The sequence below is a fragment of the Citrobacter sp. CtB7.12 genome, assembly GCF_001297795.1.
GTDB lineage: Bacteria > Pseudomonadota > Gammaproteobacteria > Enterobacterales > Enterobacteriaceae > Citrobacter_A > Citrobacter_A amalonaticus.
On the sequence record NZ_LIFT01000025.1, the window covers coordinates 1 to 56,963 of the forward strand.

Below are 56,963 nucleotides of genomic sequence, written 5' to 3' on the forward strand. Positions count from 1 at the left end.
CGCTTGTCCGGGTTGTAAGTGCTGAGGATATCCAGAAGCAGCTTAAAACCCTTTTCACAGATTTATTCTTTACCCGCGCGGTAACGTTCGAAACACGCGATATCATCCTGGACACTATCGACGACCCAAATATTCCGATCGCAGCGTTTTGTTCACCTATGGTTGGTAGTAAGGTGGCGCGTGATGAGGGCTATGAATCAAAATCCATCCGTCCGGGTTACATGAAGCCCAAGAGTAGTATTGACCCAAATAAACTGGCCGTTCGCCCGGCTGGTGTCACACCAGAACAATACAGCACGCTCGACACCCGCAATATCAAGATTAAGCAGGCCATTCTTAAACAGTCGATTGCTATCCGGGCGCGTATTGAATGGCTTGCGGTTCAGGCTGTCACTACCGGGAAAAATATCATTGAAGGGGAAGGTATTGAGCGCTACGAACTGGACTGGAATATCAAAACCCAGAACATGATCATTCAGTCTGGTGGTGCAGCCTGGTCAGGTAAAGACAAGGCAACATTTGACCCAAATGACGATATTGAAGCCTATTCAGAACTGAGTGAAGGGGTAACAAATATCATCATCATGGGTGGAAACGTCTGGAAGAAATATCGCTCATTCAAAGCGATTAAGGATGTGCTCGATACTCGTCGCGGATCAAATGCTCAACTGGAAACGGCACTTAAAGACCTGGGTGATTCAGTGAGCTTTAAGGGATATATGGGAGACGTTGCAATCGTGGTTTATAGCGGTCGCTATACCGATGAAGACGGCACCGAAAAATATTTTCTCGATCCTGATTTGATGGTGCTTGGAAATACGGCCCTGCAGGGGATTGTGGCTTATGGTGGGATTCAGGACCCTGAACTTATCCGTATGGGGATCACCAAAGCAGAACTCGCGCCTAAAAATTACATCGTGCCTGGCGATCCGGCTATTGAATACGTCCAGACCCATTCCGCGCCGCAACCTATTCCGGCTCGTATTAACCGCTTTGTCACCGTTCGAGTGGCTTAAGGAGCATTCATGACTACGCATTACACTGAGCTGGTGGCTGGTACCGAGGCGCTGGTGTCTACTCTGGGGATATTTGTTGGTGGTAAGGGGGTTATCCCGGCGCTTACGCCGCTGATGCAGGATAACACCACTGGCGCTCTTGTTGTCTGGGATGGCGTGAACGCAGGACAGGCGGTGTATGTGTCGTGCTTTGCCGTTGATACCGCCAGTCAGACACAGGCGCAGGTCTATAAAGCGGGCGTGATGAATGTTGACGTGCTCAACTGGCCTGAGGCTGTGACGACCCTCTCTGCTAAGGTTGCCGCCTTTGTTGGCTCTGGTATTTCTGTTCAACCGCTGGCACTGGTGTAAGGGGATTACAATGAAAGAAAACAGCCTGATGGCAACTGCCGATGCCCTCTATCCGGATTCTGTTGTGCGCGAGCTACAAGAACTGGCAGACAAGATGAACGTAAGTGAGCGCCTGGTTGATATGAATCAGGTGATTGAACTGACCACACTAAGCCGCAGAACGTTACTGAACCTCGAGGCTCGTGGTGAATTTCCGGCGCGTGTACAGGTCACTGAGGGTCGCAAGGCCTGGTATCTGAGTGAAGTGATTGAGTGGATTAACAACATTCCCCGTTGCTCTGAGACATGCCAGATCCCTGTACCAGTCAAACCAGAAGCTTCGCTATGCCTCAAGACTGAACGAGTTCGCCGCCAGGTCCGTGATGGGAAAAGCAAGCTGGTAGGCTGATCGGACAGGCTCGATTGACCCGGTAATTGGGCGCGGGTCCTTTCGGGAGATCCGGCTTACTACGGGGCGGCGACCTCGCAGAATAGCGCTATTTATGAGATTTTCTGAGATGCTGGTGGTGGTGTTGTTGTTCGTTGTATCAGTATGATTTAGATGGTTTTTATTACTTCAATACACCCACCTGAGCATTAAAAAAACGGTATAAAGGTGGAAAATGGCTCAGCATCTACTGAATAAGAAGAACATGGCAAAAAGCTGTAAGGTCGGTGTGACAGCTTTCGACAAATGGGGCATCGAACCGATACAGCGTATCGGGCGTGAGGCATTTTATGATGTTGCCAGCGTGGTGAGTAACAGGGTTGAAAATGAGCTGAGTAAAATTATGGATCAGGGCGGCGACATTGATGACGCTGAACTGTTAAAGGCCCGGATTCGCCTGACGAACGCCCAGGCAGATGCGCAGGAGTTGAAGAATGCCCGTGAAACAGGCGAGGTTATTGATACTGCATTTGCCACTTATGTCCTTGCGAAACTTGCCGCAGAAATCGGTTCAATCATGGATAGTCTTCCTCTGACAATAAACCGTAAATTTCCGGACATGGAGACTCGCTACTCCAATGCTATCAAAGTTGAGGTAAACAGGGCGGTAAGCCGTGCTTCAACTGTTGCTGACCTTATTCCTGAAATGGCTGAGCGGTACATTGAAGAAAATCAGAAGGGCTGAATACTATGAATCCATGTGCAGAAGTCATGACAACTATCAAACTGAGTGGATCTTTAGCTTCTTTATTCGGCAGAGAACATCAGCGCCTTATCGGTCCGACGCGTGAAGCATTCAGAGCATTATCAGCCACTATTCCGGGATTTGAGAAATTCATGAACACCAGCAAGGCGCGGGGACTCACTTTCGCTGTGTTCGTGGATAAAAATAATGTCACGCAGGATGATCTCGATTTTCCAAATGGTGGGCGGACGATTCGAATTGTTCCGGTAATTATGGGTAGCAAGCGTGCTGGTGCTCTGCAGACCATTCTTGGCGCCGTCCTGGTGGTTGTTGGCGTTCTGGGGTCAACTATCGGGCAAGCATGGGGTGGTGGTGTATGGGGGCCGGCATCCTGGAAGATTGGGGCGGCAATGATGGCGGGGGGGATTGTGCAGATGTTATCTCCTCAGCCCACAGGGTTAGCCAGCAAGCAAGACCCGGATAACCAGGCGTCATACGCATTTGGTGGAGTGACTAATACAACCGCCCAGGGTAATCCTGTGCCAGTGGCTTACGGTAAGCGTCGTATCGGTGGCGCAATCATCTCCGCTGGCATCTATGTGGAGGATCAGCAATGAACGACAAGGCGCAATTATGGCCGGAAGGTGAGCTTTTCACACGTGAAGTGGTGATTCCTACAGGAGCGGGGTTACCAGAGGACGGTGTGGAACCTGTTGGTTATGAAGATTTCCCCATAATGGTTACCTTTATTGTTCCTCCGTTTGAAGTGGTGGTGGAAACGTGGAGGAATACGGATCCGGCTAAATCGTTCGGCCTTTTTCGTCAGTTCATCGTGGAATGGGATCAAGAGGATGTGCTTTCCGATAAGGTCCTTATGGGGTTTCTGTACGCTTATCCCGGAACAGATGAAGCGCTTTTTAAAAGCTGGACAGAGTATATGAAAAGCAGACTGGCATGCAGTGAACATCAGTTTACAATGCTCAGTCATACAATTAACTGAGGCTCTGCCAATCGAGCCTCAATCTGTCCTGCAGAAGTAAGAGCATGAAAAATCTAATGCAAATATGCTCAGAAGTAACAAGTCCAGAGAAATAAATATATCGATAATAGACTTATCATGATTGTTTTTATGTCTGAAGTAGTGGTTCGATAGATATTTCTCTATTCTTGCCAAATGAACTTTTATAAACTTTTGCTCTTGGGTAGTTTCTTAATTGCATAAGTACATAATCTATCTCTTTTTCCTCAAAAAGAGGCCCAAGTATTATAGACTTCAATTCAAGGGGATGAAATTTAAAGTCGCTAAAATATTTTGGGTCATTAGGATGGGCGTAAGTCGATATTCTCCATTCTTTTTCATAAGACCAATCTTTAGTCTTAATATAGGTTACCTCTGTGTTAATGTATTCAATGGATTGTTTATCTGGTAAGAATAATAACTCAGCCATGCCTTCTGCGGTATATGTTAATGGAATTTGATCTGTATAGTTCACAGGTTTAGCAATTAACCATGCGCTATCAAGAAAATCTATACAATCAAATTCAATAACAATGCCTTTATAGTTGTCAGCATAATGATTCCACATAGGCGGGATCGTTGCACTCTCTGAAAAGCATAAAATCCTTCTTTCATTTAGCAATTCTTTCCAGATTTCTTTCATTTCTTGTATTGCTAATGGTGCACCTAGTCCAACTGGAGGATTTTTCAAAATACCTTGTAATTCTTCAATTAATTCGGCTGGTATACCTTGTGGAAATTGTTTTTTGAATACATCTAAGAGTGGTGTAATTCGATGGTTTAGGCCCTCAATGTTCTCACGTGGATTAATCAGTTCTTGTATTAATTTTGATGCAAGGGCTTTCCCTATGTTAATTTCATTAATATCTGGCATCAGTTCTCTTGGAACGTCAAATGGATCGTTGAAGATGATAGGAGAACTCCATCTAAGGCTGCATGTATCAATAACAATCTTTCCTGTATTCAATGACATATATTTAAAAAATGTTGAACGCTCATGTATTCTGTTTGGTGATCGCATAGGAGCCTCTTTTTTAATCAGTTTCAACATTACTCTGTATTGCTAGGTGTATTGCAACTTATAATTTTGAGTATTAATTCTACATAACAATTCCTATAAAATCATTCATATACTTTCATATTTGACTCATGTAACCGAAGCACGAGGTAAACCCGCAAATGACGCTTCGTCGCCTGCCTGACGAAGATCCGCAGAACCTCGCCGATCCGGCATACCGCCGTCGCCGCATCATCCTCCAGAACATGAAAGATGAAGAGCTGGCGATTGCCCAGGTCGAAGAGATGCAGGCGGTTTCGGCTGTGCTCTACGGTAAATACACCATGACAGGGGATAAGTTTGACCCGGTTGAGGTGGATATGGGGCGCAGTGCTGTCAACAACATCATCCAGGCTGGCGCGGCGGCATGGTCCGGCAAAGACAAAGAAACGTATGACCCGACGGAGGATATCGAAGCGTATGCGCTTAATGCCAGCGGCGTGGTCAATATTATTGTTTTTGACCCGAAAGGCTGGGCACTGTTCCGTTCTTTCAAGGCAGTAAGAGAGAAACTGGATACCCGTCGTGGCTCAAACTCCGAGCTGGAAACCGCGCTCAAGGACCTGGGCAAAGCGGTGTCTTTCAAGGGCATGTACGGCGATGTCGCGATTGTGGTTTACGCCGGGCAGTACATTGAAGGCGACGCCAAAAAGAACTACCTGCCGGATCTTTCTATGGTGCTGGGCAACACTCTGGCGCGCGGTCTGCGTACCTATGGCGCAATTCAGGACGTTGACGCACTGAATGCCGGTATCAACTCCTCCACGCGTTATCCGAAAAACTGGATCCAGACCGGCGATCCGGCGCGTGAGTTTACGATGGTCCAGTCTGCGCCACTGATGCTGCTGGCCGATCCTGATGAATTTGTGTCGGTAAAACTCGCGTAATTCCTCTCGTATGGCCCTTCGGGGCCATTTCTCTGGAGCACTATCCATGACAGCAAAAGAAAAACTGGTTGAGCGCCTGAAAGCGCTTGGCGCACAACTTGGGCGTGATGTGAACGTTACCGGCACTGTCGAAGAACTGACGATGCGGGTTGCAGAGCTTGAGGAAGAGCTTGACGACGGTAACGATGACGAACAGTCCGGTGATAACGGGATTAACGCGCAGGAAAACGCCACGGACAATCCTGATGATGATCAGGTGCAGGAGAAACCCGCGGTAACGGATACCGGGCTGGTGACGGTTATTACGCGCGCCACCCTGCACATCGATGCGCTGCATGAAACAGAAAATACGCCTGTCGCCATCGCTGTGACAGGGATGTCGATCCGTGTTCTGCCGCATGAAGCCGAAGCATTGATTGCTGGTGGGCTTGCCAGCGAAAAATAACCGGGGGCGACGTGGCTGATTTCGACAACATTTTCGATGCTGCTCTGTCCCGTGCTGATGATGTTATTCGTTGCGCTATGGGGGTTGAAGCCTCAGTGACTTCCGGTGAAATGGCGGGGCAAACGATACGAGGTGTTTTTGATGATCCCGAGAGTGTCGCGTATGCGGGCAGTGGTGTCCGGGTGGAAGGTACAAGCCCGTCATTGTTCGTGGAGACATCTTCTGTCAGCGAGTTGCGGCGCCCCGATACCCTGGTGATCAACGGTTCGTCTTACTGGGCTGATCGTATCGGGCCGGATGATTGCGGAAGCTGTCATGTTTTCCTTGGTAAAGGTTCGCCGCCGGGATCAAACCGACGGCGTTAAGGGGGAGGCATGTCCATTAAAGGGCTGGAACAGGCAATCACAAACCTGAACAGTATCAGTACTACCGCTGTGCCGCGTGCTTCTGCGCAGGCGGTTAACCGTGTTGCGACACGCGCAGTCAATAAAAGCGTCTCCGTCGTATCGAAAGACACCCGTGTGCCACGCAAACTGGTTAAACAGCGCGCCAGGGTAAGGCGTGCCACGGTGAAGAAGCCACGGGCGCTTATCCGTGTAAACCGGGGTAACCTGCCGGCGATCAAACTCGGTACCGCCAGTGTCAGACTTTCCCGCCGCAAACGTGACAGGCGAGGGGCAAACAGTGTGTTGCGCATTGGTCCGTTTCGTTTTCCGGGCGCATTTATTCAGCAACTGAAAAACGGTCGCTGGCATGTTATGCGGCGAACGGCAAAACCCCGCTACCCGATTGAGGTCGTCAGCATCCCGCTGGCGGTGCCACTGACAACGGCGTTTAAGGATGAACTGCCAAAACTGATGGAAACCGATATACCCAAAGAGCTACGGGCATCCCTTAAAAACCAACTCAGGCTGATTCTGAAACGATGAAACACAGTGATATCCGACAGGCGATTATCGATGCCCTTGAAGGGACTATCGGTCATGGCGCGATTTATTTTGACGGCCGGCCGGTGGCATTTGAAGAAAATGAATTTCCGGCAGTGGCTGTTTTTCTGACGGACGCAGAACCAACAGATGCTGTCCTGGATGCAAATGAATGGCAGGCCACCCTGCATATCGAAGTTTTTCTGCCTGCCCAGGTCCCTGATTCCGAACTGGATGAGTGGATGGAGTCCCGTGTTTACCCGGCTATGGCGGATATTCCGGCGCTGGAGGGGATCGTTACGCTCATGAATGTCCTGGGGTATGACTACCAGCGCGATGAGGATCTGGCGCTGTGGAGTTCCGCCGACCTTAAATATTCCATTACTTACGAAATGTGAGGATGCTATGCCAACACCAAACCCGCTTGAGCCTGTAAAAGGTGCAGGCACCACGCTGTGGATTTATAACGGCACGGGGAATCCGTTCGCCAACCCGCTTTCGGATATCGACTGGAGCCGCCTGGCGAAAATCAAGGATCTGACACCGGGAGAAATGACGGCTGAATCGTATGATGATACCTATCTCGACGATGAAGATGCAGACTGGAGTGCAACGGCTCAGGGGGAAAAATCAGCTGGGGATACGTCCTTTACGCTGGCCTGGAAGCCGGGTGAAGCCGGTCAGAAAGACCTGGTAACCTGGTTTAATGATGGCTCGGTCCGCGCTTACAAAATCAAATACCCGAACGGTGCTGTTGATGTGTTCCGCGGCTGGTGCAGCAGTCTCGGCAAGGCGATCCCTGCCAAAGAAGTCATCACCCGCACAGCAAAAGTCACCAACACCGGCAAACCTGGACTGGCAGAAGAAAGCGGCGAGCCGGTTGTTCCGGTAACCGGCGTCACGCTGGATAAAGAGACTGCAGCGGTGGGTATTGGTGACACGACCACAGTGGTCGTCGGGATTACTCCTGCAGGGGCATCAGATAAAACCTTCCGCCTTTCCTCATCCGATCCGTCAGTGGCGACAGCAACTGCCAGTGATGACACCGTCACGATTACGGGGGCGGCGGCAGGTACCGCAGATATTGTGGTCATGACCAATGATGGCCTTTTCGTGGCGATCTGCAGCGTAACCGTTTCCTGAATACCGGGGCTTCGGCCCCGTCCCGGAGTTAATCATGTTTCTGAAAAGCGAACCGCTAAAGCATAACGGTGCGAGCGTTACGTTGTATGAGCTGTCGGCGCTGCAGCGTATTGAGCATCTTGAATACCTGAAAAAAATTGAAGCCGTTGAAGAAGGGGATATCCAGACAGCCATGGAAACCACTGTGCGTGGCAGTGCATTTGTGGTGGCGATGTCACTATGGCACGCCCATGCACTGAAAGGCACGCTGCCTGGTGGTGCTGCCGAAGAGGTTAAAAAAATACAGGACGAGGTGCTGTCTACCTGGCCTCTCGAGGTGCTGGCACTGGCTGAATACAGGATAAAAATCCTGTCCGGTATGTTACCGCCGCCAGAAGACGTTACTGAACCTGAAAGCGACATTCAGGCAGAGCCGGTCACCGCGGAAAAGTCCTCGCCAGCGAGCTGACGTTCGTCATGAAGCTGGCGCGTGAGTTCAGTCGTCCTGACTGGCGCGCAATGCTGGCTGGCATGTCCTCCACGGAATACAGCGACTGGCGTATTTTCTACCGGGACAATTATTTTCATGACGTGCAGCTTGATGCTCACTTTTCAGGTTTGCTCTACACCCTTTCATCGATGTTTTTCCGTGACCCGGATTTGACTCCTGCCATCTTCAGCATACTGACACCGACTCCCGACGATTTGCCACCGGAAGAGCCTGATGACGATATGTTGATGGCGAAGGCGTCAGGAATGACAGGAGGCGTTCGCTATGGCCCAGACGGCAGTCGGGGATCTGGTTGTTAACCTTGACGTTAACTCGACAAAATTTAATGAACAGATAACCCACGTTAAGCGACAGTTCAGACAAACAGGGGATGCGGCTAATGATACGGAGTTACGTATCCGGCAGGCGTTCTCGCGTCAGGAAATTGCGGCAAAAAAAGCCGGTCTTTCCGTGGGGCAGTACTCGAATGCGATGCGTATGCTGCCCGCACAATTTACAGATATTGCGACGCAGCTGGCGGGCGGGCAGAGTCCGTGGCTCATTATGCTGCAGCAGGGCGGGCAGGTTAAAGACTCATTCGGCGGGATTATTCCCACGTTCCGGGCTTTGACGGGGGCCATATCTCCGCTGATGGTGGGTGTTGGCGCATTGTCAGTGGCAACGGGGGCGTTATTTTATTCGTGGTACCAGGGCTCATCCACGCTTTCAGATTTCAATAAAACGCTCGTTCTTTCAGGTAATTCGGCAGGCCTGACGGCAGACAGAATGCTGGTTCTGGCAAGAAACGGACAGAGTGCCGGGCTGACGTTCAGCCAGACGAGTGAGGCGCTGATGGAACTGGTTAATGCCGGCGTGCGCGCCGGGGCGAATTTCGATGCGATGAGCCAGTCAGTTTCCCGCTTTACTGAAGTGTCCGGCGTTCCGGTTGATAAGGTTGCTGCAGCGTTTGGCAAACTGACGAATGATCCTACCTCCGGTCTTATCGCGATGGCCCAGCAGTTCCATAACGTGACGGCTGAGCAGATTGCGTATGTTGCGCAGTTGCAACGTGCCGGTGATGAGGCTGCTGCCCTGCAGGCGGCTAATGATGCGGCAACCAGCGGGTTTAACGAACAGACAAAATCCCTGCGCGACAATATGGGGACCATTGAGTCAGCAGCGGATTCCCTGAAGCGCGCTTTTAAATCGATGTGGGATGCGGCGCTGGACGTCGGGCGACCGGATACAGCGCAGGAGATGGTCAGTAAGGCAGAAGCCGCGTTTAAGCGTGCGGATGAAATCTGGAACCTGCGTAGAAACGACGGGTACGTGAACAGTGAAGCGCGTGACCGGTTCTGGAATGACAGGGAAACAGCCAGGATGGCGCTGGAAATGGCACAGCAGCAAGCGGGTGTTGCAAGGGCGAATGAGGAGAATGCCTCCCGTGAAGCGGTTGCTGAGTCTGACAGGCAGAAATATGCCGCCCAGGCACAGGCTAACTATACAAAAACACAGTCTGCACTTGAGAAGTACACACAAAGGCAGAATGAGCTGAATAAGGCGCTGAAAGAAGGGCGCATTCTTCAGGCAGATTACAACATTAATATGTCGGCGGCGAAAAAGGAGTACGAGGATTCACTGAAAAAGCCGGGCAAGGCTCCGGCGGTGAAAACGCCCTCCGGCGTCAGGGCCGTCGATACCGCCAGAGCACAGACGATTGAACTGCAGGCGCAACTGAGAACACTTCAGGAGCACCGCAGTATTACTGACACCATTAGCCAGCAGCGGCAGGAGCTCTGGCGCCAGCAGTCACGGTTTACTGTCCTTGAAGAAGCCGCGAAAACACGAACCCTTTCCACTCAGGAAAAATCCTTACTGGCCAGCAAGGATGAAGTCCTTTCCCGCGCAGAGGTTAACGCGCGTCTAGGTGATCAGATCATGGCGCAGGAGCGCCTGAACCGGCTGCAGGATACTTCCCGGAAATACGTCACGCAGATCGGCGAGAAAACGCGGGCGCTGGTTGCTGGTGGTGCGATGAGTAGCCGGGCAGCGCAACGTCAGAATGAAGAAGCACAGCTTCGTCAGGGATGGCTCAATGCGGGGGGTACTGATACCGATCAGGGCTACCAGAATGAACTGAGCGCACTGAAAAACTACTACGCAGCGCAGGACAATCTGCGCGGTGACTGGCTGTCTGGTGCTAAATCAGCATGGGCTGACTATGTCGACTCCGCGACCGATGCATACGGGCAAGTTAAAACAGCGGCAGCAGCCACGTTTGATGGATTCTCGAAAAATCTCGGCGATATGCTGGTATCGGGAAAAGCGAAGTGGTCTGACTTCACCCGCTCTACCCTGTCCATGCTGGCACAAATTTCCATGAAGCAGGCGCTGGTTGGTCTGGCCAGTTCTGCATCAACAGCCATGGGGTTTGCGGGCGGTGGTTTTACTGGTTCAGGTGGGAAGTATGAGCCCGCCGGGGTGGTTCACCGTGGTGAATTTGTTTTCACAAAAGAGGCTACCAGCCGGATCGGCGTCAGCAACCTTTACCGGATGATGAAGGGCTATGCCTCTGGTGGTCTGGTCGGTGGTGGTACAACTGGTCCGGCGGCACCCTTCGGCGTCAGTGTCTATGCGCCGGTGACAGTTGAAAATCCCTCCTCCGGTACACAGCAGCAGAACAACGGGGAAGCGCTGGGACGAGCCTATCAACAGGTGATTAATAAATCGGTGCATGAAGGGATTGCCAAAGCGATCCAGCCTGGCGGTCTAATCTGGAATGCGACAAAAGGCAGGTAGGTTTTATGGCAATAGAAACTTTTACCTGGCGTATCCAGGCGGCAAGTCAGCCGACAACGGGCAGCAGGGATGCTGTACGGAAGGTGCAGTTTGGTGACGGGTATACACAAATCAGCGGATCGGGACTGAATGATGAAGTGCTCACCTATGAGTTTTCATATACAGGAAACCCGGAAACAGCGCTGGAAATCTACGCGTTTTTACGCCGGCATAAAACGAAGTCCTTTATTTTTACGCCCCCTTACGAGGATAAAAACCTGTGGCGGGTTGAGGCTGACAGCCTCAGGAAGGTGGTCAAAAACAAAAAGGTTATGACCATTACAGCAACATTCGAGCAGGCATTTGCACCATGACATTGCACACAGATTATCAGAAGCTTGAGCCAGGCAATCCGGTGCGGCTTTTTGAAGTCGACGGAACCGCGTTTGGTGTGTCTGACGTGATGCATTTTCACGCGCATAACGTCGCGTATACGCCGGAGGAAATTAACGCTGCCGGCGGTGATGAAAGTAAACTTCCGGCAAAGTCGATCTGGTGGCAGGGGAATGAATATAAAGCATGGCCATGTCAGATCGAAGGCATTGAGGCAACCACTGACGGCACCAGCCCACAACCCAAACTCAGCATAGCCAATCTCGACAGTTCGATTACTGCCCTGTGTCTTGCTTATGATGATCTTCTGCAGGCGAAGGTCTCTGTCCACGATACTCTGGCGAAGTATCTTGATGCCAGAAATTATACTGGCGGTAACCCGACAGCCGATCCGACGCAGGAGAAGCTGAAGGTTTTCTACATTGACGCTAAAAGCAGCGAAACCAACGAGGTTGTTGAATTTACGCTGACCAGCCCGATGGACCTGCAGGGGCTGATGATCCCGACGCGCCAGTTGCATTCTCTGTGTACCTGGTGCATTCGCAATAAGTATCGCTCTGGCGATGGTTGTGATTACGCCGGCACGCGCTATTTCGACAAAAACAACAAGCCCGTCAGTGATCCTTCCCTGGATGAATGCAACGGCACTCTGACAGCATGCAAACTGCGACATGGTGAAAGTAACGAATTGCCGTTTGGCGGGTTCCCCGGTACCTCTTTGATCAGGAGTTAATATGCGGCAAAAAACCATTAGTGCCATTATGGCGCATGCCGCTGCCGTGTATCCTCGGGAATCCTGTGGTGTGGTGGCGCAGAAAAGCCGTGTTGAGCGTTACTTTCCGTGCCGCAATCTGGCAGCAGAACCGACAGAGCATTTTCATCTTTCACCGGAGGATTATGCGACCGCGGAAGACTGGGGAACGGTGATCGCCATCGTTCACAGCCATCCGGATGCAACAACGCAACCGAGTGAACTGGATAAGGCTCAGTGTGACGCAACGTTGCTTCCCTGGCATATCATTAGCTGGCCGGAAGGTGATTTACGGACCATTCAGCCTCGCGGGGAGCTACCGCTGCTCGAGCGACCGTTTGTTCTTGGTCACTTCGATTGCTGGGGGCTGGTGATGAGCTACTTCCGGCAAACCCACGGGATAGAACTTCACGATTACCGCGTGGATTATCCGTGGTGGGAAGATCAGTATCCGGATAATTTTTATCAGGAGTGCTGGTTTGAATGCGGATTCAGGGAGTTTAAAGGTGCTCCTCAGCCTGGTGATATGGTGATCATGCAGGTACAGGCGAATAAGTGGAACCATGCCGGGATCCTGCTGGAAGGTAACATGCTGCTGCATCACCTTTACGGACACTTGAGCCAGCGTGTCCCGTATGGTGGATACTGGCAAGATAGGACAATTTTAGTAGTTCGTCATGTCGGTCTATTTGATGGATAATGGCAAGATGATTAATCATCACAAAGGCAATTTAATTAAAATGATAGCTAATGTCTTATATTATGTAAAAATAGCATTAATTGTTTTGTTAATAGTCGCTGGAATTTTGCTGTGTGCTAATGAAATATTAGGCTGTAAAGTTAATTTATGGACAGGGGGGAGCTATATATTAGCGGGTGTTGGGGGGGCGGCAGCTGTGGAACGCATATTTAGCAAAGAATTGAATTTAGATACTACCAATATTATTGTAGTGGCTGTTTTTATTTTAGGGGTTATAGGGATTGTTAATCAGTCAACAGCACTGGATATCAAGCATATTGATCTTCGTAGCGACCTTACTATTGCTTTTAACAATGCTTCCGATAAGTGCGGTGATAAATCAATTATTTTTAATAACGCGGCAAAAACTTGCGCTTTAGGACCTGTTTACACTAGTTCTGAGTTAATCTATCAATTATCACTTGCTCAACATCTAAACTCTTCTCTTACAGTGATTGATGGTATAGCTCACTCTTTTGATAAGGTAAAGGCAGATCCGTGTATATATAATTACTATAAATATTCAGGCCAATGTCCAGATAGTTTTGGTACGATTAAGGAGAAATATAAGGAGTTTTCTCTTGAACATATTGAAGTGTGTGAAAAATTCTTCCCTGGGTTGTATATGAAGTTTTTTATTTGAATCTGTTTTAACGTTGACGTTTTTATTGAGGGTAAGTATGTATGAGAGCTATTCTTCTATTTGTTGCTGTTTTGGGATTGATTGGGTGTGCTCGTCCATATGGTCCAGCCGAGCAAATTTTAAATCAAGAGTTAGTGACACCTAATAACAATAAAGAGCAAACGAAAATTACCATTACCAGGAATAAACAATTTATTGGCGGTGGCAGTGGGGGAATGTGTAAATTTTTAATTGCAATCGATGATAGAGATTTAGCTCTTCTCCGTCAAAATCAGTTCGTAACCGCCTATTTAGATAAAGGTCCTCATAAGTTACGAGTAAGTAATGATTGCGCAACCCTCAGTATGGGTATGCGTAAGACGCTTGATATCATTGCTGATGGGGCTGAACAGGAATACATTACTGAACAAGGCGTGTGGGGCCAATATAGGATGTGGCGAACCAAGTAATATATTGTATTTTAGGCCGAAAAATTTCGGCCTTTTTATTGGGGGTTTCGAATACATGACTATGATTACTATTGTGCTTGGCGGAATTTTAGGTAAAACTTTCGGTAAATCACATAATCGTGTTGTTACAACTACGGCAGAAGCTATTAGAGCTTTATGTTGTACTATAAATGGCTTTGAAAATTACCTGAATACCAGTAAGCAAAGAGGGATAACTTATGCTGTTTTTCGAGGCAAAAAGAATTTAAGTAAAGAGGATTTAGCATTTCCTGTAACAAAAGAAATAATTCGTATTGTACCTGTGGTAATAGGAAGCAAAAAATCAGGAGTTTTACAAACAATACTTGGAGCTGTATTAGTCGTTGTAGGTGTCGTATTAAGTTTTACTCCAGCAGCTGCAGCCGCACCATGGTTTTATGGTACAGGAGCATCAATGATGCTCGGTGGGGTTATACAAATGCTTTCTCCGCAACCAGCTGGTCTCGCCAGCAAGCAGGATGCAGCTAATCAGGCCAGTTATGCTTTCGGTGGCGTGACGAATACCGCCGCACAGGGTTACCCCGTTCCTCTTCTTTACGGTAAGCGTCGCATCGGTGGCGCAATCATCTCCGCCGGCATCTACGTCGAAGATCAGCAATAAAAAATCACTTTCCTCCAGGCCACCTTCGGGTGGTTTTTTTATGGGAACGATATGGTAACTGCAACTGCGATTAAAGGCCGCAAGGGCGGCAGTTCGAAGACCCGCACACCAACTGAACAACCCGATGACCTGCAGTCGGTTGCAAAAGCAAAATTCCTGATTGCGCTGGGTGAAGGCGAATTTGCGGGACAGTTGACCGGGAAAGACATCTACCTTGACGGAACGCCCATTGAAAACTCTGACGGTTCGAAAAACTTCGGTGGAGTGGCCTGGGAGTTTCGTCCGGGTACTCAGGCACAAAAATATATTCAGGGGATACCGGGTACCGAAAATGAAATTAATGTGGGTACGGCGATCTCCAGCAGTACGGCATGGACGCATACGTTCACAAATACCCAGCTTTCAGCCATCCGCCTGCGTCTGAAATGGCCTTCACTTTTCAGGCAGGAAGACGATGGCGACCTGGTCGGGTACTCGATTAATTATGCGATCGATCTGCAGACCGACGGCGGCGCATGGCAGACAGTGGTCAACACGCGCGTGACCGGGAAAACCACATCTGGTTATGAGCGCAGCCATCGCATTGCTCTGCCGCAGGCAGGAACAACATGGACAGTGCGACTTCGCAAAATCACCGCCGATGCCAACAGTGCAAAAATTGGCGATGCGATGACGTTGCAAAGCTACACCGAGGTGATCGATGCCAAGTTGCGCTATCCGAACACCGCTTTGCTCTACATTGAATTTGACTCCAGTCAGTTTAATGGCTCTATTCCGCAGATTTCCTGCGAGCCGCGCGGGCGCATAATTCGTGTTCCGGATAATTACAACCCCGAAACCCGGACCTATGGTGGTACATGGACCGGCGCGTTTAAATGGGCGTGGACAGACAACCCGGCCTGGATTTTTTACGATCTGGTTGTAACGGATAGGTTTGGTCTTGGTAATCGCCTGACGGCGGCAAACATCGATAAATGGACGTTGTACCAGGTTGCGCAGTATTGCGATCAGCCGGTGCCGGACGGTAAGGGTGGCAGTGGTACCGAGCCCCGTTATATCTGCAACGTCTACGTGCAGAACCGGAATGAGGCATACACCGTGCTGCGGGATTTCGCGGCCATATTCCGTGGCATGACTTACTGGGGTGGCAATCAGATAGTGGCGCTGGCGGACATGCCCCGCGATATCGATTACACCTATACACGCGCCAACGTAATTGACGGGCAGTTTGTCTATTCAAGCAGCACAACCAAGACCCGCTATACAACGGCGCTGGTCTCCTGGTCCGATCCGGATAATGCTTATGCGGATGCGATGGAGCCGGTGTTTGAACAGTCGCTGGTTGCCCGGTACGGCTTCAATCAGCTCGAGCTCACTGCAATCGGCTGCACCCGGCAATCGGAGGCAAACCGTAAGGGGCGGTGGGGGATCCTGACCAACAACAAAGATCGGGTAGTTACTTTCTCTGTTGGTCTGGACGGTAACATCCCGCAGCCGGGTTATGTCATTGCGGTCGCCGACGAAATGCTGTCGGGGAAAGTCACCGGCGGTCGTATCAGTTCGGTGAACGGCAGGGTTCTCACTCTGGATCGTGTGGCTGATATAGCTCCCGGTAATCGTCTTATTGTGAACCTGCCGTCCGGCGTGTCGCAGGCCAGAACAGTCCAGGCGGTGAACGGCAGGACCATTACAGTCACGACAGCTTACGGAGAAACACCGCAGGCCGAATGTGTATGGGTTGCTGAATCAGATGAGCTCTATGCGCAGCAGTACCGCGTTGTGAGTGTGGCCGATAATAACGATGGCACATTCACGATTTCCGGGGCTTCTCATGATCCGGATAAATATGCCCGCATTGATACTGGCGCCATCATTGATCAGCGGCCTGTCAGTGTCGTTCCTCCGGGTAATCAGCATGCGCCGGAAAACATCATTATCAGTTCGTTTTCCGTTGTTCAGCAGGGTATCAGCGTCGAGACGATGCGTGCCAGCTGGGACCAGGCACCCAATGCCATCGCTTATGAGGCACAGTGGCGCCGCAATGATGGCAACTGGGTAAACGTACCGCGCAGTTCCACCACGTCTTTCGATGTTACGGGGATTTATGCCGGGCGCTACCTGGTGCGTGTGCGTGCCATTAACGCCGCGGAGATCTCCTCCGGATGGGGTTACTCGGAAGAGAAAACACTGACGGGTAAGGTCGGTAACCCGCCGAAGCCGGTTGGTTTTATGGCAACGGGCATCAACTGGGGTATTCGTCTGAACTGGGGGTTCCCGGCAAACACTGCTGATACGCTGAAAACGGAGATTCAGTACACCGCGAACAGTGATTTTTCAGATCCGTTGTTGCTTTCTGATGTGCCTTATCCTTCATCGGAATACACACAACTCGGCTTGAGAGCGGGGCAGGAGTTCTGGTACCGCGCGCAACTGGTGGATAAGACCGGAAACGAATCGGGATATACCGACTGGATCCGCGGCATGTCCAACGATAACGCCGATGACTATCTCGGCGATATTGCGGATGGCTTCCTGACTTCCGAAGATGGCGATCGCCTGACCGGAGACATTGACACCAGTCTGGAAGCTGCACTGCAAAATGCTCTGGCGAATCATTCAACCGTTGAGCATCAGTGGGCGCAGTTTGGAGAGGTCCGTGCAGATATCCTGATTGTTAAAACAACCATCGCTGATGTTGATAAAGCGATGGCTGAACTGTCCACACAGGTTCAGGCGCAGATCGAGGATGTGACCGCCACGCTGGAGGACAAGCTCACTGCGGTAGTTGATGCGGACGGGGCGACAGCAATTCACACGCTGAAGGCTGGTGTGCGAATCAACGGCGTGATGTACAACGCCGGGATGTCGATTGCAGTGCTGGCGCAGGATGGTCAGCCCGTGATTACCCGTGTCGGTTTTAACGCCAACCAGTTTGTGCTGATGAGCGGCAGTGGAACGACTCAGTATTCACCATTTGCCGTTGTAAACGGTCAGGTGTTTATCAGTTCAGCGTTTATCCAGGACGGAACGATCACCAATGCCAAAATTGCGAACTATATACGGTCCACATCTTATATTTCAGGTCCTACAGGAACAGGATGGAATATAGATAAAAATGGGAACTGTGAATTTCACGGGAAGTTTTACGCAGCCAGTGGTGAGTTTGCTTTTAATGGTGTGAATAATACGGTCGTTATTAACGGCAATGGAATTACTGTCAATCTGTCTGGCGGTGGACGAGTCGTTGTCGGTAAATGGTAGGTGAATTATGCCAGAAGGTATTCTGATTGATTATAACGATGGTCGCCCGGTGATGGCGATTACAGCGGGGCTTCGTGCCCCGTCCTTTTGTACGAACTTTTCGGGGCGCGGTACGGCCGGTAATCAAATGACAATAAGCACCCCGCTAACACCAGGGTCACAGGTTATTGTCGTACCAACGAAGCCGGCAGAAGTCCAGGAAATCATCGATAACCAGGTATTTCTTCAAATCCCAGTATCAATGGCGTCAGTTGTAAGAAATGGAAATAGCGGAGTAATCATCAACGGCGGTCCCCAGTTCGGTTACAACCTCATCCCGCAGGACTGGCGCGGCACGGTTCTTGAGATATTGCCTGCTGGAACTTATAACACCGGCCTGCTGGTGGCTGACTCTACCGATTTCACCGCTATATCAAACAACGCTAAATTAATGACATGTGCGTGGGTTGGGCAGTGGGTTGTGAACGGGTCCCGCGCCCTTCCTGTAAGCGGGATACCCTTCGCCCGCTGGGATAATGGCGGTGTATCAGTAGGATTCGACGGCACCAATATTATTGTGCGGGATACTAATTACACCGGGGCCGATGACGTTACAGGGAGCGTTACATTAGACCTGGTTATATTCAATAATACCGCTCCGGTTGGTGGGGACGGTATCACCATGACCAACTCAGCGGGGCAGGTGACATTTTCCACACTTAAGCGTCCGTTTATTTACGAACGCCTTCTTACCGTGTCCGACAGTAACCAGACAGTCGGAACCAGCTTTACGCAATTATGTTTTGTCGGGTCAAATAGCCGCAAGATTGGTGACTACGATAATGTGCGCTTTAAGGGAATGATTCGGTCCGGGAGTAATATCCGCGCCGGGCTTAGTCGGGTTGTTGGTAATTATTACAACCAGGGCTTTAACAATAATTTTAACCAAAACATCGCAATGCCAATCCTTGTCCTTCCCCCAATGTATTGAGGAAATAATATGTCAGCAGGAACATTAACCCTGACCAATAACTCAGATTTGGTCTCCGGGGCAGGCACCTCATTTTCCACGGAACTGACCGCCGGTGATTTCGTTGTTGCTACCGTTGGGGGTGTAACTTATACGCTGCCGGTTAAGTCCGTTGAAGGTGATACTGAAATCACCCTCATCAGCAAATATCCCGGCCCAACACAGCAAGGCTCCGCGTGGAATGCAGTACCACGTGCCACACAGAACCAGGTTACGGCGGCGTTGGTGGTGCAGAGCACCGAGGCATTGCGTGGGCTGAACTACGACAAACAAAACTGGCAGGCTGTATTCAGTGTGGACGGTCATATCACCGTCATGTTACCGGATGGCTCCTCCTTCTCTGGCCCCTCGTGGTTAAGTATTGCAAACATTCTGAACACACTGGATGTTGAGTATCTCGATCAACTTGCTGCACAAATCAAACAGGATGCGCAGCAGGTTGAAGCCGATAAAAACACTGTCGTTGAAACTGCATCACAGGTATCAACTGATGCGCAGACTGCGTCAACAGCTGCAACTGGCGCGCAGGGCTCAGCCACTGATGCTGCCCAGAGCGAAACGAATGCCGAAGACTATAAGGAACTGGCTCGTAAATATGCACTTAATCCGGAGGATAACCCGGTAACAGGTAACGAATATTCAGCGCTTCACTATTCGGAGAAAGCGAAGAAATCCGCAGCAGAAGCGGCATCTCACAATCCTGCTGAGGCACTCGTTAAATCGCTGAACCTGTCAGACCTGGCGGACCGTGCCGCCGCCTGGCTTAACGTTCGCCCGATCGGGTCAACCCCGTTAGCGGGAGACCCGGTAAACCCATATGACGCAACGACGCAACGTTGGGTGGAGAACTATGTATCTGGCGGAGGTGGAACCGGACCAACCATGAACGGGGTACAAAACTTCGGCGTGGGTATGCCGATTTTGTGGACCAGTCGCGCCTTTACTCCGGCGTGGGCGGTGGTGTCGGACGGGCAGATCCTTAACCGTGCCGACTGGCCTGAACTATGGGTGCACGCGCAAATGCACACGCCGATCGACGATGCCGATTGGTTGGCTAACCCTGGGAAGCGAGGCAACTACTCAAACGGCGATGGATCGACTACTTTCAGGGTGCCAGACTTTAACGGTGTTCAAAGCGGGTCAATTCCGGGGCTATTTGGTCGGGGCGATCAGGGTGGATTATTGCCAGCGGGCAATGTATACGAAAGCGCCGCACCTGACATTGCCGGTACATTAAACTTCCGGCAAGTTCGAGCGCCAGCGGGAGAATTAAATAATAACCTGGTTGGGAGTGGTGGCGCGTTCTCCACATCAACCGGAACAACAGGACAGTACGGACCTATTAGCCTCAACGGCACGCTAGCCACTGCGTTGCAGTTGCTATCATTTAAAGCTTCCGACAGTAACCCTGTATATGGGCGTAGCGCTAACCAGGTATGGCCTAACTCTTTTGTCGGTGTCTGGATCATCCGCGCATCCGGCGGGTTTACGGCGGCTAACACGTTGTGGAGCGTTATTAACGAGGACGCAGAAGCACCAGGCCCCGGAGTATTAACGCGCGGCGGTAATGTGATTAGCTCTTATAAAATCGCCGGTGTAGAAGTGGCGCGTGGGTCACTGAGTGTATCGCATAACACGTATTCTTCCGGTTTCAGAGATGTGAGTGCCGTAATAGAAGCATGGAGCACAGACGCTTCGGCTTCATGGTCATTTAACCACGCTGGATTTATAAAGCCTAATACCCCTAGCGGTCAATTCATCACGCAAGCCGAAATCGGCCTTTCTGGGGGGTTATTTTCCAACGGAGACCGATTTATTGCCGTAGGGCTTCGCGACCAGAATACGGCAAACGCCGATGCCGTTGGAAAAACGTGGATAATGTCGCTTAATGGTACATCAGGCTTGCAATTTATTGCCCGTAACCGCGCGCAGTCGAACGTGGGGCAATTGGTTATTAACATGCCGTACTCAAGCGGCACATTAGCGCTTCAGGGTACATCGGGTCTGGCATATAAGCGCGACATAAAAGATGCCGACCTTGCGGAAGCAGTAAACCGTATTGATGCACTTCGCATGGTTAACTTCGTGTACAACGACGACGAGCAGAACCGCGAGCGATTCGGCATTATCGCGGAAGAAGCAGAACTGGTAGCGCCGCAATACATCAAACACAACTCTGAAGAAATCGCCGATATCATGGATGACGACGGTAACAAGATTGGGGCGGAAACTCGTGATCGGCCATCTGTAGACAACAACCCGATCGTGATGGACTTACTGGGGTATGTGAAGCACCTGAAGGCAGAGATCGAAATGCTGAAAACGGCATTGAAGGGTTAATTAACTGAAGGGGCCAGTTGGCCCCTTTCCCACGCGAACTTTATCTCCAGTTTTGTTTTCCCTGCCTTACGGCTTCCATAATGGCCGCTCCAGTATGTTCATATTCAGGAAGCGAGAGAACATGCCAATTTTTGCGCAGATATGCCAGGAGGCAGCAACGCTCGCCTACCGTACCTTTGACGGCAAAATTACGCATATTGTCCGGTGGAACAGGGAGGCGCTCACCGGGTTTAGGGAAATAGATTCTGATCCCCGATATGATCAATGAGTCCATAATTCACTCACTTACCAGCCACATATCCGCCTCTTCAAACATTTCCTGAACGGTGCGGCTTATCTGTTCCTTCTCATGCTTGCTGGCGTCAGTGTTGATCGCCGGCAGTGTCATCATCGGCTTAACCCGAACCTCAGCATCGGGGAAAATCCGGTGAACTCTCTTAGTCAATTCGCCCAGAATGATATCTTTTGCACCGGGCAGACCATCAAAATTCCTTTTGTCATAAACGAGTTCCACGAACATGCTTTAACTCCTCTTTACTGTGTTTAACGCCAGTATATACTGTATGTATAAACAGTATAAATGTGAGTGAGTTTATTATGAAGTTTTATTCACCAGCTGAGTTGCGCCAGATAGTTGCGCTTCCCTTATTTAGTGATCTTGTCCCATGCGGTTTTCCCTCGCCAGCGCAGGATTACGTTGAACAACGTATCGATCTAAATGAGTTGCTGGTGTCCCATCCCAGCTCGACATATTTCGTCAAAGCTGCAGGTGATTCGATGATAGAGGCCGGGATAAGCGACGGCGACCTGCTTGTGGTTGACAGCTCGCGCACTGCTGAACATGGAGACATTGTCATAGCTGCGGTTGAAGGGGAGTTTACTGTTAAGCGTCTGCAACTACGCCCAACCGTACAGCTCAATCCTATGAATAGTGCCTATAGTCCGATTATTGTTGGCGGCGAAGATACGTTAGACGTTTTCGGAGTTGTTACTTTCATAGTGAAATCGGCGAGCTGAGTATGTTTGCGCTCTGTGATGTGAATTCGTTTTACGCATCATGCGAGATGGTGTTCAGGCCTGATTTGAGAGGGCGGCCGGTTGTCGTTCTCTCGAATAACGATGGTTGTGTAATTGCGAGATCGGCAGAAGCCAAGGCTGCCGGAATTACCATGGGCGAGCCATTCTTCAAGCAGAAAGAACTTTTCAGGCGTGCCGGTGTTGTCTGCTTCAGCAGCAACTACGAGTTATACGCTGATATGTCCAATCGTGTTATGACCACGCTGGAGGAAATGAGCCCTCGCGTCGAAATTTATAGCATTGACGAGGCCTTTTGTGACCTGACAGGGGTCAGAAACTGCCGGGACCTGACTGATTTTGGTAAAGAGATCCGCGCGACGGTTCTAAAGCGTACGCACCTGACAGTAGGTGTTGGTATTGCCCAGACTAAAACACTTGCTAAGCTGGCCAATCACGCCGCCAAGAAATGGCAGAGGCAGACTGGCGGGGTCGTTGATTTGTCTAATATTGACCGCCAACGTCGGCTGTTGTCTATCGTGCCTGTAGAGGATGTGTGGGGTGTCGGTAGGCGTATCAGCAAGAGGCTCAATGCCATGGGCATCAAAACGGCTCTGGACCTCTCAGAGCAAAGTACCTGGATTATCCGCAAGCATTTTAATGTGGTACTGGAACGAACGGTCCGGGAGCTGCGTGGCGAACCATGTCTCGATCTGGAGGAGTTTGCGCCGGCAAAGCAGGAAATCGTCTGCAGCCGGTCATTCGGAGAACGCGTTACTGAATACGAACAGATGCGCCAGGCTATCTGCAGTTATGCTGCCCGTGGTGCTGAAAAACTACGTGGTGAGCACCAGTATTGCCGTTTTATCTCGGCGTTCGTGAAGACATCACCCTTTGCCCTAAATGAGCCATATTACGGCAACAGTGCGTCAATGAAGCTTCTGACACCTACACAGGATTCCCGCGACATCATCAACGCCGCGGTAAAGTGCCTGGACAAAATCTGGCAGGATGGGCACCGCTACCAAAAGGCTGGCATTATGCTCGGGGATTTCTTTAGCCAGGGTGTCGCACAGCTTAATCTGTTTGATGACAGTGCGCCGCGCGCCGGCAGCGAGAAGCTGATGGAAGCGTTGGATCAACTTAACGCCAAAGGCGGGAGGGGGACGCTGTATTTTGCAGGACAGGGCATCCAGCAGCAATGGGCGATGAAACGTGAGATGCTTTCGCCGCGGTACACAACAAGATTTGCCGATCTGCTGCGCGTTAAGTGACAGGCTCGATCATCTCTGGTCCCTGATTTTTCACATTGCCAACGGCGCGCGTCACGGCGTGCCAGATAAATTTATCTGCCGGCACTGCCCCGTCTGCTGCTATCTCTCCGGCTTCCTTTCCGCCAATATCCTGCCGCATCCATTCTCGCGCTGCTTCAGGTGACAGAACGAGAGGGCGGCGGTCGTGAATGTCTACCAGACCTTTATCGGCTGCAGCGGTGACAATCAGGAACCCTTCGGCATCATCACCGCGTTCGAACGGTATGCTGCCGATCGCCGCCATGAATATTGGCTGGCCGTCAGCCCGGTGGATGAAGTATGGCTGCTTCTTGTCGCCTTCCTTCTTCCACTCAAACCAACCATCAGCAAACACGATAGCCCGGCCATGTTGCCATAGGGGTTTAAACATTCTGCTGGTGGCTGCAGTCTCAACCCGTGCATTAATCAGCGGTGGTTTATCCCACCATCCGGGCGCATATCCCCAGAACACCGGATCCAGATGCAGTTGCTCGTCGCGCTCGCTCAGCAGCAGGACTTTGGTACCGGGCGCCACGTTGTACCGGCCTATAGGTTCAGGGTCATAAGCGATATCGCGGTCGGCTTCATCGGCCAGATATGCCAGGTATTCTTCGCGGGTCTGTGCTTGTGCAAAGCGTCCACACATATGAAACCTCCAGTCGGTCAGACTGAAAGTATAGAAGAGGATATGCGAGTGGCTGTTCTGGTGTTTCCTGGGCAACTTATGTCGGAGTAATTCCCCCATTTCACCCCAGTTTCACCCCGAACAAATTTCAGGCATAAAAAAACCAGCCATAAAAGGCTGGTTCTTAAGGAGTATTTTGGTCGGCACGAGAGGATTTGAACCTCCGACCCCCGACACCCCATGACGGAGTGCTACTGTTATGAAGGCTGCTATGTGCCAGAAGCGGAAGTGACCTGCACCCCATTGAGTTACAACTGGAGGCTGACCAGTCGATGTAATCCGTCTCAGGACTCGATAATCGAGCGGATGATGATCAATCGATTTATTTCATAAGCATCAGATTGACTTCAATCTGATACAAAGTAGGCTAATTTATATTTCTCATAAATCTGTATACTAATAGGCTGATAAATTAATACAAAAAATAGAGGTCACGCGATGAATAATGAAGGACGCACTTTGAATATAGCAGCAAAATTTACAGCTAGGGATGATCTCGGCAACCTAATCATCACAATGGTCGATGATAAAGAAATAGTGATTCATGATTTTTCTGTCATGCCAAACGACTATCATTCTCTACGTGAAATGATGGAAACGGGGACTGCTGACATCAGATTGTACAATGTTCGTGCAATTGGTGTTCAAGAGCCTTTCAGATTAGAGCTGAAAATTACGTATCTAAGCGAGCAGGACACGTTTCTGATAGTGGATGGGGGATGGATACCGTTATCACTTATCAGCAGAAAGGCGCTCCTGCTTGCTGACAGAAATGTAATATCAAAAATCCAATACCGTTATAGCCTAGGGACTTTAAAGAAGGATATTCCTCCTAATGATTTTGATGCCGTTTTTTTACAGCCTGCTGGAATAGAGATTGATATCTCTCTTTTTTCTATAGAATCAAATCAGAGCAAAATTCCCGACAGGGGAACTATGGATGAGCAAATCAGCATAGCTAAAGACATTCTCCGATATTCTCTTCCTGGGCTGAAAAGAGCGATATACCCTAATGCAGATAACTACTTTTTTGACCTTTTCGAAATGCTTAAGCCAGGATTAATTAACAGGACTAATTTTTTCATGGATGTTGCTGCAGGTTTAAATCGTGAGTTCACACCAAGCAAGAGGAATGAATATGTTCCCTTTATTTTCTCTAAAGCAAAGGATAATGGATTGGAGAACACCGATATTGCGGTGTTACTCGCGTTCTTACGTATCACAATGTTAGGGAAAAAAACTGCGGCAACACAGGTAATTAAAGAATCACAAACTTTCCGTGTGAAGGATGGTTATAATGTGGCCTGTGATCTTATGGCACTGGAAGTTCTAATGAATTACATTTCCTTTCACAAAAAAAATAAGTCTGCTTACATCCCCTGTTTTATCACTAAAGATAAGGGGTTAGCCCAGATCGCGGCGTTAATGATGAATATTAAATCTCACACCTCTGATGATGAGAAAGCCTCCATCACGGTAACCCTCCCTTTGGACATATTCTCAGATGAACGGGAAGTGCAGAAAATGGTCATGCAGTACCTTCAGTGAACTGATCCCTGTTGATTCACTCAGAACGCTGTTAGCAATGTCTGCATTTCGCTCAAAGTGGACTTTTAGCCTTCGATATACTCAGAAGGCTCATTGAAGATGATTGTCCGGTGATCCGACATCAATTCGCATTAGGGCAATTCCCTTGGAATATCCCGCCTTAAGAACCAGCCGTAACAGGCTGGTTCTTAAGGAGTGCTTTGGTTGACATGAGAGGATTTGAACCTCCGAATACCGACACCCCATGACAAAAAATAATGAGTATTTGAGTGCACGATTTTCGGTAAAAATTGTTGGTATATTAAATCGAAGAAACACTGTAATTCATTGATTTTTTGTGAGTCAAAGTTATACGGATATACCATGTTTAAAACTTAACTCATTGAAAAGCATGTTAATGGGATCGGTCTTGAAAACCGGCGACCCGAAAGGGTTCCAGAGTTCGAATCTCTGCGCTTCCGCCAGATTAAAAAAAGGGGTTACCGAAAGGTAACCCCTTTGTTTTTTTGGCTGTTGGTATAGTGTTGGTATATTCACTTGGTATATTTCCCCATACAGCCAATGAAATCAGTCATCTTTTCTTATCATTGTGCGATCCTGGTGCTCAGGCGAATAACGCTTGCCAACGATTTTTATCGTTTCAACCGCACATCGCTTCTATTTCTGTTTAAACGTCGAGGGTGCGGCCAGTCTGTCCGAATGGAACATGTCCACAGCATGGCGCGAATTTTTTGCCTGTAGAGTGTGTTTATCTCGTGCACGTTAAGCACAATAGCGCTATCAACGGTACCCTGCATCCAGCCTGCGCCGCTATAAACAATAGCCTTGCTCATTATTTCTGCTTCTTGCGCACAACAGACTTAATGATCTTTTATTCTGTTCGCGTTATGCCAGACGCAGATAGGGTTAATGGCACGATGTATGACCAATGGAGAGCAGACAATCCATGCGAATAATGTGTCTATTATTGGCCCTACAACGGAAGCGCGAACGACAGGTGTTCTGTCGCTCCCGTTTAGCCAACCACACAGGTGAGGTAATTATTATCATTTAAAAGGGTTAAGTGAATTTTACTCAGCTAAATAACCACCATCAATGGGATAAACGCCTCCGGTGCAAAACGCTGATTTGTCTGACAGCAAAAACAATATGAAGTCTGCTATTTCTTGCATTTTTGCCATCCTTTTCATTGGGTGACTATTTGCGAAACTGCGTACGATATTTTCAGGGAATTCACTCATTCGTGGGGTCTGGACATAGCCCGGCGCGACCGCATTGATTCGAATGCCTTGACATGCAAACTCAAGCGCTGCGGTTTGGGTTAAGCCGATTATACCATGCTTAGCCGCGGTATAAGGTGCCAACCCAGGAATGCCAACCAGTCCATTTACTGCAGATAAATTAACAATAGAGCCACCAGACTTTATCATCTGAGGTATCTCGTATTTTAAGCAGTAAAAAATGCCGCTCAATGAGGTGGCAATGACCTTATCCCAGTTTTCAACTGTCTGCTCTGTAATATTTTTATCATGCTCTCCTGTTAAGCCTGCATTATTTACAGCATAATCAAGCCTGCCAAAATGTTTGATAACGTCATCTATCATTTTCCGTACTTGTTCAGGCTGCGACACATCACATCCGATCCCTATTGCTTGTTGTCCCTGTGAAGATAACCGTTTCGCTTTTTGTTTAGCCTGCTCTGATGAGCGGGATATAATGACGACCTTCGCACCCTGTTTGTGTAATTGCTCTGCGACGGCTTCACCTATACCTGTAGTACTTCCTGTTATCACAGCTACTTTATTCTGAAAATCCATAATTCCCCCTATGAAGTAGGATTGAGTCTTACTGCTGGGGTAGTATACAAACTCGCTGTGACAGTTTTTGTCAGTACTCTTTCCCCACGCAGATTCCTTCTTTAATTCTCCATTTTTTCAATAAAGTCGTTCTGCTTTCCCTGTACGTGGAATCCAGTTGCACAATCTCTTCGATTTGGTCAGTTCTGAAATGACGAAAATCATTTCTCATCTCACACCATGCAACCAAAAGCCAGCATGATTCCATATATATCAACGCGATGGGCCATATGACCCGAGAAGAGTAAACATCTTTCTTGTCACGATACGTTATGTTGATTCTTTTTTGATTTTTAATAGCACTACGAATGTCTTCGAAAAATAACTCATTCTTTTCTGAAGGGCCGGTCAGATAGGATTGACTCTCAATAAGATTTTTTAATTCACCGGGGATAACGGCATGTATTTTGGCAAGCGCATTCCTTGCGGTGTTTTTGAAATCATAATCCGTATTATGAGAAACCCAATTTAACCCAAGTATAATAGCATTGATTTCTTCATGAGAAAGATTTAAGGGAGGTAAATGAAAGTCTGACCTGATGATATATCCAATTCCTGCGCCTCCTTCAATAGACACGCCCTGGTGTTGTAGCGTTTTAATATCTCTGTAAAGGGAGCGTACACTTATGCCTAATCGATCTGAGAGAGCGGAAGCTGTGATCGGATATCGTTGTGCCCTTAATATCTGTAATAATTCGAGAAGCCTTTCTGTTCTGGTCATGTTGAAAAATCCATCTTGATCCTGGACTTGAGCTTAAAGCACCTGCCGGATAAGCATCTTAATACAAAACAAATGTACCTGCTTAAGTTGAGTGACTCCCCGTTGATTGATATCCCCCATATGCTATGCGTCCTTCAGCGGTGATGATGGACATAAACATCTCCTCTTTGTTCAATAGGGACCTTCAGTTTTGCCAGCTTGTCCACGCTATGCCATGGGCAGACAGTGCGTACGTCACTACTGCGCCCAGGTTTTCCATTGAGGGGAATAGTGTGCATATCGGAACACCCGTTCCGGGGCAGATTTGTCCCTGGCTGGGGAGCCCGGGATGCGATCCTCCCGAGAGGATATTCCGCTTATCCTCTGAGGAAGCTGTGGATTATTAAAGCTCGTGTTGGGTAGTCGAGAGTAAATTCAATATTCTCTCCGTAAGTTTATCCTCATAACCTTCCTCTACCGGGTGATTGAACTTTACAAGTGGAGCAGAACTTCTGGTTTGCTCATATGATCTCTCAAGTAAACCAGGTTCACCACTTAGGGTGTTTACCACCGTAGATAAAACGTTAATAGCAACCTTTGATGCGTGCAGATCGAGGCTCAGATCATTAAGGTTTTTCTCGAGGATTTCAATGCGTTCATTTACGTCAGCCATGTAATCTCCTGGGTATCTGGGAATAGAGGATTCAAACTAAATACGTATAACATCAAGGTTATATGAACCCTGGGTGGATAAATATTCAGCCAGAGCAACGATATCGTCCGCCGCGAGTGTATCGATGTTGACATGTTGAGAGCGCTGACAGGTCAGTACTTTCATCAGTCGTTCTCCTGTGGTTGGTCTCCACAACATTGTAAAACCGTCCAGTAACAGCATTTATCAGCGCCAGTCGCTTTGCCTGCGATTTTGTAAAAGCAACGATCGCCGCTTTGGTAATCCATAATATTGAGTAGACATGGGTCTTGAAGGTTGCTTTTTGCTGCCAAAAAGTCGACCACTATCCCGGATAGCTTTCTTCACTACGATCGGGGCAGCGGGACGTGGTTGCATTTTTCCAACAAGCTCCGCAAAGCGTTGTTGTGGGTGTGGACAAGGCGAGCAGGAAAACGCTCTGTCTTTGTCATAATAGCCACCTTTTTTCATTATATTTATTAGCCATTCATTCACCTCAGTCTATCTTTCTGACAAGCATAAATAAGCGTAGAACAAATTTAATGAATTCGAAGCATCATCAATGCGGACATATCTGCCTCAGCGCAAAGTGCGGTAGCCAGATGTCTATTCAGCTGTGGTCGCGGATAAGCCCTTGGCAATAAACGTTTTCGCGAACTGTTTTGTTAACACGCCAGCGGTTTTCGCTTCGCTATATGCCGATTTTTTCATTCTCTTTTTCCTTAATCCTCATCAGGAATAATTGAAATATGCCCATTACGCTCCAGAATGGCGTATTTAATTTTACCCGGCTCCGTAATGCCCTGGCTCTGCCGGGCAGCCACTAAGATATCGTCGAGAGAGACATCTACCATTTTCATCTTTTCCATTAATGGTTCGCCGTGTTCCAGCAGAATAACCGGTGATCCATCGAGAGCAGATTCAGCCCCATGCATCTGTTTTTTAATGAATCCGAACAATATGTCGATTGTCACCAACGTGACAATGGTGAGCATTGCTCCGGTAACGGAGAAATCATTGCCTAATAATGCCTGCTGTGTGGCTTCGCTAATAATCAACAGCAAAATCAGGTCGAAACTGGTCATTTGTAATAACGCCCGGCGTCCAGCAATCTTAAACACGACCAGTAAAATAAGATAAATGGCTAAGGCCCTCAGCACCATTTCCATACAGACCTCCTACGGATAAATAAATTGCCTGAAATCGATTTCAGGGCCGGAGTTTAATTGAATAACACTTTTTGCGCTGCCAGGCTTTACAGGGGTAACGAGTAACCAGATAGAGGTATCTTGCTGATTTTCATGTGTGTTATACACCAGGTACAGATCCTCTCCCTTGCTGTACATGCTGTCAGGTTGAGGCCAGATATTCGCTGTCTCATAAAAAGAATTGAAATCTCCACCAATGCGATAAATATTCTTCCCGGATCGTTGGTCTGTAGCAGAGATTTTTAATTTAAATTCTGTTTGCAATCGACCAAACCGTTCAAAATTTAATGTCACCTCCCCGGTAGTATTCCTCTTCACCGAATCACTGAAATAACCACCAGAAAAAACACCGACTATGGCCAGGGAAATAATACACAGTAAAACAACAAACCCAATCTTATGAAATCTCGCTTCAAAATTCAGAAAACGCTGACTCTCTTCAATGCCGGGGACTTTCATGTTTTCTCTGGGCATCTTTAACCTCACCGTTTCGCTTGTATCCCGTCAGTTATCTGATTCGTAACACTATTACCTTTTAAGACTCTTCCAGTTTGCCAGATTAAGGAATAGCAATCAGACTTAATAAGTCAAGTCGACAATGAGATGAGGGTGAAATGAAATTATCCGTGGCACCAGTACTATGTTGTTTTTTAATCCCGACAGTGTTTGCTGACGATAATGGTGGGCTGAAAAAAGATACGGCACCGCCGCCGCCTCACGCCCTGGATGAGGGGTATCGTGGTGTTGAAGATGCGAGAACCATGACGGTTCAACAAGCTAAAACCATGCATGACGGCGCGACCATCTCTCTGCGTGGTAATCTGATTGACGATCTGGGCGATGATAAATTTGTTTTTCGCGATAAAACCGGCAGTATCCATACGCTGATTCCACTCTCTGTCTTTGATGGTCGCACGGTAAAACCCGATCAAATGATCAGTATTAACGGCAGTCTGGACACCAAAACGCAACCGCCTGTGGTTCGCGTTAACAGAATACAAAAGTAACAATACTGCTGCTCGGCCCATTGCTGACGTTTGTAAGCTGTTAACAGTTGTTTTCTGATACCACGTGAAGTGAGGGGCGCCAGTGAGTCGACAACACGATCCACTGGCGAGAGGAGAATTAAAGAACCATGCTGGCGAGCAGGATAAATATCAGTCCGCAGATGGATAACAGCGTTGACATCAGCGTCCAGGACAGCAGCGTCTCTTTGGTTGTCAGGCCGAAGAAGTCTTTAATCATCCAGAAGCTGGCATCGTTGACGTGGGAGCAGATACAGGAACCCGCTCCGGTCGCCAGCGTAATCAACGCCAGGTTAGTGTTGGGATGTACCGCCAGCAGTGGGATAACCAGTCCGGCAGTCGAGATCGCTGCTACGGTGGCAGAACCCAGGCAAATACGCAGGAACGCGGCAACGCCCCAGGCCATCAGAATCGGATTAATATCCATGCCTGAGACCAGAGTAGAAATGTACTGACCCACGCCAGAATCGATGAGCACCTGCTTGAATGCGCCACCACCGCCGATAATCAGCAACAGTCCTGCGATACCGGCAATGGCTTTGCCGCAGGAGTCCATCAGTTCAGGGATTGTCTTTCCGCGACCCAGACCCATGGTATAAATCGCGAACAGCAACGAGATCAGCATTGCAATCGTCGAGTTACCTAAGAACAGTAATACGTTATAGAACGTGCCTGACTCCGAGGCGTTTTTAGCATGGGTCATCTGGATAATTGTCACTACCGCCATCAGGATCACCGGCAGCATCGCGGTGAGAAAGCTGATGCCAAAGCCGGGCATTTCGTTTTCGCTGAACCGGCGGGTCGCACCGAGGGAGGCAATATTCCCCTCTTTTTTAAACGCGTCAGGAATAATCCGCTGACAGAATTTGTTCAATATCGGCCCGCAAAGAATAAAGGTCGGAATGCCGACAATAATGCCGTAGATCAGTACCAGTCCCACATCTGCGCCATATTCACGGGCAATAACGGTTGGGCCGGGATGCGGGGGTAAAAAACCGTGCGCGACCAGCAAACCGGAAAGCATGGGCACACACATAAACATCGGCGATATTTTCGCTTCACGGGCGATGGCGAATAAAATAGGCACCAGAAGAATTAAGCCAACTTCGAAAAAGAGTGCGATACCGACGATAAAGGCTGAACAGACTACCGCCCAGTCAAGCCGCTTTTTACCGAAATAATTCAGCATGGTCAGGGCGATTCGCTGTGCGCCACCCGCGTCAGCCAGTAAGCGACCGAGCATCACGCCGAAGCCAAAGATTAAACCAATATGGCCCAGCGTACCGCCAAGGCCGGATTCGACCGACGTGACGACTTTATTCAGATCCATTCCACTGGCAATGGCGACAACAATCGAGACAATAATTAAGGAAACAAACGTATTGAGTTTAATTTTAATGGTTAAAAGCAGGAGTAAAGCAATCCCTGCCACAACGATAATTAGTGGCATAACGTCCTCTCATTGTAGGGTTGCGACCGGTCATAGTCCGACTACACAATGTTTTAATAATGTGTAGCCGGGTTATTTAGCGGTCTGGATATTATTATTTTTGCTTTAAGGTGTTATTCATATAATCGTTCAGGGCCGCACCGATTTTATTCACATCGTAAACACAGCCCGTCCACGTCCCACCGCTCACTGCCTGAAGCATCGCCCAAAGCCGGGTATCGTCTGGCAGTTCCGGATCAGGAAGTAAATCCTGATGGCTGGGTCTGGCGTTCAATATTGCGGTAGCCTCCTCCCGTGAGGGTAATTTTTCATCGTTACGGGTTCCGAGGAAATTGACTTCGCCCTGAAGTTCGCGGCAATCAATTTTGATTTCAATAATATCCCCGGTGCGTAATTTACTGATTGGCCCCCCGGCGAGGGCTTCCGGTCCCACGTGACCAATGCACGCGCCAGTGGAAACGCCCGAGAAACGCGCATCCGTGATCAGGGAGACATGCTTACCATAAGACAGATGTTTCAGGGCGCTGGTAACCTGGTAGGTTTCTTCCATCCCGGTACCGGAAGGGCCAACGCCGATAATGACCAGAATATCGCCTGCTTTAATTTTGTCGTGCTTGATATCGTAAATTGCTGTTTTCTCGGACAGATAAACCTTCGCCACCCCTTTATGGTAATAGATGCCTTGATCATCAATTACCGAAGGGTCAATGGCGGTGGATTTGATCACCGATCCTTCCGGAGCAATATTGCCAACCGGGAAGGTGATCGTTGAAGTCAGGCCACGCTCCCGTGCGCGTTGCGGTGACATGATCACCTCGTCGGCGTCGATCTGTTCCTGGTCGCGCAGCAGCTGTTTGAATCGCTGCCGCCGCTCGGAGTGTTCCCACCAGTCGAGGTTCTCCTTCAGTGTGCTGCCGGTTACGGTCATCACGTCTTCATGCAGCAATCCAAGACTGCGAAGATGCAACATCACTTCCGGCACACCGCCTGCCATGAATGCATTCACTGTCGGGTGATAAACCGGACCATTCGGGAGCACGCTCACCAGTCGGGGCACACGCTTATTGATGCGGATCCAGTCGTCAACGGTCGGGACATGGCAGCCTGCCTGATGGGCAATCGCCGGGATGTGCAGCAGCAGGTTTGTTGAACCGCCGAACGCTGCATGAACCGTCATCGCATTCTCAATCGCTTTGTCGGTAAGGATTTCCCGGGTAGTGATACCTTTTTTACATAAGTTCAACGCTGCCCGCGCGGAGGCTCTGGCGATCTCTTGCCATACCGGCTCACCGGAAGGGGCTAGCGCAGAGTGCGGGATCGCCAGCCCAAGACCTTCGGCCACCACCTGCGATGTCCCGGCGGTACCCAGAAATTGACAGCCGCCGCCAGAGGAGGCACAGGCCTTACAGCCAGCACGACGAGCGTCCTGTAGCGATAACTCGCCATTGGCGAAGCGTGCGCCGATGGTCTGCACTTTGCCGTTATCTTCTCCATCCTTCGCGGGCAGCGTCGCGCCACCAGGCACCAGCACTGTCGCTTTGTCATGCTGCGCGGCGAGGGCCATCATGGTGGCCGGGAGTCCCTTATCACAGCTCGCCACGCCAATAACGGCTTTCGCATCGGGCAAGGAGCGGATCAGGCGGCGCATCACCATTGAGGCGTCATTACGGTATGGCAGTGAATCAAACATGCCCGTTGTACCCTGTGTTCGTCCGTCGCAGGGATCGGAAACATACACGGCATAGGGTAGGGCGCGGTTCGCTTTGATCACCTCTGCTGCCGCTTTCATCTGGATATCCAGCTCGTAGTGACCCTGGTGCAGCGCCAGTGCGATGGGCTTACCGTCTTCCCCGCGTAACCCTCCCAGCGTGCTGAGCAGCAAAATGCCGTCGCGATCCAGCTCATCCGGAGACCAGCCCATTCCGGCATTCATCGTCATCCCGAACAGATCCCCGCTCGGGCGGTTGATGAGCATCTCCGCCGTCAGCGGCAGTTCACCGTCAGGCCCGTCGGCGTGCGTTCTGACGGTGTAGATATCGTGACTCTCGTCAGCAAAAATAGAGCGAACAGACATGATCTTCTCCTCAGAGCGATATAATTCCCTGCGCGACCAGCAGTGCATGGACTTTTTCTTTGGCTTCTTCTGACACATCGAGAATCGGCGGCAAGCAATACGTCTCCACCGGCAATCCCACGCACTGCATGCTGTATTTGATCAGTGAGACAAACGGCGTTTCCAGGGCGTAAATCGCCGGCAGTTGCAGCAGCTTTTGATTCAGGGTAGCGGCAGTTGCCAGATCGCCCTCGCGCCAGGCGTGATAGATACCGACAGAGAGCTCCGGAGCAAAGTTCGCGCTGGCGGATATTGCGCCATCGCCGCCCAGCAGCAGGGTGTTGAGTAAATGGTCGTCGTAGCCGCAGAAGACCGAAAATGACGGGCGCACTGACTTAACGGTGTTAATCATCGTGCGCAGATGGCCGACGCTGTCGATAGTGTCTTTGATCCCGACGATGTTCTCATTTTGCAGCGCCAGACGTTTCACGGTCTCTGGGGTTAAGTCCTGACCGGTCAGATCCGGAAAGTTGTACAGGATCACCGGCAGCGTGACGCTACGGGCGATCTGCTGGTAATAGTCGTCAAGATTGCGTGACGCGACTTTCCAGTAGTAGGGGTTAATTGCGACGACGCCGTCAGCGCCGCAGGCCTGGGCATGTTGTGCCAGTTTGACCGCTTCATCAGTAGAAGGCGAACCGACGCCAATCAGGACCGGAACCCGACCACCGACAACGGCAACGGCTTCTTCGGCGAACGCCATTCGCTGGGCGGTATTCATCTGGCTAAATTCACCCCCGGTGCCAAGGTAAAACAGCCCGTCGACTCCCTTATTGATCAGGAAGTCGGCAACCTGACGCATTGCTGTTTTATCAATGGTCCCGTCACGATGAAACGTGCTGGATACCGGTGGAATAATGCCGCTGAATTTTCTCATTACCTCAGTTTCCTTTTCGTAAATACTCATTTTCGTTTCTGTAGCCCAGCCCATAAGATATTTGCCCGGCACATTTGCGGAGCAGTTCCAGATAGCCGTCGATCTTATTTCCTGAATAAACCACAGGATCGCCTGACAGCGAGATCGCATAGTTGACCCGGTTATACATATTGAATACCGGCATACTTAAACATACCGCTCCATAGGTTGATTCTTCACTGTCTATGGCCCATCCCCGAAGTCGTGTTTTTTGCAACTCCTCCAGAAATAACTTTTTATCGGTTAACGTATTGCGCGTATGCGGCGTTAACGTGATCGCATCTAAAAAATAATCCAGTTCTTCCCGTGTTTTCCAGGCTAATAACGCTTTACCCAGCGCGGTAATGTGTAATTCCAGTTTTTTGCCAATCCAGCTTTTACTCGTTGGCACTGATTCCGGGCTTTCAACCTTGTCGAGATAGATAGCAGAATAGCGCTCCATTGCCCCCAGGTGACAAACCAGGCCGCTTTTCAGCGACAGCTCCTGCATAGGCCGTTTCGTCACCTCAAAGATATTTTGGCGGTGCAGTGCCTGACAACCCAGTTCGTAGTTTTTTATTCCCAGCGAATAATGGCCGTTTTTGTTTTTAATTAAGAAGCCGCACTCCACCATCACATTTAATAAATTAAGCAGGCTGCTTTTGGGATACTGGAATTCTTTTAATAGCTCCATATAACTCGCCACGCCTACCCATGCAATATGAGTTAATATTTTTTCGGCACGGACTAATGAATTACACCCTTTGCGAACCATACTGGCTCCCTCCTGTGGTTAGAATAAATAATATCGGCATTGCACAGTTGAAAATATGCCTTGTTCAACATGCTGAACCGTAATGCGATGATTAAATGTGATCTTGTACGCAGTTTTAATAGCAGAATTATCGCACTGCCAGTACGCTGAATATGAATACCTGAAAATGAAAGACGACAGGTCGTCGTGGCATGATAAAGTGTAAATTACACAAAGAACATTCGAGGTTTGCGCGATGCAACAAATTGATTTTTACATGGTTGATGCCTTCAGTACCACGACGTTTGGCGGCAATGCCGCAGCAGTCTGTCCGCTAACCGAATGGTTGCCTGATGAGACGTTACTGAAGATGTCTAAACAACATAACCAGTCAGAAACGGCCTATTTTGTCCCTGCTGAAAACGGCTTTGAGCTGCGCTGGTTTACCACGCAGGGAGAAATCAATCTGTGTGGGCATGCCACGCTGGCGGCAGCTCATGTCATCTTTGAACATCTGGATTATCCGCGCGACAGTATCCATTTTACTACCCGATTTGTTGGCCCGCTGACTGTTGCACGTAGCGGTGAATGGTTGACGCTGGATTTTCCTGCCTGGGGAACCGAGTCCGTCACGCCGCCGTCTCTTCTGCTGGAGGCGTTGGGTATCACGGAATACAAAGACATGCGCGTCGGGCGGGATTATATGGTGGTGCTGGATAATCAGCAGCAGGTTGACGCGCTGCACCCGAATATCCACGCGATGATCCCTTTAGGGAAAATGGTTTGCGTCACCGCACCGGGTGAAGGGAAATACGATTTTGTCAGCCGTTTCTTCTGTCCAGGAGAAGCCGTAGCGGAAGATCCCGTTACCGGTTCAGCGCATAGCATGCTCATTCCTTACTGGGCGGAAAAACTGAACAAAACGGAGATGCTGGCGTATCAGGGGGCCGAACGCGGTGGGGAGCTACGCTGTCAGAGTGCCGGGGAGCGTGTACATATCGGCGGACAGGCAACCACGTATCTGCTGGGTAAAGTTGTGTTGCGCTAGGTAGCACTGATACCAGTCACTACAAAACTCACAAAGTCAGGATGAAGGCGCATCATGCTTAAACCGGAGTATGTCATCAGATTGAATGTCTGTCGGAAAATGACCGTAAAAAGCCAACAGCCGTAATAAATCCGATCGGCAAATACATACCCCGCTCATTGAGCAATGTCAGAACCGCATTCTCATCCATCTTATTTTATCCATACATACTGGATGGCGTACTGAGCGGAAAAGGGACATGAAAAAAAATTCCAGCGTTGCCATCCTGCTCACCGGCCAAGAGATACGTTGAAACCAGCAAAACGGCGATCGCCGGGGATATAAGTTCAATCAATCTTCATTATGGTATAGGTCTGTTCTATTGATCTGACGCGCTTAACGACTCGCTGCCGTTCGGTATGTTAGTCACACGTAACCTGACGGTGACGCCCGCAGGGGGAATCAAGCGGATAATCCCTGCGACATCAAATGAGGAGGGAATATGTTTTCTTACATCATGCTGGGTACGAACGATCTGCCACGTGCGATCGGTTTCTACGATCCGTTAATGGAGCTGCTTGGGCACCCGAAAGCAGGCCGCGGCGAAGAGGGCGCATCATGGGGGATGTTCAGTGAAAACCACACCACCGGATTGTGCGTTGGCAAACCCTTTGATGGCCAGGCCGCAGGTGTCGGTAATGGCACGATGGTGGCGCTGAATGCCCGATCCGTCGAACATATCCAACAACTTCACGCGCTCGCTCTTCGCCTGGGCGGCGCGGATGAAGGCGCGCCGGGTCACAGACCACAGTATGGACAAGGCTTTCATAGCGCCTATGTCAGAGATCCCGACGGCAATAAGCTGGCGTTTGTCTACTATGCAGACGAATGCTGAACATATCTTATGCAACAGGCTCCACCAACACTGCAGGGGGTTGATGTTTCCACGCCCGATCAGGTGGCGGATGCAATTAGCGCTGGTGCGACGGGGGCCATTTCAGGCTCTGCCATCGTCAGGATCATTGAGAAAAACAGAGATAATGAGGAAACGATGCTGGCTGAGTTAAAGGCATTTGTGATGAGCATGAAAGCGGCAACGCGTCAGCAGTAAGTACGTTTCTATTGCCTGTCGGTAGCGGCAGGCAATGGGTGACGCGACCCTGAATCTGGCGATCAATTCCGTCATCCTCATCTTCGCAAATATGGCCTGGGATGGTAAATGAGGCAATGTCTGCGACGACGGGCGTGATTTCGACGGCGATCACATTTTTCCGACCTGCGCATATCCCTGCTGAAATTACGTGTTACCATTCATCTCGTAAATACCTTTCAACTCAACCCGAGGCTTTGATGCTGGAGAATGTAATCATCTGATAATCAGTTTCCCCGACCTTTTCAGGCCGGACTGATTATCAATGCGCCGAAATCGAATGCGGACACCGCTGTGTGTTTGCACGTTTTGCACATGATGATTAAACAGGTTTTCCAGTATGAATTTATCCCGTCAGGAACAACGTACCTTACACGTTCTCGCCAAAGGTGGACGTATTGCGCACGTCCGCGATGCGTCAGGCCGCGTCACCGCCGTTGAATGCTACAGCCGCGAAGGGCTGCTGCTCGCCGACTGTACACTTGCCGTCTTCAAAAAACTCAAAACCAAAAAGCTGATCAAATCCGTCAATGGTCAGCCGTACCGCATTAATACCACCGGGCTGAACAACGTGCGTGCTCAGCCAGATAACCGCTAAGGAGAGCGTTATGACAACACGCAACTTCACTATTCATATTACCGATGAAAGTGATACCAACGACATCCGGGAAGTCGAAACCCGCGCCTTTGGCTACAGTAAAGAGGCCTGCCTGGTGGCTTCTTTGCTCGAGGACGACACTGCGCGTCCAACGTTATCGTTGCTGGCCAGACAGGAAGGTAACGCCGTCGGGCATATCCTGTTTACCCGGGCGACATTCAAAGGAGAAATGGATTCCCCTCTGATGCATATCCTTGCTCCCCTGGCGGTCATCCCTGAATACCAGGGGAGGGGCGTGGGCGGATTATTGATTCGTACCGGTATAGAACACTTACGCTCGATGGGATGCCAGTGCGTTTTTGTTCTCGGTCATGCCACTTACTATCCGCGACATGGATTTGAACCCTGTGCAGGAGACAAAGGCTTTCCCGCGCCTTACCCCATTGCGGAGGAACATAAGGCCTGCTGGATGATGCAGTCCCTCTCCGCACAACCCTTTGATCGTGCCGGCGACATCCAATGTGCGCAGGCCTTAATGAAACCGGAGCACTGGCGTGAATAACAATCAGACTAAACGCTCTGTTACTCGTAACGCAATGAAAGGAATTAACTAATGGATATCCCACGTATTTTTACGATTAGCGAAAGCGAACATCGCATTCATAACCCGTTTACGCCGGAAAAGTATGCCACATTGGGCCGGGTGTTACGCATGAAGCCGGGAGCGCGCATTCTTGATCTCGGCAGTGGTTCTGGTGAGATGCTCTGCACCTGGGCGCGCGATCACGGCATTAACGGTACCGGTATCGACATGAGCCAGCTTTTTACCGCCCAGGCAAAACAGCGTGCTGAAGAGCTTGGCGTCAGCGAACGCGTCCATTTTATTCATAACGACGCGGCGGGTTACGTCACGGACGAAAAATGCGACGTGGCGGCCTGTGTTGGCGCGACCTGGATTGCCGGTGGCGTAGCCGGAAGCGTCGGGCTGTTGGCAAAAAGCCTCAAGCCAGGCGGAATGATACTGATCGGTGAACCTTACTGGCGTCAGGTTCCCGCAACGGAAGAGATCGCCCAGGCCTGTGGTGTTTCGTCGAAGGTTGATTTTCTCACCCTTCCTGGGCTCGTCTCTTCTTTCAACGAACTCGGCTATGACGTTGTTGAAATGGTGCTGGCAGACCAGGAGGGCTGGGACCGATATGAAGCGGCGAAATGGCTGACAATGCGCCGTTGGTTAGAAGCTAATGCAGAGGATGATTTTGCCGATGAGGTTCGCGCGGAGTTGACGATAGCGCCTGAACGCCATGTCACCTACACCCGGGAATACTTCGGTTGGGGCGTATTTGCGTTAATCGCACGATAAAGTAAGTAATGCGGCATAGCCTGAGGGCTATGTCGTATTCTCTCCAGAAGAGAAGCGTCGTGGCGAAAGCAACGACCGTATTAAATAATTATCACACCTGAAACCTTCTTCCTTTCTGTCTCACAAAGACGTCCGGCCAGGTGCGTCCACAATTAATCGTTAAAACAGCGAAAATGGATTGTTTCTGTGACGCGGTTATAATAATTATTTAATAATCCATAAAAGGTTAGGGCCTGTTTTTAAATACGTTAAATAATTTCTTGTTAATAATTAACATTCTCTTCTCTTGTGTTTGTAGGATAATTCAGTATTTTCAGAAGATTCTTAAAATGTATTTTTGATAATTCCTAAGATTGATGCTGATATTTATTTATTTTCCTGGATGGCGATTAAATAATCCTGGTTTTTTTATGATTTAACACGTTGTTGTGTTGATTTATTGTTTCTGTTTGTTTTCTGTATTGTTACACCATATGACTTTTTTGTTTTTTGTAACAAATTGATATTTATATAAATATGTTGGTTTTTGTTAATATTCCGATCTGGTGTGACGATAGAAATAAGAATAGTGATAGTTTTTTCCTATCATGATGTATTAGATTGAACAGTTATATCATTTGGCAGTTTTTTTTAAGTTAAGTGTATATTTGCGAATAGCGATACAAGGAGGGATAACGTGGTTGTCGATGATAAAATTTCTCCACTGATCGCTCTTGCGCTGAGTGAAATAAAAAATTGGGCAGCGAGGCCATCAGATCGGAAACCATTCTGCTTTCTTCCTGCAATGTGGGTTCAAACACGATGCTGTTGCGCCATAGTCGCTGAATATACATTAGTGAGTATTTCAGATAAACAAGATAATTTGTTCCTGAAACAACATATAAACTATAGTGATTCTATTAGTCTGATTATTGAAAAACTTAAGGATGCGCAGGCTAACAGTGGGGAGCAGACGTGTGAGTTCTGCCAGTTTATGGCGAGGATGAATCGGGCGGATAAACACACGCTCAATGCGATTGTTTGTCTGGATACCTATGCTGACGCTTCGCAATATCTGGGGTTGAGCCAGAAGTCGATATACTCAAGGTTGTACAGTATTCTTGAACGTATTAACGTAAGGGATAAGCGGTTATTTTTTCGCTGGTATAAATATATGTTGATTCATTCAACAACATTCCGGCCTCAGGGCCTGAATATTGTCCTTTCTGTGGCGGATTTTCCACCAGGCTCAGAAGTGAATGAAACGATCAACGGGCACTGAAACGTAACAGAAAAGGGAATCCTTACGGATTCCTTTTTCGCGTGTCCTGTTCAGCACGTCTATGGCAAGGGAGATCCGGCAGGGGGCACCCCTTGCCGCATCAGACTGATATTCTATACAGATGATAAGCCCTTCCGGGTTACGTCAGGATTGACGTTCGTGAATTGAATGGCTTTGGCTACCTGATGTGGGCCATTAAAACCGAACATTTACTGCGACGCCTGTTAGCAGAAAAACATACGTTATGGGCTAAGACCTGCTTTAGAGAGGGAACTTACTGATACCCGCGTTTGCTTCTTCAGACCGCAGTCAGAGTTGTTTTTCGTACAGGCGATAGCGCTTATAGGCAACTCCGCCGATGCGTTCCAGGATTGTGCGCATCCCGCTATTAGACTCCAGAATCCAGGACATCTCCAGCGCGTCAATATGGTGTCTGGCAAACGGGTCGCGTAATGCCTCTATTAACAGCAGAGCCATGACCGGGCCAATGCGGCTGAACTGATATTCCTGACGAACGCCCATCAGAGGCACCCGCGCGGTGCGCACACCGCTCACTTTTAGTCGCCAGAGCAGTTTGGCCCAGCCGAAAGGCAACAGCCGACCGTTGAGATCGGCGATCGCCTCATTAATATTCGGCAGGCCAACGATAAAGGCGCAAGGCACCGAATCTATTTCAGCAATGTGAATCATATCGTCCGGAACAAGGAATTTGAGCTGCTCGCCCATGGAGGCGAATTCGTGTTCCGTGAAGGGGACAAATCCCCAGTTGTGCTGCCATCCGGAGTTGAAAATTTCACGCAGAATCTGCATTTCTTCACTAAACCGCTTACGGTTGATGCTGCGAATGGTGACCTTTTGACGCACCTGATCCATCAGTCGGACCAGCGACGGTGAGAAAGATAAATCTGTGCGCTGCATCCAATAGGCAAGCAGATCGATTCCTTTGGTGTATCCCAGTTGTTCCACGTGAGCGCCATAATAGGGTTTCCCGTGTGGCATCAGCGCGCAGGGCGGCGTCTCAAAGCCATCAACCAGCAGGCCGCTTTCCTGGTTAATGTTCAGGCTAAAAGGTCCGGTGATTTTTTGCGCCCCGGCGGATTTCAGCCATGATTCGGCGGCGGCAAACAGTGCGCTAAAGACCTCAGGGTCGTCGATGGCATCGAGCATGCCAAAATGACCCGTGTCGTTGCCATACCGTTTGCGATGCAGGGTGTCAATTTGTGCCGTGATGCGTCCGACGACCCGTCCTGCTTTTTTAGCGATCCATGCCTGCCAACGAATATGTTCAGAACTCGGATTTTTCGCGGACAGATGCTCTGCACGTTCAAGGTGCAAGGGGTCGATCCAGCTGTCGTCGGCGCAATAAAGTGAAGAAGGGAAAGAGATAAACGTGTTGAGGTCATGTTTATTCATGACTTTTTGTATCTGAATCATAAACAGCCTTAAATAAAAAGTGCAGAAATAAACATAATTACACTGACTGCCAACTGGTCAGTCGAAACGAAATAAATTACTGAATGTTTCTTTCTCTCTTTTACCACTTAATGCGGTTGGTGATAAAACAGGACGGTAAAACATAAGACAGGAGGTGGACAGGGCGTTTAATGATAACTCTCCCTTCGGAGAATGAAATAAAATATTTAGNTGTTTAATGACTATTTAATTTATATTATCACCCGCCGATTATTTGTTTTGTATATCCATCGATTTTAAATTCAAACATTTTCATGGTGTATATGTCCAATAGAATCTCAACTCATTCTCTTCCTATGCGTTATGCTGACTTTTCAACCCTGGTGGAAGCTCTGGACTATGCCGCTTTGGGAAATGCAGGAATGAATTTTTATGATCGACGCATTCAGCCTGAAGCGGTACTGGAATACCGAGAGCTAAAAATGCGGGCTAAAGCCGGAGCCAGACGGTTGCTTTCATTGAATCTCAACAAGGGCGATCGCGTCGCGCTGATTGCGGAAACCAGCGTCGGTTTTGTCGAAGCCTTTTTTGCGTGTCAGTATGCGGGGTTGGTGGCGGTACCGCTGGCCATTCCTATGGGGGTTGGACAACGCGATTCTTATTCCGCGAAATTGCAGGGCCTGCTCGCCAGTTGTCAGCCTGCGGCTATCATCAGCAGTGACCAATGGTTGTCGCTGATAAATGTGGTCAACGAGCATAGTGCGGCAATCCGCATTCTCAGCAATGCGCAATTTAATGCGCTGCCGGAAAAGGATATTGAGTTGCCATTACCGTCGCCAGACGATATTGCTTACCTTCAGTACACCTCAGGCAGCACGCGTTTTCCTCGTGGCGTCATTATTACTCACCGTGAAGTTATGGCGAATCTGCATGTGATTAGCCATGATGGAATCAAATTGCGAGACAGTGACCGCTGCGTATCCTGGCTGCCTTTTTATCATGATATGGGGCTGGTGGGCTTTCTGCTTACGCCTGTGGCGACTCAGCTATCCGTTGACTATCTGCGCACCCAGGATTTTGCTATGCGCCCGCTGCAGTGGCTGAAATTAATCAGTCAGAACCGCTGCACCGTCTCCGTTGCGCCGCCTTTCGGTTACGATTTATGCCTGCGTCGTATCAATGACAACGAACTTGCCGGGTTGGATCTCTCCTGCTGGCGCGTAGCCGGAGTGGGGGCAGAACCCATTTCCGCCGGACAACTGAATCAGTTTGGCGAATGTTTCAAGCGCGCGGGATTTGACAGCAAAGCATTCATGCCGTGCTATGGTTTGGCTGAAAATGCGCTGGCGGTGAGCTTTTCTGATGAAGCCTCCGGCTCACAGGTGAACGATGTCGATCGCGACGTACTCGAATGCCAGGGTAAAGCGGTTGCGCCGACGAAAAGTACCCGGGCGATATCTACCTTCGTGAATTGCGGTAAAGCGCTTCCCGGCCACCGCATTGAAATTCGTAACGAAGTTGGGAGCCCATTGCCTGAAAGAGACGTTGGCCATATCTGCATTTCCGGTCCGAGTCTGATGAGTGGTTATTTTCAGGATCCGGTTTCGCAGAAGGATATCCAGTCAACGGGATGGTTGGATACCGGGGATCTGGGCTATCTTCTGGATGGCTACCTGTACGTGACGGGACGTATAAAAGATCTGATCATTATTCGCGGTCGGAATATCTGGCCACAGGATATTGAGTATATTGCAGAACAGGAACCGGAAATACATTCCGGCGATGCGATAGCATTTGTGACGTCTCAGGAACGGATTATTTTACAGATCCAGTGCCGGGTCAGTTGTGAAGAACGTCGGGCGCAGATCGTCCATAGCCTGACCGCACGGGTACAAAGCGAGTTTGGGGTTTCTGTCAGCATCGAACTCTTGCCGCCGCACAGTATTCCACGGACATCATCCGGGAAACCAGCGCGTGCGGAAGCAAAAAAACGCTACCTGAATCTCTTTGCTGAGTCGCTTAACTCACCGATCCCTATGCCGGGATACTTGCAATGAGCATCACGGTTGCGGTGACAGGTGGAACCGGCTTTATCGGGAAGCATATTATTGATGACCTGCTGTCCCGCGGTTTTGCCGTTCGGGTGTTAACCCGAACGATTCGCCACGACGTGCGCGATAATCTTGTCTGGATCAGGGGGGCGCTGGAAGACAGTGAGGCACTGGCGCAACTGGTCGCCGGGGCGGAACATGTCATCCACTGTGCAGGGCAGGTTCGCGGACACACAGAAGCGATCTTCACCCGCTGCAATGTTGAAGGCAGCCAACGGCTGATGCAGGCCGCGAAAGAGAGCGGCAGCTGTCGACGCTTTCTGTTTATCTCGTCGCTTGCAGCACGTCACCCGGAACTCTCATGGTATGCAAATTCCAAGTATGTCGCAGAACAACGGCTAACGACGATGGCCGCAGAAATTACGCTGGGGATTTTTCGACCTACGGCAGTGTATGGACCCGGTGACAAAGAGCTAACACCACTGTTTCGCGCGATGCTGCGCGGTTACCTTCCGCGTTTTGGCGCTGCCGAAGCCCGTTTGTCATTTTTGCACGTGAGCGATTTAGCGCAGGCTGTCAGTCAATGGCTCATGGCCGACCAGACGCCGGTCTATCCGTATGAACTCTGCGATGGTGTTGCCGGTGGCTACAACTGGCAACGCATTCAGGAAATTGCGGCCGTAGTGCGCAACGGACCGGTTCGCACCGTAACCATTCCGTTACCGTTACTCACATTGTTTGCCGACGCGAGTACGTTAATCAGTCGGTTTGCCGGAAAAGAACCGATGTTAACCAGGAGTAAAGTTTGTGAGTTAATCCACTCTGACTGGTCGGCAAATAATAAATCTCTGTGCGAGAAAATAAATTGGTTTCCCCGGGTTAGCCTGGAATATGCGTTACGGCAGGGGTTATTTTAATTATTTATAATACAGGTATGTTATTTTCTATGTTAAATCATGAAGAAGTAATTGATTACACCCTTGAGTGTTTACAGGGTATGGTCGAAAGCGGCGTAGATATCCATCCTGACAGCGATCTGGTTAATGATCTTGGGCTGGAATCGATTAAAGTTATGGATTTATTAATGTTGCTGGAAGATAAATTCGACATTTCCATCCCTATTAATATTTTGCTGGATGTCAGAACCCCGGCGCAATTAATGGAAGCGTTAATCCCTTATCTGGAGAGTATCAATGAGTCTCTATGATAAATTTTCGCGCCTGGCCTGCGAGCGAGAACAATTTAGCATGGCAGGAATTAACCCATTTGGCACCTGTATCGATGAGGTGTTTTCCGCAACGGAAGGACGGATTGGCAACCAAAAAATTATTCTGGCAGGTACGAATAACTATCTGGGGCTCACCTTTAATCCACAGGCGATTGCCGAGGGGCAGGCCGCTTTAGCCAGTCAGGGGACAGGCACGACCGGTTCACGAATGGCGAATGGCAGCTATGGACCACATTTAGCCTTAGAAAAGGAGATTGCCGAGTTTTTTGAGCGGCCATCAGCCATCGTATTCTCCACAGGCTATACCGCGAATTTGGGGATAATCAGCACGCTTGCCAGTCACAATGCCGTGGTATTGCTGGATGCTGACAGCCACGCCAGCATTTATGATGCCTGCGCGTTAGGTGGAGCTGAAATTATCCGCTTTCGTCATAATGACGCGAAAGATCTCGAGCGGCGCATGATGCGCCTTGGTGAGCGCGCCAAAGACGCGATCATCATTGTCGAAGGCATTTACAGCATGCTGGGCGACATTGCGCCACTGGTCGATATTGTCGAGATCAAAAAACGGTTGGGTGGCTTTTTAATTGTCGATGAAGCCCATTCCTTCGGCGTGATGGGCGCGAAGGGACGGGGACTGGCGGAAGCCGCCGGTGTGGAGCAGGATGTCGATATTATTGTGGGAACCTTCAGTAAGAGCCTGGCTTCTATTGGTGGTTTTGCCGTCGGCGATCAGGGCATGGATGTCCTGCGTTACGCCAGTCGTCCCTACATTTTTACCGCATCCCCATCGCCATCGAGCATTGCAACCGTCCGCTCTGCGTTGAAAACGATCGCAACACAACCGGAGCTGCGCCAAAAGCTGTGGGATAACGCAGCGCGACTGTATGAAGGGCTTGAGAAACTGGGCTATGAGCTGAGTTCGCACATTAGCCCTGTGGTGCCGGTGATTATTGGCGCAAAAGAAGAGGGACTGCGTATCTGGCGAGAACTGATCGCCGCTGGCGTTTATGTTAATCTCATTTTGCCACCGGCTGCCCCCGCCGGGATTACGTTGCTGCGTTGCAGTGTTAATGCCGCGCATACCTACGAGCAGATTGACGCGATTATTCAGGCATTTGCACAGCTGAAAAAATAATCTGCTCTGCGCAGCAGATATTGTTCCTGAGAATATCTGCTGCGATGTCTTACTCCTGTCCATCACGCCGTCTGATGAATGTTGCGATATCAGGGTTGGCGATCGAATCGATAAACCAGTATTAATGCCACCGCCAGGAGCAATATTGGCGGTGCCAGCGTTGTCATTTGCACGTTCAGGGAATAGAGCAGTCCCAGGTTGACGATGATCTGGTCACAGACGTAAGTAAGTAGACCAACGATCACACCGACGGACAGTCGACTCCCGAGTCCGGGAGCGCGGGGGGTGCTAAAGGTGAAAGGGATCGCCAGTAAAATCATCGCCAGGATTAAAAGCGGATGTCCCAGCTTTAGCCACAACGCCAGCGTAAATTCGAGACTGGGTTGACCTGTACTCTTCAGGTAGGAAATATAATGGCTGAGTTGTTTAACTGAAAAACTGCTGCTGGGCAGGGTGAGTTCCTCAAGACTCATGTCCGCGAACAAAGATGACCACTCGACGTTCTCTTTCGTCTCGGTTGTCTCCTTACCGTTGGCCCACGCTTTTTGATTGACGCCCTCAAGCCGCCAGACGCCGTTATCTGAAATGGTGGCGGTTCGCGCATAGATATACCGTTGCAGAGAGTGGTCCGCCCGGTAGTAAAAGAGCTCAATGCCTTCTGGCTGGCGATGCGCATCCAGCGATTTTACCGTCACAAACACATTGCCGCGCCGGGCCCACAGAATGTTTCCTGCCGTATCGTGATTGCTGTAGCGCGTTTTAATCTGCAACGCCTGTTGTTGCATCGGCGAGGCAATCCATTCATCAATGACGCCGAGGGCAACGATTAGCATCAGTCCCGCGCTTAGCGTCACTATGGCGATTTTGAAAATTGAGCATCCCGTGGTGCGTATGGCGGTTAATTCCCCGCTTTTCGACAACTGTCCCAATCCGATAATGCCACCGAGCAAAGCGATAAACGGACCAAGATCGATAAGGGTCCTCGGCAATGTCATCAACACGACCATCACCGCCTGCGTCCAGCGGTATCCGTCTGGACTCACATCATCGAGTTCGCCGATCAGATTAAAGGTGGTAAACAGGGGAAGCAGTAACCCTGCAGCCGCCGCAAATCCTAAAAAGAGATTGCGTATGATATAGCGACTGAAGATTTTCATTTATACGTTTTCCATCGCAGCGTGCCGTCGCGAATCAACAGAATCACCAGACCTGACAGCATGAGCAGGGGGACCAGCCATAGTCCCGGCGTGACGGGCAACGCACCGTTGGCAACCAGCGTACGGCATATATTACCGCCATAAAAAATGATGACGAATAAGAGCGTGAGCGGGAGCAGTGTGGAAAACCGTCCCTGGCGCGGCCTGACGCGGCTTAACGGGACTGCCAGCAGCCCCATGAACAACGCGCAGACTCCGCGACTTTCCCGCCATTGCAGTTCAGCGGTATCCGCCGGTGCAGAGGAACGAGCGAGCGTCTGTATGGATTTCGCCTTGCGTTTGACCTCGTCATTCTGGTCGAACGGTTTCATATTCAGTTTGAGATTGCGGAAAATTTGCTCGTTATCATCACTGCCCTGATGATCCAGGACATAGCCGGTACCGGAGTGCAACATCACTGAGGGCGTCGTGGAGGAGGGATCAACAACGTCCACGCTGTTGGCCCTGAAGATACTGGTTTTACTGGCAGAGGCGGTGTAAATCAGCGCATCATTCAAATGAGCTGCGTCGGGGTCAATCTGACGGGCGAGGATCATCCGTCCATTGTTGTTGACGTTAAACTTTCTTGCCTGCAGGTGACGGACATCCAGCTCTGACTGCGACTGTTGTTCTAACTGATAAATTTGCGCGTAAGCCCAGGGTCTGCCGTACAGAGACAGGAGCAACACCAGAATACTCAATGGAATGGCGAGGAACATCACGGCGCGATAAAGACGTGAAGGCGTGGCACCAGCGGCGGCTATCGCCGTCATTTCCGAATCGGTATACATCTGGCCAAGGGTGACGCCGACGGAAACATACAGACCGACCGGAAGCAACATCTCCAGCGCAATCAAAACTTTATAGAAGACAACATTCAGCACAACGCCGAGGGCTAATGTCCCGTTGGCCGCTTCGGTCAGGTAGCGCTGTGCGCAATAGCAGGCGAAAATAAAAATCAGAAAGCCCACAAGTGTCACCACCAGTCGACAAATGCCTGTCATGATGTAGTGTTCAATTAATTTCATCACAGGCCTGGCGATTCGTTAACCATCTTTTGTACCATCGCGATGACCTGATGCACCTCTTTCGGCGTCAGATCACCATCCTTAGCCCACGAGACGCGGCCCTCTTTATCCAGCACCAGAATGGTTGAACTCATCTCATTGAGTTGCCAGGTTTTGCGTCCCAGTCCGCTGCTGTCGATGATAAATTGTGCCCACGGGTAGCGACGTTTGTTTTTTTCTATCTTGCCGAGGACAAAGAAACCAGAACCAAAGATCACATCATCGGTATTCACGATGGTGGTCGGTTGAAAGCGGTCCAGAGGGAAATGGGCGGCCTTAACGGCTTTTATCAACATTGCGTTTTTCTTTTTTGCCGATTTTCGCCCGGCAATATACTGAACAATGCGCACCTTTCCTGCCAGTTCACCGCTATTCCAGGTTCGGTAGCTAAACGTATCGCGATTATCCAGCAGTAATTCGCCGCGATCCGTAATGACAATGGGCTTAACCGGCTGGCCACCGACAAAGTTATGTGCTGACGCCAGCCATGGCGAGAGCAGAAGTGAAATCATCAATAATCGACGTATCAGCATCGCAAATCCTTTATTTCGCTGAGTCGGGATGGAGAATCCTGTGTCGGGCAATCTACAGAGGATAACGGGCGAGCCATTGCTCTATACGGCCACGAATATCGCCATTCAGTGCGCAGGGCTCGTCGTACGGTGTTCGCATTTCCATTGCATCGGCCACCATCTCATCATGCCGGTCTCCCATCAGACCGTTAATAGCAGCCAGAAAGCGGGAGATGGCGCGAGCATCGTGATTGTCAGGTTCGAGAGAGCGTAACGTATCGAAATAAGAAACCTGCTGACTGATGATTTTTCGCATAGTGTGGAATTCACGTCCTGTCAGTTGCGGTTGGGCCAGCAGGTCCCGTAGCGTGCGCATTTGCGCCTGACAATAGGTGGTAAATCCGTTGGCCGTTTCTGGCTGACTGTGGTGCAAGGAATACTGGACAACCCACCAGACGGGAAGGCTCAGGAAAAGACGCAAGCGCTTTCCATAGGTGGCAATAATCGTTTTATTTCCGTTACGAAACCCGTCCTGGAAGTGGCCGAGAAAAACGGTGGTTTTGCTAAATAAACGGCCTGCCTGGTGGTTCTTGCGATAGAGACGCAGCGCGAAACGTAAATGCTTATAACGCGCGCGAATGTATTTGTACTGCATCCGTTCGTTATCTGACAGCTCGCCGCCGCGTAATTGTTTCAGTACCAAATGCAGTAAGTCCGTTCGGGTAAAACCCTCCTCCCAAAACTGCAGGCACAAATCATAACAGCGACGGATATTGTCCTCGGTGCAGTAGGTATGAATATGTTCCGGTAGCGCGGCATGGCGATCAACGATGTCGTCTTCTTCCACCGCCGCAAAGAGGCGTTGAAGAACGTCTGGCGAGAATTTTTCGTGTGTCATGAGTGAGTCTCTTTGCCTGCGGTAAATGGCAAGCGCTGACGATGGCGATAGGCGTGTAATGTCGGGATCAGGGAAAGCAGCACATCCAGGCATTGTCCGGCGAAATAAGCAAATGCCGCGCCGATTACGCCAAAGAGATGCGACAGCCCTGGTAGCAGGACTATGTAGGCGATAGAAGCCAGGGTCTGTGCGGTCAGAAAAGCCCGCTGTTTGCCGGACATAAGCAGCAGCGATTCCTGAGGAAACCCCAACATTGAGACGATAATTGCACCAAGCATAATCTGGATGAGGTCATACGCCTGGAGGTATTTGACGCCAAAAACCAGCGAAATAAGCGGCTTACCAACAATCACCACCGCAAGTGCTACGACGATTCCAATCCCGCCGGCCAGCAACGCGGATTTCATTCCCAGTTGCCACGGCTTTTTGCTGCGCGGATCTAAGCGCATCACTTCGGGATAAAAGCTCTTTGCAAGCAGCTGCGCTGGCGTTCCTGTCGCATCGAAAAAAGTCATCGCAATTTTAAACAGCCCGGCTGCAGCAGGGCCGAGAACGACACCCACCAATACCGTGCTGCAGGAGTTGCGAGCAGACCAGATCGTGTGGGCAAAGTTGGTTGCCCAGACAAAATTCCAAGCGCCTTCAAGGCGGCGCGCCGACTCAAACAGTCGTGGGCGTAGCGCACCGTGAATATTCCGGCTACGCAGTTCGCGCGCGGCAAACCACCAGTACATTGTGCCGCCGACCAGGCTGGAGGCGTACCAGGTGATCACAAAACCGGCAAACCCAAAATCGCCGAAATACGCGATAACGCTGCCCAGCGCGCGCAGGAAAGGTTTGGTGGCCTGCTGTACGGCAATCAAATCAAAACGGTTTACCGTCCGCAAAATCCCCGTTGGGGTTGATGAGGCCATTGAAGGGATCAGCGTGCAGTACAGCATTGCCAGCCAGAAGCTGTCGGCATCGAGGCCTAATGAATGCGAAAGAAACGGCAGTAACCCCATCCCGCAAAGGATCGCCGCAGCACCGCTGGCGATATCCAGGCTAAAGGAAAAAGAGATCACATCGCGGAACTGCTGCTGATTATTATTTTCCAGCGCGGGTGTGCCGTACTGAACGACCAGTTGCCAGGTCTGGAATTTGGCAAAATCGCTAATGGCTTTGGTGTACGACTGAACAATGACCAGCACGCCGAACATCGCAGGCGTCATCCCTTTACCGGCGCAGGAAAGCGCCAGTAACCCCAGCAGGGCGCTCACCACATTGCTGGAGCCTAAATAGGCGCTGTTACGAATGATGGTGCGAAACGCGCCATCAGCAAACCACTTTTTCATGGGATAAAAACCCGCCAGACCTGTTAATGATCACTCAGCAGGAGCAAACCCGCCCAGCATAAAATCTCAGGCCAGTGACGCGTACGTGCCTGAGTCCAGAGATTCTTTTGCTATGGGTGCTCCCCGATTTCGGGCAGGACGCTGGCGTGTTGTGATAAAACGCGCCTGCGCTGAGAATCCCGGGCCGTAACGGAGGCGGCTGCCAGCGCTTTTTCCAGCACCTCGCGGTAGGGCGCTCTGGAATCCAGATCGAGAATTCTCGAGCCGTTGTAGGTGAGCTTCATCATGACGTCGATTTTGTCGCGCAACTCGTTGTAGTCGTGGTCGGGCTTACGGGAAAATGCGGTACCAATATCGATATCAAGACGAATGATGAGTTCAGGACGATATAACGCCATTTCCTGATACAGGCGGGATTCGCGCTTGGCCATGCGGGTTTTCACCCAGCCCGTTGCGCGTTCGACGCCAATCCCCGGTCCGTCATAATGAAAACCGGAAATTTCGGCCTGAGGGTATCGATCGCTAATCACCAGCACGCCGCTTTGCGCCAGTTGCCGGACCTTGCGTAAGTTAGCCATCCGGCGTAGCGAGAACCCGTACATAATTAACGCCGCCCAAAGTGCGGGAGCCCGGGTACTCATGCTCTGCGTTTTTGACGACTTGGTCGCCAGTCGTCGTTCAAGCCATGTCCCGATAAGCGGCAGACGTTTGATTTTGTCGCCATCTTCTCCGGAAACAAGTCCCAGATAGCGGCGTTCAGTTACCCACTTTTGCTGCAGGTTTTTTACCAAATCCGCCGTCAGCGTGGATTTACCGGTGCCATCACAGCCCACCACGGCAATCAGTCCCGGAATATATTCCGGTAATGGCCCGTTCTGGGGGCTTAAGTTCTCAGTGTCCATGTCGTTCCGTCTTAAAAAGGACTCGCAAATCCGATCCGGTGATCGCGAAGAGAGGTCTGAATTGAGCGTAATGACTCAGTAAGAATTTTATCCGCCGACTCCCGACCGTTCAGTTCGAGGATTGGTGCTCCGTTGAACGTCAGATGCGGCGTGACCGCGATCTTCTCGTGGAGCACGGCAAGGGGATGATCAGGCTTACGTGAGAAGGCGGTTTCTTCATCGATATCCAGCCGGATCAACAGCAGAGGCCGCCAGGAGGCCATTCACTGGTACAACTGGAGTTCACGGGCTTTCAGGAGTCGTACCCACCGATTACCGCCAGCCGTTTTGGCCAGTTGTGGCCCGTCGAAGCGAAAACCGGGCACTTCCGCCTGGGGATAACGATCGACGATGAACAGCGTGCCTTGCCGACTCTGAATTAGCATGCTGCGGAATTTGTATGCTCTCCAGCAAGAGAGCAGGAAGATCACCAGCGCCGTGATGTTTCCTGGCGGTGCAGAAGGAATCTGGTGTACGTGTGCCGCTTTTTTTCGCAGATAACGCCCCAACAACGCCCCGACAACAGGCAAATGTTCAATCCATTCGCCAATACGACCAGAGGACTGCCCGAGATAAAGCTGTTTTGTTGGCAACTGTAGGGCCAGATGCGACGTCAGGCTGGCTGCCAGGGTTGATTTACCTGAACCATCGCAACCGACTATAGCAATCACCCGTGCGAATGGGGGAGGTATAGTGGGAATAGTATATTGACTCACGAAAGATCCAGTTTAAATAATTAATTGAGGGCGGCGGTTGTGTGCCAAGAATATCTGTTCAATAAAGTTGTGACAATGGGTAATTGTCGTTTTAGTATTAACAATTATATCCGGAAGGAGAGTCGGATAATAAATTATTCATGGTGGGTATTTTTGTCTAAGGGTGTATTTATGCAATCAATTAAACCTCCGCTAATAGCCGTTATTGGCAGCGATGGTTCGGGGAAAACAACGGTCTGCGAACATCTTGTTATCTGTTTGCAGAAATATGGCCCGACTGAAAAAGTTCATCTGGGTAAACAGGCAGGAAATGTAGGGCGCGCCGTGGTTAAATTACCGTTAATGGGTAATTCATTAGGTAACGTTATCGAACGTAATAAAGTTAAAACTGCAAAAAAATTACCTGGAGTGGTACCTGCATTAGTGATTATGTTTTTCGTTGCGCGTCGGTTATTGCGGTTTCGCCATATGCTGACGTGTCGTCGGCAGGGCCTCATTGTGTTAGCCGATCGCTACCCTCAGATACAAATCCCCGGCGCTTATGATGGTACCGTATTTCCCGTCAATACAGAGGGGAGTCGCTTCGTGAGTTGGTTGGCCGAACAAGAACGCTCGGCGTTTCACTGGATGGCCAGCCATAAGCCGGATTTAGTGATAAAACTGAATGTTGATCTCGACGTTGCTTGTGTACGTAAACCCGATCACCGTAGAGAAGCGCTGGCAAGAAAAATCGCGATAACACCACAACTGACCTTTGGCGGCGCGCCTCTGGTTGATATCGATGCTAATCATCCGCTGGATGAAGTGCTGGCGGATGCGGAAAAAGCGATAACCGCGTTTATGGCTGCTCGTGGCTATCATCACACTGACGGTAATCAGCCCGCCGTTAGCTTTCATCCTCAGTAAGTATTGATGCCCAGTCTGGCGAACTGGGCATTCTCAGGTATATTCCGTTTCGCTAAGCCGGCAGTTGACTTAGATAAGTAGCAGGGAAGCCCAATACAGAAACCCGGACAGCAAAATCGCCGCTGGTAACGTGAATACCCAGGCCATCGCGATGCTGGTGACGGTTTTCCGCTGTAATCCGCCGCCGTCGACGATCATCGTTCCTGCGACGGCGGAAGAGAGCACATGCGTAGTAGAAACCGGCATCCCGATATAGCTGGCAAGACCAATGGAGATCGCCGCCGTGATCTGTGCGGACATTCCCTGGGCATAGGTCATCCCTTTTTTGCCAATCTTCTCGCCAATTGTGGTGGCCACGCGCCGCCAACCGATCATTGTCCCCATACCCAACGCCAGCGCGACCGCCATGATTATCCAGATCGGCGCATATTCAATGGTGCTCAGCATGTCGGTTTTCAGTTTTTTCAACAGATGCACGTCGCTACGACTGATATCCGCTAGTTTTGCCACTTTATCTGCCGTATCGGAGATGCACAGCATGATGCGTCGTAACTGACCGCGTTGCGGCACGCTTAATGTGTCGTAACTCTCCAGGTTTGCTGGTAACAGTGTTTTCACGCGACCCAGGGCATCCATCGTATTCGCCGGATGGCAATGAAATTCGGTGGTTGAGGAGGAATTCGCTGTCGGTACAGTAAGCGGTTGAGCCTTATCCACTACCTGTTTTATCACGTCAGGGTGCTGCTGAAAGTAGATTTCAAGATTGCTGACAGCATCACGCGTGCGGGTGATTTCGTAGCCTGAAGCGCTCATGTTCACCACGAAACCGGCAGGCGCAATCCCCACCAGTACCAGCATCACCAGGCCGATCCCTTTCTGACCATCGTTTGCGCCGTGAGAGAAGGCCACGCCCGCCGCTGAGGAGATGAGCGAAATACGCGTCCAGAATGGGGGTTTCTTTTTACCGCCTTTCTTTTTCCGTTCTTCAGGAAGACGGTGGATGCGATCGCGTTTTTTAGTGCCGCTCCAGTAGCGGCGTAGCAGGAAGATCAGGCCGCCTGCGATCACCATTCCGACGACGGGAGACGCAATCAACGACGCAAAGATATTGACCACCGCCGGGATGTTTAACGCATCGACTACCGAAGTCCCGTTCATCAGTGCGTTGGTGAGCCCAATCCCAATAATTGCGCCTATTAGGGTATGAGAACTGGAGGCCGGTAACCCGAAATACCAGGTTCCAAGGTTCCAGATAATCGCCGCCAGTAACAGGGAAAAAATCATCGCGAGGCCACGTGACGACCCCATATTGAGCAGTAAATCCGTGGGTAGCATATGCACAATGGCATAGGCAACGCTGAGTCCGCCCAGCAGGACGCCAAAGAAGTTGAAAACCGCCGCCATCATCACTGCCAGATGGGGTTGCATGGCTCGGGTATAAATGACGGTCGCGACCGCATTGGCGGTGTCGTGAAATCCGTTTATGGCTTCGTAAAACAGGACAAAGAC

The 56,963-nt window shown here is 49.9% G+C and carries 57 protein-coding genes, 1 tRNA gene and 7 pseudogenes (1 of these 65 running past the window's edge); 41 read left to right on the top strand and 24 right to left on the bottom strand.

Translation table 11 applies throughout. The annotated features are described in order from the left end of the window. From AOY24_RS21020 to AOY24_RS21045, 6 genes are all read left to right on the top strand, one after another. Positions 1-1,016, top strand: a 1,016-nt coding sequence (locus AOY24_RS21020) for a major capsid protein (protein ID WP_054177141.1), incomplete at its 5' end; no start/stop codon positions are given. 9 nt (positions 1,017-1,025) lie between these two features. After that, positions 1,026-1,367 (top strand): head decoration protein, encoded by a 342-nt coding sequence (locus AOY24_RS21025; RefSeq protein ID WP_054177140.1) that lies wholly within the window; start codon positions 1,026-1,028, stop codon positions 1,365-1,367. A 10-nt stretch (positions 1,368-1,377) separates the two neighbouring features. Beyond that, positions 1,378-1,755, top strand: coding sequence for an AlpA family transcriptional regulator (locus tag AOY24_RS21030; RefSeq protein WP_054177139.1), 378 nt, complete (start codon positions 1,378-1,380; stop codon positions 1,753-1,755). A 214-nt stretch (positions 1,756-1,969) separates the two neighbouring features. Beyond that, entirely contained in the window at positions 1,970-2,479 is a 510-nt protein-coding gene (locus AOY24_RS21035) for a terminase small subunit (RefSeq protein WP_054177138.1), read from the top strand. 26 nt (positions 2,480-2,505) lie between these two features. Further along, positions 2,506-3,096 carry a tail assembly protein gene (locus AOY24_RS21040; RefSeq protein ID WP_082366208.1) on the top strand — a complete coding sequence of 197 codons (591 nt, stop codon included), beginning with the start codon at positions 2,506-2,508 and terminating at the stop codon, positions 3,094-3,096. Then, positions 3,093-3,479 carry a hypothetical protein gene (locus AOY24_RS21045; protein WP_054177294.1) on the top strand — a complete coding sequence of 129 codons (387 nt, stop codon included), beginning with the start codon at positions 3,093-3,095 and terminating at the stop codon, positions 3,477-3,479. Before AOY24_RS21040 ends, AOY24_RS21045 begins: the two co-directional genes overlap by 4 nt. A gap of 127 nt (positions 3,480-3,606) precedes the next feature. Here AOY24_RS21045 and AOY24_RS21050 read toward each other — a convergent pair whose 3' ends face one another. Then, positions 3,607-4,548 carry a DUF2971 domain-containing protein gene (locus AOY24_RS21050; protein WP_235507539.1) on the bottom strand — a complete coding sequence of 314 codons (942 nt, stop codon included), beginning with the start codon at positions 4,546-4,548 and terminating at the stop codon, positions 3,607-3,609. 104 nt (positions 4,549-4,652) lie between these two features. Here AOY24_RS21050 and AOY24_RS21055 point away from each other — a divergent pair. The 19 genes and pseudogenes from AOY24_RS21055 to AOY24_RS25460 form a co-directional block, all read left to right on the top strand. Then, positions 4,653-5,441 (top strand): annotated as a pseudogene (locus tag AOY24_RS21055) (major capsid protein); the annotation flags it as partial. Positions 5,442-5,487: 46 nt separating this feature from the next. Then, positions 5,488-5,886 (top strand): DNA-packaging protein FI, encoded by a 399-nt coding sequence (gene gpFI, locus AOY24_RS21060; RefSeq protein ID WP_054177295.1) that lies wholly within the window; start codon positions 5,488-5,490, stop codon positions 5,884-5,886. Positions 5,887-5,897: 11 nt separating this feature from the next. Further along, positions 5,898-6,251, top strand: a complete 354-nt coding sequence (locus tag AOY24_RS24285) for a head-tail joining protein (protein WP_072185429.1) — start codon at positions 5,898-5,900, stop codon at positions 6,249-6,251. Positions 6,252-6,260: 9 nt separating this feature from the next. Then, on the top strand, positions 6,261-6,815 hold the full coding sequence (locus AOY24_RS21065) for a phage tail protein (RefSeq protein ID WP_054177296.1): 555 nt from the start codon (positions 6,261-6,263) through the stop codon (positions 6,813-6,815). Beyond that, positions 6,812-7,210, top strand: coding sequence for a phage minor tail U family protein (locus tag AOY24_RS21070; RefSeq protein ID WP_044266885.1), 399 nt, complete (start codon positions 6,812-6,814; stop codon positions 7,208-7,210). The genes AOY24_RS21065 and AOY24_RS21070 overlap by 4 nt, the downstream gene beginning before the upstream one ends. A 7-nt stretch (positions 7,211-7,217) precedes the next feature. Next, the gene (locus AOY24_RS21075; protein ID WP_054177297.1) at positions 7,218-7,955 is read left to right on the top strand and encodes a phage tail protein; all 738 of its coding nucleotides are present in this window, start codon (positions 7,218-7,220) and stop codon (positions 7,953-7,955) included. A 34-nt stretch (positions 7,956-7,989) separates the two neighbouring features. Beyond that, positions 7,990-8,403: a phage tail assembly chaperone G gene (gene gpG / locus AOY24_RS21080; protein WP_046401853.1), complete on the top strand. Its 414-nt coding sequence runs from the start codon at positions 7,990-7,992 to the stop codon at positions 8,401-8,403. A gap of 8 nt (positions 8,404-8,411) precedes the next feature. Further along, positions 8,412-8,726 (top strand): annotated as a pseudogene (locus tag AOY24_RS21085) (phage tail assembly protein T); the annotation flags it as partial. Continuing rightward, complete coding sequence (locus tag AOY24_RS21090) at positions 8,710-11,223, top strand: phage tail tape measure protein (protein ID WP_054177298.1); 2,514 nt, start codon at positions 8,710-8,712, stop codon at positions 11,221-11,223. The pseudogene AOY24_RS21085 and the gene AOY24_RS21090, both read left to right, overlap by 17 nt. Before the next feature lie 5 nt (positions 11,224-11,228). Beyond that, complete coding sequence (locus AOY24_RS21095; RefSeq protein WP_054177299.1) at positions 11,229-11,576, top strand: phage tail protein; 348 nt, start codon at positions 11,229-11,231, stop codon at positions 11,574-11,576. After that, positions 11,573-12,328 (top strand): phage minor tail protein L, encoded by a 756-nt coding sequence (locus AOY24_RS21100; protein ID WP_054177300.1) that lies wholly within the window; start codon positions 11,573-11,575, stop codon positions 12,326-12,328. The genes AOY24_RS21095 and AOY24_RS21100 overlap by 4 nt, the downstream gene beginning before the upstream one ends. A 1-nt stretch (position 12,329) precedes the next feature. Continuing rightward, positions 12,330-13,046, top strand: a complete 717-nt coding sequence (locus AOY24_RS21105) for a C40 family peptidase (RefSeq protein WP_046401858.1) — start codon at positions 12,330-12,332, stop codon at positions 13,044-13,046. A gap of 7 nt (positions 13,047-13,053) precedes the next feature. Then, complete coding sequence (locus tag AOY24_RS21110) at positions 13,054-13,728, top strand: hypothetical protein (protein WP_152967219.1); 675 nt, start codon at positions 13,054-13,056, stop codon at positions 13,726-13,728. Between the two features lie 41 nt (positions 13,729-13,769). After that, the gene (locus tag AOY24_RS21115; RefSeq protein ID WP_046401860.1) at positions 13,770-14,177 is read left to right on the top strand and encodes a hypothetical protein; all 408 of its coding nucleotides are present in this window, start codon (positions 13,770-13,772) and stop codon (positions 14,175-14,177) included. Positions 14,178-14,232: 55 nt separating this feature from the next. After that, on the top strand, positions 14,233-14,817 hold the full coding sequence (locus AOY24_RS21120) for a tail assembly protein (protein ID WP_054177302.1): 585 nt from the start codon (positions 14,233-14,235) through the stop codon (positions 14,815-14,817). A 51-nt stretch (positions 14,818-14,868) separates the two neighbouring features. Beyond that, a complete protein-coding gene (locus tag AOY24_RS21125) occupies positions 14,869-18,078 on the top strand; it encodes a host specificity protein J (RefSeq protein WP_054177303.1) in 3,210 nt (1,069 codons plus the stop codon). Positions 18,079-18,085: 7 nt separating this feature from the next. Continuing rightward, positions 18,086-19,048, top strand: a complete 963-nt coding sequence (locus AOY24_RS21130) for a DUF6453 family protein (RefSeq protein WP_054177304.1) — start codon at positions 18,086-18,088, stop codon at positions 19,046-19,048. A gap of 9 nt (positions 19,049-19,057) precedes the next feature. After that, positions 19,058-19,465 (top strand): annotated as a pseudogene (locus tag AOY24_RS25455) (phage tail protein); the annotation flags it as partial. A gap of 1,581 nt (positions 19,466-21,046) precedes the next feature. Continuing rightward, positions 21,047-21,427, top strand: coding sequence for a tail fiber domain-containing protein (locus AOY24_RS25460; RefSeq protein WP_229237777.1), 381 nt, complete (start codon positions 21,047-21,049; stop codon positions 21,425-21,427). Between the two features lie 277 nt (positions 21,428-21,704). Here the strand turns inward: AOY24_RS25460 and AOY24_RS21140 are convergent, their stop codons facing one another. Continuing rightward, on the bottom strand, positions 21,705-21,947 hold the full coding sequence (locus tag AOY24_RS21140; protein WP_054177306.1) for a DinI family protein: 243 nt from the start codon (positions 21,945-21,947) through the stop codon (positions 21,705-21,707). 77 nt (positions 21,948-22,024) lie between these two features. Between AOY24_RS21140 and AOY24_RS21145 the strand changes: the two genes are divergently transcribed. Continuing rightward, positions 22,025-22,444: a translesion error-prone DNA polymerase V autoproteolytic subunit gene (locus AOY24_RS21145; protein ID WP_054177307.1), complete on the top strand. Its 420-nt coding sequence runs from the start codon at positions 22,025-22,027 to the stop codon at positions 22,442-22,444. A 2-nt stretch (positions 22,445-22,446) separates the two neighbouring features. Next, positions 22,447-23,715 carry a Y-family DNA polymerase gene (locus tag AOY24_RS21150; RefSeq protein WP_054177308.1) on the top strand — a complete coding sequence of 423 codons (1,269 nt, stop codon included), beginning with the start codon at positions 22,447-22,449 and terminating at the stop codon, positions 23,713-23,715. Here the strand turns inward: AOY24_RS21150 and AOY24_RS21155 are convergent. After that, positions 23,708-24,379: an SOS response-associated peptidase gene (locus AOY24_RS21155; protein ID WP_054177309.1), complete on the bottom strand. Its 672-nt coding sequence runs from the start codon at positions 24,377-24,379 to the stop codon at positions 23,708-23,710. The two genes, AOY24_RS21150 and AOY24_RS21155, sit on opposite strands and share 8 nt — an antisense overlap. A 176-nt stretch (positions 24,380-24,555) precedes the next feature. Continuing rightward, a tRNA-Pro gene (locus AOY24_RS21160) sits at positions 24,556-24,661 on the bottom strand. 195 nt (positions 24,662-24,856) lie between these two features. On the opposite strand from AOY24_RS21160, the gene AOY24_RS21165 reads away from it, so the two are divergent. Further along, positions 24,857-25,966, top strand: a complete 1,110-nt coding sequence (locus AOY24_RS21165) for a hypothetical protein (protein WP_051642347.1) — start codon at positions 24,857-24,859, stop codon at positions 25,964-25,966. 1,070 nt (positions 25,967-27,036) lie between these two features. Here the strand turns inward: AOY24_RS21165 and AOY24_RS21170 are convergent. From AOY24_RS21170 to AOY24_RS21190, 6 genes are all read right to left on the bottom strand, one after another. Then, a complete protein-coding gene (locus tag AOY24_RS21170) occupies positions 27,037-27,783 on the bottom strand; it encodes an SDR family NAD(P)-dependent oxidoreductase (RefSeq protein WP_044258131.1) in 747 nt (248 codons plus the stop codon). A gap of 70 nt (positions 27,784-27,853) precedes the next feature. Continuing rightward, entirely contained in the window at positions 27,854-28,543 is a 690-nt protein-coding gene (locus AOY24_RS21175; RefSeq protein ID WP_044258130.1) for a YafY family protein, read from the bottom strand. Positions 28,544-28,925: 382 nt separating this feature from the next. Continuing rightward, positions 28,926-29,195: a hypothetical protein gene (locus AOY24_RS21180; protein ID WP_044258129.1), complete on the bottom strand. Its 270-nt coding sequence runs from the start codon at positions 29,193-29,195 to the stop codon at positions 28,926-28,928. Between the two features lie 36 nt (positions 29,196-29,231). After that, entirely contained in the window at positions 29,232-29,360 is a 129-nt protein-coding gene (locus tag AOY24_RS25555) for a hypothetical protein (RefSeq protein ID WP_255347751.1), read from the bottom strand. A 575-nt stretch (positions 29,361-29,935) separates the two neighbouring features. Then, entirely contained in the window at positions 29,936-30,382 is a 447-nt protein-coding gene (locus AOY24_RS21185; protein ID WP_043001087.1) for a DUF421 domain-containing protein, read from the bottom strand. A 9-nt stretch (positions 30,383-30,391) separates the two neighbouring features. Further along, on the bottom strand, positions 30,392-30,880 hold the full coding sequence (locus AOY24_RS21190; protein ID WP_235507540.1) for a hypothetical protein: 489 nt from the start codon (positions 30,878-30,880) through the stop codon (positions 30,392-30,394). A gap of 155 nt (positions 30,881-31,035) precedes the next feature. Here AOY24_RS21190 and AOY24_RS21195 point away from each other — a divergent pair, with 155 nt between their 5' ends. Further along, positions 31,036-31,428, top strand: coding sequence for a YdeI family stress tolerance OB fold protein (locus AOY24_RS21195; RefSeq protein WP_054177311.1), 393 nt, complete (start codon positions 31,036-31,038; stop codon positions 31,426-31,428). A gap of 118 nt (positions 31,429-31,546) precedes the next feature. Here the strand turns inward: AOY24_RS21195 and AOY24_RS21200 are convergent, their stop codons facing one another. The 4 genes from AOY24_RS21200 to AOY24_RS21215 form a co-directional block, all read right to left on the bottom strand. Further along, the gene (locus AOY24_RS21200) at positions 31,547-32,896 is read right to left on the bottom strand and encodes a GntP family permease (RefSeq protein ID WP_043001084.1); all 1,350 of its coding nucleotides are present in this window, start codon (positions 32,894-32,896) and stop codon (positions 31,547-31,549) included. Between the two features lie 94 nt (positions 32,897-32,990). Continuing rightward, complete coding sequence (gene yjhG, locus AOY24_RS21205; protein WP_043001083.1) at positions 32,991-34,970, bottom strand: xylonate dehydratase YjhG; 1,980 nt, start codon at positions 34,968-34,970, stop codon at positions 32,991-32,993. A gap of 10 nt (positions 34,971-34,980) precedes the next feature. Further along, entirely contained in the window at positions 34,981-35,886 is a 906-nt protein-coding gene (locus AOY24_RS21210) for a dihydrodipicolinate synthase family protein (protein ID WP_043001082.1), read from the bottom strand. Positions 35,887-35,890: 4 nt separating this feature from the next. Further along, positions 35,891-36,679: an IclR family transcriptional regulator gene (locus AOY24_RS21215; protein WP_043001081.1), complete on the bottom strand. Its 789-nt coding sequence runs from the start codon at positions 36,677-36,679 to the stop codon at positions 35,891-35,893. Between the two features lie 235 nt (positions 36,680-36,914). On the opposite strand from AOY24_RS21215, the gene AOY24_RS21220 reads away from it, so the two are divergent. The 7 genes and pseudogenes from AOY24_RS21220 (at position 36,915) to AOY24_RS21250 (ending at position 42,054) form a co-directional block, all read left to right on the top strand. Further along, the gene (locus AOY24_RS21220) at positions 36,915-37,706 is read left to right on the top strand and encodes a PhzF family phenazine biosynthesis protein (RefSeq protein WP_054177312.1); all 792 of its coding nucleotides are present in this window, start codon (positions 36,915-36,917) and stop codon (positions 37,704-37,706) included. Between the two features lie 481 nt (positions 37,707-38,187). Next, complete coding sequence (locus AOY24_RS21225; protein WP_043001079.1) at positions 38,188-38,580, top strand: VOC family protein; 393 nt, start codon at positions 38,188-38,190, stop codon at positions 38,578-38,580. Positions 38,581-38,598: 18 nt separating this feature from the next. Beyond that, a pseudogene (locus tag AOY24_RS21230) lies at positions 38,599-38,796 on the top strand (tryptophan synthase subunit alpha); the annotation flags it as partial. Positions 38,797-39,175: 379 nt separating this feature from the next. After that, positions 39,176-39,433, top strand: coding sequence for a YjhX family toxin (locus AOY24_RS21235; protein WP_043001077.1), 258 nt, complete (start codon positions 39,176-39,178; stop codon positions 39,431-39,433). Positions 39,434-39,443: 10 nt separating this feature from the next. Continuing rightward, a pseudogene (locus AOY24_RS21240) lies at positions 39,444-39,991 on the top strand (GNAT family N-acetyltransferase). Positions 39,992-40,046: 55 nt separating this feature from the next. Then, entirely contained in the window at positions 40,047-40,793 is a 747-nt protein-coding gene (locus AOY24_RS21245) for a cyclopropane-fatty-acyl-phospholipid synthase family protein (RefSeq protein ID WP_054177314.1), read from the top strand. 676 nt (positions 40,794-41,469) lie between these two features. Then, positions 41,470-42,054, top strand: coding sequence for a hypothetical protein (locus tag AOY24_RS21250; protein ID WP_044264020.1), 585 nt, complete (start codon positions 41,470-41,472; stop codon positions 42,052-42,054). Between the two features lie 51 nt (positions 42,055-42,105). Here the strand turns inward: AOY24_RS21250 and AOY24_RS25465 are convergent. Both AOY24_RS25465 and AOY24_RS21255 read right to left on the bottom strand, forming a co-directional pair. Next, positions 42,106-42,263 (bottom strand): annotated as a pseudogene (locus AOY24_RS25465) (deoxyribose-phosphate aldolase); the annotation flags it as partial. 100 nt (positions 42,264-42,363) lie between these two features. Beyond that, positions 42,364-43,488, bottom strand: coding sequence for a hypothetical protein (locus AOY24_RS21255; protein WP_054177315.1), 1,125 nt, complete (start codon positions 43,486-43,488; stop codon positions 42,364-42,366). 302 nt (positions 43,489-43,790) lie between these two features. On the opposite strand from AOY24_RS21255, the gene AOY24_RS21260 reads away from it, so the two are divergent. The 4 genes from AOY24_RS21260 to AOY24_RS21275 are packed head-to-tail and all read left to right on the top strand — an operon-like array spanning position 43,791 to position 47,884. Further along, complete coding sequence (locus AOY24_RS21260) at positions 43,791-45,524, top strand: fatty acyl-AMP ligase (protein ID WP_235507541.1); 1,734 nt, start codon at positions 43,791-43,793, stop codon at positions 45,522-45,524. Then, the gene (locus tag AOY24_RS21265; protein ID WP_043001071.1) at positions 45,521-46,435 is read left to right on the top strand and encodes an NAD(P)-dependent oxidoreductase; all 915 of its coding nucleotides are present in this window, start codon (positions 45,521-45,523) and stop codon (positions 46,433-46,435) included. The genes AOY24_RS21260 and AOY24_RS21265 overlap by 4 nt, the downstream gene beginning before the upstream one ends. A gap of 29 nt (positions 46,436-46,464) precedes the next feature. Further along, positions 46,465-46,725 carry an acyl carrier protein gene (locus tag AOY24_RS21270; protein ID WP_054177334.1) on the top strand — a complete coding sequence of 87 codons (261 nt, stop codon included), beginning with the start codon at positions 46,465-46,467 and terminating at the stop codon, positions 46,723-46,725. Next, on the top strand, positions 46,712-47,884 hold the full coding sequence (locus tag AOY24_RS21275) for an aminotransferase class I/II-fold pyridoxal phosphate-dependent enzyme (RefSeq protein ID WP_043001070.1): 1,173 nt from the start codon (positions 46,712-46,714) through the stop codon (positions 47,882-47,884). Before AOY24_RS21270 ends, AOY24_RS21275 begins: the two co-directional genes overlap by 14 nt. Positions 47,885-47,973: 89 nt before the next feature. Here the strand turns inward: AOY24_RS21275 and lptG are convergent, their stop codons facing one another. The 7 genes and pseudogenes from lptG to AOY24_RS21310 form a co-directional block, all read right to left on the bottom strand. Further along, entirely contained in the window at positions 47,974-49,041 is a 1,068-nt protein-coding gene (gene lptG / locus AOY24_RS21280) for an LPS export ABC transporter permease LptG (RefSeq protein WP_054177317.1), read from the bottom strand. Next, positions 49,038-50,108 carry an LPS export ABC transporter permease LptF gene (lptF, locus tag AOY24_RS21285; protein ID WP_054177318.1) on the bottom strand — a complete coding sequence of 357 codons (1,071 nt, stop codon included), beginning with the start codon at positions 50,106-50,108 and terminating at the stop codon, positions 49,038-49,040. Before lptF ends, lptG begins: the two co-directional genes overlap by 4 nt. After that, positions 50,108-50,680, bottom strand: a complete 573-nt coding sequence (locus AOY24_RS21290) for a YtfJ family protein (RefSeq protein WP_043001067.1) — start codon at positions 50,678-50,680, stop codon at positions 50,108-50,110. Before AOY24_RS21290 ends, lptF begins: the two co-directional genes overlap by 1 nt. 52 nt (positions 50,681-50,732) lie before the next feature. Then, complete coding sequence (locus AOY24_RS21295; protein WP_054177319.1) at positions 50,733-51,557, bottom strand: hypothetical protein; 825 nt, start codon at positions 51,555-51,557, stop codon at positions 50,733-50,735. After that, positions 51,554-52,909: a lipopolysaccharide biosynthesis protein gene (locus AOY24_RS21300; RefSeq protein ID WP_200906169.1), complete on the bottom strand. Its 1,356-nt coding sequence runs from the start codon at positions 52,907-52,909 to the stop codon at positions 51,554-51,556. The genes AOY24_RS21295 and AOY24_RS21300 overlap by 4 nt, the downstream gene beginning before the upstream one ends. 92 nt (positions 52,910-53,001) lie before the next feature. Then, positions 53,002-53,793 (bottom strand): hypothetical protein, encoded by a 792-nt coding sequence (locus AOY24_RS21305; protein WP_054177321.1) that lies wholly within the window; start codon positions 53,791-53,793, stop codon positions 53,002-53,004. An 11-nt stretch (positions 53,794-53,804) separates the two neighbouring features. Further along, positions 53,805-54,533, bottom strand: a pseudogene (locus AOY24_RS21310) (hypothetical protein). Between the two features lie 186 nt (positions 54,534-54,719). On the opposite strand from AOY24_RS21310, the gene AOY24_RS21315 reads away from it, so the two are divergent. Then, the gene (locus AOY24_RS21315) at positions 54,720-55,454 is read left to right on the top strand and encodes a dTMP kinase (protein WP_054177322.1); all 735 of its coding nucleotides are present in this window, start codon (positions 54,720-54,722) and stop codon (positions 55,452-55,454) included. A gap of 69 nt (positions 55,455-55,523) precedes the next feature. Here the strand turns inward: AOY24_RS21315 and pitA are convergent, their stop codons facing one another. After that, positions 55,524-56,963: the 3' portion of an inorganic phosphate transporter PitA gene (pitA, locus tag AOY24_RS21320; RefSeq protein ID WP_044264045.1), read on the bottom strand. The gene runs 60 nt beyond the window's last position; 1,440 of the gene's 1,500 nt are visible here — the last part of the coding sequence; its start codon lies off the right edge, out of view; the stop codon is at positions 55,524-55,526.

Excerpts from the sequence above, each read along its gene's own strand:
- AOY24_RS21025 (WP_054177140.1), top strand. The coding sequence starts at position 1,026 with ATGACTACGCATTACACTGAGCTGGTGGCTGGTACCGAGGCGCTGGTG.
- AOY24_RS21030 (WP_054177139.1), top strand. The coding sequence starts at position 1,378 with ATGAAAGAAAACAGCCTGATGGCAACTGCCGATGCCCTCTATCCGGAT.
- AOY24_RS21035 (WP_054177138.1), top strand. The coding sequence starts at position 1,970 with ATGGCTCAGCATCTACTGAATAAGAAGAACATGGCAAAAAGCTGTAAG.
- AOY24_RS21040 (WP_082366208.1), top strand. The coding sequence starts at position 2,506 with ATGACAACTATCAAACTGAGTGGATCTTTAGCTTCTTTATTCGGCAGA.
- AOY24_RS21045 (WP_054177294.1), top strand. The coding sequence starts at position 3,093 with ATGAACGACAAGGCGCAATTATGGCCGGAAGGTGAGCTTTTCACACGT.
- AOY24_RS21050 (WP_235507539.1), bottom strand. The coding sequence starts at position 4,548 with ATGTTGAAACTGATTAAAAAAGAGGCTCCTATGCGATCACCAAACAGA.
- gpFI (WP_054177295.1), top strand. The coding sequence starts at position 5,488 with ATGACAGCAAAAGAAAAACTGGTTGAGCGCCTGAAAGCGCTTGGCGCA.
- AOY24_RS21065 (WP_054177296.1), top strand. The coding sequence starts at position 6,261 with ATGTCCATTAAAGGGCTGGAACAGGCAATCACAAACCTGAACAGTATC.
- AOY24_RS21070 (WP_044266885.1), top strand. The coding sequence starts at position 6,812 with ATGAAACACAGTGATATCCGACAGGCGATTATCGATGCCCTTGAAGGG.
- AOY24_RS21075 (WP_054177297.1), top strand. The coding sequence starts at position 7,218 with ATGCCAACACCAAACCCGCTTGAGCCTGTAAAAGGTGCAGGCACCACG.
- gpG (WP_046401853.1), top strand. The coding sequence starts at position 7,990 with ATGTTTCTGAAAAGCGAACCGCTAAAGCATAACGGTGCGAGCGTTACG.
- AOY24_RS21090 (WP_054177298.1), top strand. The coding sequence starts at position 8,710 with ATGGCCCAGACGGCAGTCGGGGATCTGGTTGTTAACCTTGACGTTAAC.
- AOY24_RS21095 (WP_054177299.1), top strand. The coding sequence starts at position 11,229 with ATGGCAATAGAAACTTTTACCTGGCGTATCCAGGCGGCAAGTCAGCCG.
- AOY24_RS21100 (WP_054177300.1), top strand. The coding sequence starts at position 11,573 with ATGACATTGCACACAGATTATCAGAAGCTTGAGCCAGGCAATCCGGTG.
- AOY24_RS21105 (WP_046401858.1), top strand. The coding sequence starts at position 12,330 with ATGCGGCAAAAAACCATTAGTGCCATTATGGCGCATGCCGCTGCCGTG.
- AOY24_RS21110 (WP_152967219.1), top strand. The coding sequence starts at position 13,054 with ATGATTAATCATCACAAAGGCAATTTAATTAAAATGATAGCTAATGTC.
- AOY24_RS21115 (WP_046401860.1), top strand. The coding sequence starts at position 13,770 with ATGAGAGCTATTCTTCTATTTGTTGCTGTTTTGGGATTGATTGGGTGT.
- AOY24_RS21120 (WP_054177302.1), top strand. The coding sequence starts at position 14,233 with ATGACTATGATTACTATTGTGCTTGGCGGAATTTTAGGTAAAACTTTC.
- AOY24_RS21125 (WP_054177303.1), top strand. The coding sequence starts at position 14,869 with ATGGTAACTGCAACTGCGATTAAAGGCCGCAAGGGCGGCAGTTCGAAG.
- AOY24_RS21130 (WP_054177304.1), top strand. The coding sequence starts at position 18,086 with ATGCCAGAAGGTATTCTGATTGATTATAACGATGGTCGCCCGGTGATG.
- AOY24_RS25460 (WP_229237777.1), top strand. The coding sequence starts at position 21,047 with ATGCCGTACTCAAGCGGCACATTAGCGCTTCAGGGTACATCGGGTCTG.
- AOY24_RS21140 (WP_054177306.1), bottom strand. The coding sequence starts at position 21,947 with ATGTTCGTGGAACTCGTTTATGACAAAAGGAATTTTGATGGTCTGCCC.
- AOY24_RS21145 (WP_054177307.1), top strand. The coding sequence starts at position 22,025 with ATGAAGTTTTATTCACCAGCTGAGTTGCGCCAGATAGTTGCGCTTCCC.
- AOY24_RS21150 (WP_054177308.1), top strand. The coding sequence starts at position 22,447 with ATGTTTGCGCTCTGTGATGTGAATTCGTTTTACGCATCATGCGAGATG.
- AOY24_RS21155 (WP_054177309.1), bottom strand. The coding sequence starts at position 24,379 with ATGTGTGGACGCTTTGCACAAGCACAGACCCGCGAAGAATACCTGGCA.
- AOY24_RS21165 (WP_051642347.1), top strand. The coding sequence starts at position 24,857 with ATGAATAATGAAGGACGCACTTTGAATATAGCAGCAAAATTTACAGCT.
- AOY24_RS21170 (WP_044258131.1), bottom strand. The coding sequence starts at position 27,783 with ATGGATTTTCAGAATAAAGTAGCTGTGATAACAGGAAGTACTACAGGT.
- AOY24_RS21175 (WP_044258130.1), bottom strand. The coding sequence starts at position 28,543 with ATGACCAGAACAGAAAGGCTTCTCGAATTATTACAGATATTAAGGGCA.
- AOY24_RS21180 (WP_044258129.1), bottom strand. The coding sequence starts at position 29,195 with ATGGCTGACGTAAATGAACGCATTGAAATCCTCGAGAAAAACCTTAAT.
- AOY24_RS25555 (WP_255347751.1), bottom strand. The coding sequence starts at position 29,360 with ATGAAAGTACTGACCTGTCAGCGCTCTCAACATGTCAACATCGATACA.
- AOY24_RS21185 (WP_043001087.1), bottom strand. The coding sequence starts at position 30,382 with ATGGAAATGGTGCTGAGGGCCTTAGCCATTTATCTTATTTTACTGGTC.
- AOY24_RS21190 (WP_235507540.1), bottom strand. The coding sequence starts at position 30,880 with ATGAAAGTCCCCGGCATTGAAGAGAGTCAGCGTTTTCTGAATTTTGAA.
- AOY24_RS21195 (WP_054177311.1), top strand. The coding sequence starts at position 31,036 with ATGAAATTATCCGTGGCACCAGTACTATGTTGTTTTTTAATCCCGACA.
- AOY24_RS21200 (WP_043001084.1), bottom strand. The coding sequence starts at position 32,896 with ATGCCACTAATTATCGTTGTGGCAGGGATTGCTTTACTCCTGCTTTTA.
- yjhG (WP_043001083.1), bottom strand. The coding sequence starts at position 34,970 with ATGTCTGTTCGCTCTATTTTTGCTGACGAGAGTCACGATATCTACACC.
- AOY24_RS21210 (WP_043001082.1), bottom strand. The coding sequence starts at position 35,886 with ATGAGAAAATTCAGCGGCATTATTCCACCGGTATCCAGCACGTTTCAT.
- AOY24_RS21215 (WP_043001081.1), bottom strand. The coding sequence starts at position 36,679 with ATGGTTCGCAAAGGGTGTAATTCATTAGTCCGTGCCGAAAAAATATTA.
- AOY24_RS21220 (WP_054177312.1), top strand. The coding sequence starts at position 36,915 with ATGCAACAAATTGATTTTTACATGGTTGATGCCTTCAGTACCACGACG.
- AOY24_RS21225 (WP_043001079.1), top strand. The coding sequence starts at position 38,188 with ATGTTTTCTTACATCATGCTGGGTACGAACGATCTGCCACGTGCGATC.
- AOY24_RS21235 (WP_043001077.1), top strand. The coding sequence starts at position 39,176 with ATGAATTTATCCCGTCAGGAACAACGTACCTTACACGTTCTCGCCAAA.
- AOY24_RS21245 (WP_054177314.1), top strand. The coding sequence starts at position 40,047 with ATGGATATCCCACGTATTTTTACGATTAGCGAAAGCGAACATCGCATT.
- AOY24_RS21255 (WP_054177315.1), bottom strand. The coding sequence starts at position 43,488 with ATGATTCAGATACAAAAAGTCATGAATAAACATGACCTCAACACGTTT.
- AOY24_RS21260 (WP_235507541.1), top strand. The coding sequence starts at position 43,791 with ATGTCCAATAGAATCTCAACTCATTCTCTTCCTATGCGTTATGCTGAC.
- AOY24_RS21265 (WP_043001071.1), top strand. The coding sequence starts at position 45,521 with ATGAGCATCACGGTTGCGGTGACAGGTGGAACCGGCTTTATCGGGAAG.
- AOY24_RS21270 (WP_054177334.1), top strand. The coding sequence starts at position 46,465 with ATGTTAAATCATGAAGAAGTAATTGATTACACCCTTGAGTGTTTACAG.
- AOY24_RS21275 (WP_043001070.1), top strand. The coding sequence starts at position 46,712 with ATGAGTCTCTATGATAAATTTTCGCGCCTGGCCTGCGAGCGAGAACAA.
- lptG (WP_054177317.1), bottom strand. The coding sequence starts at position 49,041 with ATGAAAATCTTCAGTCGCTATATCATACGCAATCTCTTTTTAGGATTT.
- lptF (WP_054177318.1), bottom strand. The coding sequence starts at position 50,108 with ATGAAATTAATTGAACACTACATCATGACAGGCATTTGTCGACTGGTG.
- AOY24_RS21290 (WP_043001067.1), bottom strand. The coding sequence starts at position 50,680 with ATGCTGATACGTCGATTATTGATGATTTCACTTCTGCTCTCGCCATGG.
- AOY24_RS21295 (WP_054177319.1), bottom strand. The coding sequence starts at position 51,557 with ATGACACACGAAAAATTCTCGCCAGACGTTCTTCAACGCCTCTTTGCG.
- AOY24_RS21305 (WP_054177321.1), bottom strand. The coding sequence starts at position 53,793 with ATGGACACTGAGAACTTAAGCCCCCAGAACGGGCCATTACCGGAATAT.
- AOY24_RS21315 (WP_054177322.1), top strand. The coding sequence starts at position 54,720 with ATGCAATCAATTAAACCTCCGCTAATAGCCGTTATTGGCAGCGATGGT.